Raw genomic sequence first — 57,671 nt, 5'->3', positions numbered from 1 at the left:
CCAGTGCAGTGCTCTCTTATCCGATTCCCCTTTCCTTCATCAAAGCTCCAGTGCGCGATTAGATTTTGTTTCATATCAAACCCTCCTATTCAGTGTTTATCATCTCAAGGTCGGACAACCGTTCGACCAAACCACTTTTGCCTTGATCATTTATAGAATAATCCTTATAGTAACTATAAGGTCAATAGACCTTTAACCATCTTTCGATATAATTTGGATCTTCCAGAATAGGGGGCGTAATACTTGAAGAAAATGTTCAAGATAGGAGAACTTGCAAAAATTAAGAGAATTGATGCACAAACCTTAAGGTATTATGACCATATCGGCATATTGTCTCCTGATCTCATCAATGAACAGAATGGCTATCGTTATTATTCTGAAGAGCAATTTCTTGAAGTTGACCATATTAAGTTTCTCAAATTGATTGGATTATCGCTGGATGAAGCAAAGCAATTCAGGGAAATAACAAGACTGAATGAGGCCATGCGCGAACTTAGAATTCAGCAAAATCATTTCGAGGAAAGAATCGCCAAGATGCAAACCGTGTCCAAGCGGTTTGCAAACATTTTAGATACGATTGAGGAAAAAAGTTGCTATTTCGAAAAGCATAAGAATGAAATTGAGATTAAAGAATGCGGTTCTATTCGAGGGGTTATCGGAGACTGCCAAACCGTCAGTGACTGGTTTGACTTCGAGGCCAAATTACAAGAAGTAATAGCCAGTTTCCCCAATTACTCGGAGATCGGTCATAACCACGGACTAACCTTTATTTATAATGAAAAATACTTGCAAACAGCTAATGATCAGTACATTGATAAGGTTATCTTGCCTCTTGAAAAGGATTTTCGAGGTGATGCTAATGTTGAAGAATATCCCCTCGGCAACTGCATTGTCACCTACCACAAAGGTGAAAACGACAAACTCATTCATGTCTTCACAAATATCAGAGAGTATATTGCTGTTCATAAGCTGACTATAAGAGGGGATATTGTCATGACTGCAATCATTAGTAGCTTTATTGTGAATAATGAAAGTGAACACTTGGTCGAAATACGAATTCCATTAAGCTGAGGATAAAGAGGGAAACTGTGCATTAGCGAAAAAACAGTAGGCTGCCCGTTATCAGATGCGGGCAGCCTATGGCTTGTTTATGAAAACTCTTAAAGAGTTTCTATCTTGGCCCTTTTAAACTCCGCTGCACCCTGACTGACGAATACGGCAAGCTTTCCTTGCTGAATGTCGTACATTCTGGCACTCATCGCCACTTCCCCGCCAACATAAATTTCGCAAATCGTGCCGTCCACGAATACCTTCAGCTCATATTCCTGTTCCGGCAGCAGCTTGAGCGGACGCTCCAGCTCCACATCATAAGGGAAGGTTTTGCCCCCCTCTTCAGATTGCATAATTGGCCCACGGAAGGTAATCCGGCTGCGCTGGGGCTCCAGCGTGATATAGTAGGCAAAATCAAGACTTTCTCCGGCCCGAAGCATGAACCCCAGACCCTGGGTCGCCCCCGAGAAACGAACGGCTGTTGAAATCTTGCACTGATCGGGAAGCTCCTCCTGTGTGATACAACCTGCAAAAGCATAAGGAGATTCACAGAGCAGCACATCGTCCGTGATCGACCAGTCTCCGGCGACTCCATGGAAGTCCACAGGCACCTGCTTGGCAAAAGCAGAATCAACGCTTTCGGGGACGTTCACGCCTAGCGTTCCGTCTTGGCGTTGTATAATTTCATGAACAATCATATTGCCGCCCCAATCCCAGGTGTCATAGTCTTTGCCTGTAGCTTTGGGCGGGTTCCAGCCGAACAGATCGTCATCCTTCGTCGGATTCCAGCCGAACAGATAACGTTTCTGCCCATCCGATACTGACTTGGCCGCATAATAAGCCCGTCCATCAAAGGCTTCTTCCTGCGGTGTAATCCACGGTCCGTTCAAGGAATGGCTCATCCGGTAAAAGGTGCCGAAACGCCCTGTATATGAAGAGTAGATCAGGTACCACCAGTCTCCCATCCGGAACAAGTCCGGGCACTCATGCGCGCCTACATGCAGGTTCGGTGCATACAGCGGCTCCCGGTACTCCCAATGCTTGAGATCCTTGGACGACAGCAGACCGGTGCAGCCTTTCCGGCTCGTGGGTCCTTTCGCCAGGGCAGCGATCAGCATCCAGTATTGGCCTTCTTCTTCATTCCAGAATACAAAGGGATCACGCCAGTCCGCCAGCTCATAAATTTCGCCATCCGGACCAAAAGTGTCTTCTGGAATCGGCTCCCATGTTTGCAGATCCTTACTGACGGCATGACAGGCAAACTGTTTTCCATCAGGAAAAATACAATAGAACATATGATAGACATCATCCACCTTGAGGATGTGGCCAGTCCCGCCTTCAATTTTACAAGCTCCATCTTCCCTGTAGTTCACAAAATCTTTCGTGCCAAGCAAATGCCAGCCATGATCGAGACCTTCCCGGTAGTTGTCTCTCCACCCGTGCAGATAAAACAGTTTAAACTCTCCGTCTTCATAATAAGGGATGACATCCCCTACCCAAGCGTTGTCCGGACGATAAAAAAATTCTTTCATTAATAATTCCTCCCGTTGTTCTTAGTGGCTAAGCGTTCATTTAATGAAACCGGCATATAAGCATCGCTTGTGCCCCGTTCCTGATACCAGTACACGGTGGCGGCATACAAACACTGGTTATTAAGGCCCCACTGATTCCCTTTATATTTTTCTATATAGCCTTCAAAGGAAGTCATGAAAGGAATATTGTCGCATATTTGAAAACGATTCACTGAGGTGTGTCCATTCGCATCCAGTTCAACAAAGGGCTGACTGGCAAAGGCGCTATCGAACATGGGAAAGGGTGGCTCTGCCGCCCAGGCATAACCAATATAGTCCTCGCTACCCGTTCCAAAAGTGGAAGGAAAGGTTTCACCATCCACAAAAAACTTCTCGTCTCCTTCGCCCCACCACCAGTCAATGGTTTTCTGATCTCCTATCCCATACCACCATGTCTCGGCTTCCTCTTCCGGTTGCTCCCAGGTGTTGTATACGTGAAGATGAACACCGCAGAATCTCCCCCGGCTTTGGGTAAGCAATAGTGGCCAATCCGGCCAACGATCGCCTCCTTCTGCAAAGCGTTCAGTATCAAGATTCAGAAACTCATCCCGGTGCCATTTGGCATGAAACCGCAAGAGATTATCCGTAGTGGATTTCATTAAAGATGTATATTGGAATTCAGCCGTTATCTCGTATGGTTCCGTTCCGTCATTTTCAATTTCAATACTTGCGGATTCTGAGAACGGCATGTACCAATAACTGTACATTTCATGTTCATTCATTCCAAGAGGCAAAGAACGGTATGGCTTAATCCCCGGCGCACTGCCGAAAAAATCACCTAAAGGCGCCCATACAGAAGGATGTTCTTCATTATCCCATTTCATTGAAATAGCTAATTGTCTGGCCAAGCTCTGCTGCTGTTCCTCGCTCTTCCTTCCAATATCTGTTCTAATACGGATCATAGAAAGAGCTCCGGCTCCTTGTTTGTCAAACAGTACGGCTTTGCCGCCTGCCGGAACATTTACGGTTACTGTAACACTCTCGTCAGAGGCTCCTTCTGCTTTTTTAAAATATTGGGTTCCTCTTTGCTGTAAAATCCGGTCTGCTTCAGCAAGTGCAATTGCCGACTCCTTGTCGATCCTACCTTCAAAAGAAGGCACTTGGACATTGGAAGGGAATGTGGTATAGGTGATGTGATAATAAGCACCCCAGCCTTTGTCCAGAAGCACCTTGCAGTGCTCTTGAAAGGGGATGGGGATAAAACAGTTTCTTCCGCGTGATAGTGTAGGCGCCAGATTAGGAAAGTTGGATGGGGCATCCTCCTGATTAAATCTGTCAAAATAATCCTGGAAGGGCTGATCAATCACAGGGGTATCCGAATGATCGATGTAGATCCGTATATGCCCCTCCTTGGGAAGGGCTGACCAGAATCTCCAGATCACACCAGGACCATCCAATTCCATGGCGACAATGCTCTCATCTTCCTTACGGATGAAACCTCCTCCGTCATCGTTAGCTCCCCAATCCTCGTATAGACCCGTCTCGGCATTATAAACAGATCTGCGGTCAAAGCTGGAGAAACAGCCGGACTTCTCGCCTGCCTGCGGCGGAATCGCTAGTGCTTCAAGATCATATAGTCTTCTCACAAGATCTCTATACGTATAACGCTTCTGTTCTCGTTCCATTTCAGCCATGCTGTGTGAACTCCTTCTTGAGTATGATGATACTTGGTATAAATTAGAGAAAGCCGGAGTCATGGCGAAGGCGGACATCACCTTGCTTCCCCGGCTTTCCCTTAGCCATTATTTATTGACTTTATCCAGCAACAGCGAGATGATTTGCGCACTTTCCGCACGATTTACCGTTTCATGTGGCATGAATAACTGGTTGCCGCGCCCGGTAACTAATCCGAGTTCCTGTAAGGCAGCCACTGCATCTACAGCCCATGCACTAATCGTACCGGCATCATTGAAACTACTCCTTTGACCGAAGACAGGATTCTGTCCTGTATGGAACAGATACGCCTTGTAGATCATGGATGCCATTTCTTCACGGCTTATCGTTTCCTCAGGTGCAAAGGTATCTGTGCTTCTTCCCGTTACAATCCCCGCTCCGTATGCTGCGGTAATAGAAGAAGCATACCAATGCTCAGGTTCTACATCCTTGAATGCGGTTAAGTTCGTCCCTGTTATTCCAAGTGCCCGGGTGATCAGGGAAGCGAACTCCGCTCTGCTGACCTTTTGCTTCGGTGCGAATTCAGTCTCACTCACACCCAGGACAATTTGCTTTGCTGCCATCCTTTTGATAACATCATGGGCCCAATAGGAGGCAGTCACATCTTCAAAAGATTTATCATAAGTAAGGACGGCATACTTGCTGAAATGACTCACCTTTGCCGTCCATTTACCGTCCGCATAGGTTCCACCCATATATTCCAGACTGCCGTCATCTGAGATGTAATAAATGCCCGTTAAATCTTGGCGGGAATTCTCCTGTGCGCCCAATCTGATTGTGATGGGTTTGGAGAACTTCTCAAGCGTCAGCTTCGTTCCGTCGGGCTTTACAATAGACAATTTGAATTCGTAGATCTCTCCAGCCACTGAAATGGCTGCCTGATTTCTTTGTCCAACTTGCCCAACCCGCTCTTTGCTCTGCTCTGAAGTTAAAGTTTCTATTTCAAAAGAGATCTTCGACTGCCCAAGCTCACTGCCCGTAACCATTGCCTGTAAATCCTTCAATACTTCTGCGGGAACTTCAAGCTCCACATCTGCATGCTTGATCTTCAGCGCATTCTTACCGTCATTTGCTGCCAGAGTCGCAGGGAATAGTACCTGTCGCTCGCCTTTTCCCAACTCGAATAACAGGCTGTTCTGACTCTCCGGCTTACTTGCCGGAACCACCGGTTTACCCGGAGGACTGCTTGGAACGGCTGTGTCAGTCGGGTTGGCTGGTTCACTTGGTTCACTTGGACCGGTTGGGTCAGTCGGGTTAGTCGGATTCACCCCATTCTGCACCTTAACCGGTACATTGAAATCATCGACATTAATATGTCCGAAACCGCCTGTAGATTGGTCAACTACCTTAATGTAGAGCTCCTCGCCGATATACTGCGAAGCATCCCATATCTTACGCTGATACTCCTCATAATTCGTGGCAGTCTCTTTAAACAGCTCTTTGCCGTCAGATGCCCGGACTAGCGCAACATACAGCTTATCGATATCACGCCCGCCGCTAACCAGGAAATTGAGCTTGCCGTTCCCGCCAAGGACGAAATTCTGTGATTTCAGCGTTCCCGTTAAGCTGTCACCTCCGGCTTCTTCGTTAAAGCCCCACAAATGATAGCCGCCCGGAATTTTATGCGATGGATTGAAGTAGATCGTGTCCCAGAAGAACTTGGCATCGGTCACATGGACATCCTGGAAGGCGTCTCCTTCAGTAATCCAGCCTGTTAGGTCTCCTGTAGCAAAATCATGGTTAGGCAGCTCCGTAATATCGGTATACACCGAATTGTCCCAGTTGTCAGGCACATCGACCGGAGCCGCCGGTTCACCCGTCAAAGCATTCATATTCCATACTTCCATGGACTTGACTGTAATATCGTTGTCAGCCCAAACCTGCAAGCCCAAGGAATCGTATCGGCCTACATAGACTCTGGTTGTCAGCTTTTTCTTATCATTGGCAAAGGCTTCAACAACCGAACGGTCAAGGAAAATATGCAGCTTCAGATTCTCTCCGTCCAGATCCACGGCCCCGCCTTGAATCCCGTCTACGCGCACATCCGGGTCAATGCTGCTCTTGGTCCGGTCCACATTGAAGGTCCCGTTCGTCTTGTCATAGTAAATCAGTGTTTCCTCCTGGCCGTTATCGGAGCGCCGCACTTTGAGACCGAATTTCTGGGCTTCACCCGGATCAATTTCCATCACAATCTCCAGCATGTCGCCTTTGACATTGTGGATCAATTGATTGGCCGCAGCCAAATTTTCATCCGTGAAATCAACCACCTTATCTCCCCGGAGACTCTGCAATTCTTCAATGGGCTCAATGCGAAGTTCATCGTGTTCATCCAGGCTCAGGGAAACTGGCAGTGCCAGATTATGAGCCCATCCAGCCTGATACTCAGCCTGCGGCGTTCTTACATTTTGCACCATGGAGTATACGACCGTTCTTCCGTCAGGTGTAACCATCCCGCTCTCGGCGGTTAAATATCCATCTCCCACATCCATTTTGGTGGGTGCGTCCTGATCAGGTATAAACTTGAAGTTATCTCTATCCCAGGTTCCAATCCAGTAAAAGACTTCAACATCTCTTAGCACATCATCAGCTGGAGGAACCTGCTCCGGCTTCTCATGGGGATTAACCATGAAAATGTATTTTTGTTGTCCTGTACTATCCTCACCCAGCGGCAATAATACCGGCAGTTCCCATACCGTACCGAGCTCCGGATAAAGATTTCTGTCACTAACGTATAGAGGCCCCTTATACTCCCAGTTGTACATATCGTCAGACACATACACCAAAGCTGTACCGCTGCTGAAATCTTGAAGGCCGGATGTCACCAGCTGATACCACTTATCTGTCTCTTGGTCATACCATACAAAAGGGTCGCGGAACTCATTATGAATGCCATTCCCGTTCTGCTCCGTCACCGGCTCAGGATATTTCACCCATTGCTCCAAATTAGGGTCCGACAGATCTGCCGGAGTCGCCAGGCCTGTTCTTTGATTGGGTGACAATGAGTCATTGCCGGCAGTATAGAAGAGCACTGGATTGCCGTCACGGTCATAAGCTGCGCTGCCAGACCATGCACCATCCGGGTCAAGAGTACCCGCTTCCGGCGCAAGTGCAGGCCTCACATTCTCCCAATGCACCATATCGTCACTCACCCAATGTCCCCAGTGGATTTGATGCCAGAATGGACCTTGCGGGTTATGCTGATAAAATAAATGATACTGGCCGTTATAATAAATCGGTGCATGCGCTTCATTCATCCAGTTTTGCGGAGGCATCGCATGGTACTGCGGACGGTGCTGATCACCGTCAAACACACTTGGGTCCTCATCAATATCGCCATTTGGAATCTCAGGAACCGAGCCGCCGTGAAGCGACTTTACAGTCTCGTATTCAGCAAGGATCTCCTGACCCGTGAGCGCTTTGTTCTGCAGTTTCACTTCATCGATAAGTCCGCTGAACATATTGTAGGAGAACAATCCTGCAAACTCTGCAGATCTATTGTTTTTTCCGATAATCAGCTTTTCCGTAGAAGGTGTAACCGGAACGTTGACAGGAGTTGCCTGAGAAGCTACTTCCTGACCATTTAGATATAATTTAATGATTCCGTCCTTTTTGTCGAACGTAGCTGCAACGTAATTCCATTTGTATTTTTCGAGAGGATGGTCCTTGACCCATACCTGAATCCACTGTCCGCCGATCCCGACCTGCATTGACCATGTACCGTGGCGGTACATCCCCAAAGCGAATCCTTCCGTCTTATCCTGATCGGACTGATTCACGATAGCAGACAGCTTGTTTCCGTCTCCCCACTCGTAGCTGCGCGGGGCAACCCAGGCTTCAAGCGTTAACGCATCACTTACAGGAACGGTATCCTTTGCGTCGATCTCAATATCATTTGAGTATCCATCGAATAGCAAGGCCCCGCCTTTTACTCCGCGCGGAGTCCATCTTGGATCTTTGGAGTCCATATATCTGGCGTCATTAAATACATAGTTTACATCATGCTCAAGGTTGCTTACTTCCTCGAGCGCCTTTTTTCCTGCGCCTTCATCAAGGCTCATGTAGAAAATGGTTCCCGTATTATTCGCTTGAAAAGCGTCAACGGAAATACGGGCTTGATTGGATTGATCGATAACCTTGATATACAGCCTCTTATTGTAGTGTTTCTGCATTTTCCAGGATATCTGCTCATTCGCACTGACGTTCCCGGTCTTCTCAAGCAGCGTGTTCGTACTAGCATCAAATAATGCCACGTAGGCGTCCTGCGGATTAACGATGTCTAAAACAGTGAAGTTAATTGTCCCGGTCCCGCGAAGCGTAAAGATATTGGAGGTAATCGAGCCCTGTCCTTCCAAGGAGGATTTGGCATAATAGTTACCTTCTTTACCAGCTTGGGCATCATTGTTCACTTGAAAAGCGTTGCCCTGGGCGGTCCAGCTCTCTAAATTTCCGGTTTCAAAGCCGGGATTCTGGATTTCAGTCGGCATAATGTTATCTGCCATGACTCCTTCTTCCGGTACGAGTTCATTGAAGGTGTGTAAGGCGTCTGCAAAGATCACGCCCCAATCCGCGTACCCATTATCGACGATCTCCACATATAGCTTCTTGCCGATATACTTGGAGAGATCAGCCTTATAATGCTCCATATTTGCGAGCCGCAGGCCCTGTGCCGGGTCCGGGAACCCGGACTCGTTAAATTCGGTGTTGCCGTACCTGGCGATCATGTCCCCTGTATCGGCATTGACGATGTTCACGTACACTTGATCCGTATGCTTGCCTCCGCCAAGTCTGAAGGTAATCCAGCCTGTTCCGCCCAGCTCGAAGGTGCTGGAACGAAGCTTACCTGTCGAAGTCTCGTTATACTTCAATCCGTTTAAATGATAAGTGCCTTCCTGGTTATACGGGATTTGTTCAACCCAAAAGGTGGTTTCGTCCGACACGCTGTTCGGACCAAACGCTTCTCCTTCTTCAACCGTCCAGCCTGTTAAGTTCCCGGTTTCAAAGCTGGGATTCTCAATTTGATAACGTTTGAAATCCGGCTTGATATCCGTGGCGGCAATTCCTTCAGCCGGCTCGGCTTCATGGTACATGAAGAAAGCGTCCGCAAAGATCACGCCCCAATCCGTGGTTGCGTTGTCGACGATCTCCACATACAGCTTTTTGCCCAAATATTCGGAAAGATCCGCCTTATATTGCTCCATATTGGCAAGCCGTAAGCCCTGTGCGGGATTTGGGAAACCCACGTCAGCGAAGGCGCTATTGCCATACCGGGCAATGACTTGTCCCGATTCAGCCTCCACGACATTTATATAGGCCTTGTTTGGATTTTTGGCACCGCCAAGCTTGAAGCTGATCCAGCCGCTTCCGCTTAGCTCGAAGGTACTGGAACGAAGCACACCAGTCGCAGCCTCGTCATGCTTCCAGCCGTTTAAATGAAAGGCCCCTTCCTGGTTGTACGGAATTTGTTCCGCCCACCAGGTGGCTTCGTCCGATACACTGTCCTGACCGAACGCTTGTCCTCTGACAACCGTCCAGCCTGACATATCCCCGGTTTCAAAGCCTGGATTTTCGACTTCATAGGGACTGGTTAATTCAATATCCGGCTTAATATCCGTGGCAACAATGCCTTCCACAGGCTCGGATTCATGGTACATGAAGAACGCATCCGCAAATACCACTCCCCAGTCCGCCGTTGCATTATCGACGATCTCCACGTACAGCTTCTTGCCTAGATATTCGGAAAGATCTGCCTTATATTGCTCCATATTGGCAAGCCGCAGGCCCTGTGCGGGATTCGGGAAACCAACGTCCGCGAACGCGCTATTGCCATACCGGGCAATCACTTGACCTGTCTGGGCTTCCACGATATTTACATATGCTGTGTTTGGATTTTTCGCGCCACCTAGCTTGAAGCTGACCCAGCCGCTGCCGCCCAGCTCGAAAGTGCTGGAACGAAGCACGCCGGTCGCAGCCTCGTCATGCTTCCAGCCGTTTAGATGATAAGCACCTTCCTGATTGTACGGGATTTGTTCCGCCCACCAAGTGGTTTCGTCCGATACACTGTCCGGACCGAACGCTTCACCATTGACAACAGTCCAGCCCATCATATCCCCGGTTTCAAATCCCGGATTCTGGATTTGATAGACTGTATCCGTAACTGACAACCCCTCGTCAGCCTTAGGAATAGGATAGACCGCATCCGTAACTGACAATCCTGCGTCAGCCTTAGGGGTGAACGCCTCCCTAGTACCCACTCCAGCTTCGGCTGCAGCCGAGATTCCGGGAGCTACAAGCTGAAGAACCATCACCCCTGCAACCATTCTGGAGATCCATGCTTTGTTTCTTTTGGCTTCTCTCATCAACGAGCCTCCTTCATCATTTCTTATTCATGAAATCATTCATACGTAATTTTGAAATGACTCTCCGTATACAAGGATGCATAGTCATGAAGTAAGAGAGGCGTGAATGAAGCGTTTCCATCCCGAGGAATGCTAAGTGGCTAAAGTGTTAGTTACATTACCCATAGGGTATAGTAAGGAGCGCCTAGGCGCTCACGTTACCATATGGATTGCATATCCCATATTTCCATGGACTTAACCAGCGGTTCCCCATCGCCCCAGATCTCAAGTCCCAGAGCATCCTTGCGGCTCGGATACACCCGGGTCGTCAGACTTTTCAATCCGTTGGCATACGCTTCGACCATGGAGCGGTCCAAATAGATATGCAGCTTCAGATTCTCTCCTAACAATTCCAGCTTGCCTCCTTGAACACCAATGCACTTTTCACCCGGATGCAGTGTTGTTTTCGTGCGGTCGACCAGGAGCTTAGCTTCATTGAAATCGTAATACAGCAGTGTTTCTTCTTCTCCATCCGGTGTACACCGGACCTTGATTCCGAGTTGTCCGGTATTGCCCGGCTCCAGCTCTATTTGAATTTCAAGCATGTCGCCTTGTACATCCCCCAGCAGGACATTAGCTTCAGCCAATGACTTGTCCCAGATCGATAACCGTTTCTCGCCCCGCAGCGATTGCAGCTCCTGAATCGGCTCGATGCCCAATCGCCCGTCATCTCTTAAATACACACTTAACGGCAAACCTCCGTTATGCGCCCAACCCGATTTGTATTCCAGCTCGGACGTACGGTCCCCTTGGGCAATTGTGAAAACAATATTTCTACCCGTTTTCGGATCAACCATACCGCTTGGTCCGGTAAAATGAAAATCACCGACATCTATCAATTGCGGTTCTTCCTGATCCGGGATAAATGAAAGATTGTCCTGATCAAGCTGCCCGATCCAATAGAAGACCTCAACATCGGCACCCTTTCCCACAGGACTAACCAGCAATAGATGCTTGTTGTCCCCCTGCTTGTCACTGCCTAAGGGAAGAAATACAGGGAGCTCCCAGATAGGCCCAAGATAAGGAAACTTCTGAATATCCGCTTCAAAGAATGGGCCCTTGTATGTCCAATTCAGCATATCCTCTGAGGCAAATGCCAGCGCTGCCCCGCCTTCGCCTTCAATTCCCGACCCGACCAGGGCATACCAGCCCTTTTCATCCTTCCATACGAACGGATCACGGAAATCTCCGAATGCGCCCATTCCCTGCTTCTGAACGATAAGCGGCTCCGGATGTTTAATCCACGTTATCAGCTCCGGGTCTCCATCCTGCGGGTAAGTGCTACGGGCAAGCGCCACACTCTGATTCGGCGAAGCACTGTCATTACCTGCTGTAAAGAACAAGGCAGGAAGTCCGTCCGCATCATAGGCCGCGCTTCCCGACCAGATTCCGTCGGGTGCAAGCTGATCCTTCTCTGGTGCCAGGGCCACAGGAAGATCACGCCAATGTACCAGATCTTCACTCACCCAATGTCCCCAATGGATATGGTGAAAGTACGGTCCTTGCGGATTGTGCTGATAGAACAAATGATACAGCCCTTCAAAATATATTGGTGCATGAGGCTCGTTCATCCAATGTGCCGGCGGGCTGACATGATACTGCGGTCTGTGCCGGTCCGTAAGCAGAGGTGTACGATCCAGCTTGATGTCGTCATATTTCAACTGCGGCCGGACGCCTCCATGTGCGGAATCCAACACTTCCTGATAAGAAGCGGCAACCTCCTCATTGCTCAAGGCCCGGTTATAAATCTTCAACTCATCCATGATCCCGCCGAACATATGAAGGTTGAACACTTCGATAAGCCTGCTGCTGTGATTATTCTTGCCAATAAGCAGCTCCGTGTCCGCAGCGGCTATACGGGAACCGCGGGGCACAGCAGACGAAGCGATTTCTCTACCGTTGAGAAACAGCTTAATTTCCCCATCGTCGCCATTGAATACAGCATTTAGATAAGACCACTCATTCTTCGGCAATTCACAGCCGTCCGGCGACCAGATCTCTGCCCATTCTCCTCCCTCAAGTCCAATTTGGAAGGACCAGGAGCCGTGACGGAACATGCCGAGCAGGAATCCCTGTTTATTATCCATATTGTGTTGGTTCACGATGGCGGCGAGCTTGCTTTCATATCCCCATTCATACGTGCGCGGGGCAACCCAAACCCCAATGCTGAGAGCCGATAGAAATTCCGGCTCTTCGTTACTCTCTTCCACGTGGACAGGATGGGCAATATATGTTGAGTAACCATCGAAGAGGAGACCGCTTCCCGTCACACCCTGTCTCCATGGCGGAGTACAAGGGTTGGTAAACTCCGCATTGTTAAATACATAATGTATCTCATCTACCGTCTTAGTAACGCTCTCCAGAGCACTTGCTCCGGTTCCTTCATCAAAGGCCCAATACATCATCAACCCTTGATTATTGATTATTTCGCTCATACATTAACCCTCCGTGATATCTGCTCTGTACTGTCTTCGCGCTTATGAATGGAACTAAGAGTATGGATATGAAGCGAATTTAGCTTGGCACTCCCTGTATCTGTGCTTATACATACATTTTCAATCGGGTTATCAGGGAAAATTTGATCAGTCAGCGCCACTATTCCATCATTTGCAAACACTTCAATCACACTGCGATCCACCCAGATATGCAATTTGATGTTTCCGCTTTCCGGAATCACTCTAGCGCCGTGCTTGCATGCAAATGAAGGGTTGAAGTCAGTGAGACCTGATTTAGAACGGTCGATAAACAACCACTCTCGCTCAGGATCATAACCAATAATCGTTTCACACTGTCCGGAAGATTTCAATTTGATATGAACTTCGTTTCCGGAGTGGATATCAAGGTCCACCTCAATCTCCAATAGATCTCCGTTAGTCTCGTGAATTAATGGATTCTCATTTGTTACCGCTACATCACTCCATGAGTACGTCTCTTTCCGCAGCTTTTCTATCTCCTGAACAGGCATTTGTGATAGAATTACATTCCCGTTCCGGTTGGTCAGAGATAGTAAACGAGGAAGAGTCATGGCACCTCTCCAGGAAGCGGTTGGTATCTGATTAGCATATTTCCAGTTGTTCATCCATCCGATAATTACGCGCTGTCCGTCTTCCTCCGGAATATCTGACCAAGATACTGCAGCGTAATTATCTCTTCCCTCATCCAACCACAGTACGGTATCAGGAGTATTGTCATTTATAAATTTCATGCCATCAAAGCTTCCAACGAAGTATTGGGTTTTTGAGCCTTCAGGATAGTCAGGATTGTCTCCGATACTCACTAACAGCACCCATTTTTTTGATGACGTTCCATCGATGGATAGCTCAAATAAATCCGGACATTCCCAGACACCGTAGTGTGCACCGTCTGTCTTTCCAAATTCACTGGCATAATTCCAATCCTTCAAGTTAACGGAACGATAAAAGCGGATATGGTCTCCACACGCAAGGACCATAATCCAGAGGCCGGCATCCTCCATCCAAAAGACCTTAGGATCACGAAAATCGGTGATTTCGGTATCGCACAGAACCGGATTTCCGGAATAGAACGTCCAGCTTCTGCCCTTGTCCTTACTGTATGCCAAGCTTTGGCGCTGCCGCGGCCTTTCTGAATCTGGATATATATCTGCATGAGTGAATACAGCCACCAAACCCGATCCCCCGTCAAAGAATCCGCTGGTATCCTTCCAATCGACAACTGCGCTTCCAGAGAAAATGGCACCGTTATGATCTGGCGACATAGCAACAGGGAGTGTTTCCCACTTCACTAAATCTTTACTAACCGCATGCCCCCAATGCATAGGGCCCCATACTGTGCTTCCGGGATGATGCTGATACATCAAATGGTACTCTCCTTCAAAATAGACCATACCATTTGGATCATTTAGCCACATAGCAGGCGAAGAGTAGTGGAATTGAGGCCTGTATGATTCTTGGGACAAATCGGTGCCGACAGACTGAACTAATTCCGCGGCCTGCTGATAGGTTGGAATTGCCGGAATGGCTCCTTTTTGTGTTGTAACCAAAGCCCCCACTGCATTAGCGAAGCTTATAATCGGGATCCAGTCCTGATCCCTGATCTGCTCAATACTGCAACCTCTCTCGAGCAGTTGATAGAGGAAGCCTCCAAGAAAAGCATCTCCTGCTCCGGTCGTGTCAACCGTATGAACTTTGAACCCTGGAACATCTGCCCATTTGGAGCCTGAGCCGAACCGAATGAAGCATCCTTTTTCAGCCTTGGTCACCAGGATTACTCTCACGTTGAATTCTGTCTGAATTTGACGGGTACCCTCTTTTAAATCAGTGAGACCCGTAATAAATTGAAGTTCCTCTTCGGAAATTTTAACTATATCGGCAAGAGTAAGCCCTTCTTTTATCCTGGACTTCGCTTCCTCCAAATTCCGCCAAAGTGCAGGTCTTAAATTGGGGTCAAATGATATCAGAGCCCCATTCTCTTTTGCATATTTGCAAGCAGTTAAAGTTGCACTTGCAGAAGGTTCATGGGTCATCGATACAGATCCGAAATGAAAGATTCTCGAACCTTTGATACGTTCCAGATCAATATCATCAATTGCTAGAAGCATATCAGCACCTGGGTTACGGACAAAGCTGAAGGTACGGTCGCCATCTTCTTTCAGATGAACAAAAGCTAGTGTTGTACTCGCATTCTTCTCCTTGACTAAACCCTTTGTATCTACACCATTCCCTTGCAAAACCTGAGTAAGATATGCTCCAAACTGGTCTTCACCCACTTTACCAATAAACGCCGTGGATTTTCCAAGCTTTGATAGAACAACAACCACATTGGCAGGAGCTCCGCCGGGATTGCATTCAAATAGCTGCTCCCCCTTCTCGGACAAGCCTGCCGGAGTAAAATCAATCAGTACTTCACCTATTGCTGTAATATCAACCATATGGTTCTCCACCTCTAGTCCATCATTATATATATCACTCTAATTCGAAAACATATGTAGCAAGCCTGAGTGAGACATCTCATTCAGGCTTGCTACCTGCATTACTTTTCTATTTTATTTATTTTTGGGCTGCGAGATAACGGTCATACCCATCTTGGTATACCTTCATCAAATCATCCAACCCCATATCTTTAAGCGAGGCCAGATATTCGCTCCACTCGGAGTCTGAAACCCCTTTTAACATGAATTTGGCGCGCATGGAGTTAGTATAGGTTTGTATCTCCGGTTTCAGCTTCTCGATAGTTTTTAACTCTTCTTCTGTGAAGAAGATATTCGGGTATTTCTCCTTCTGCATTTGCGGTACAAAGATATTTTTGATATCATCCAGTCTTTGCTGTGCACGTGCTTCAGGAGGGGCAATGTTTTGGAAGTCTTCACCAGTGAATACACCACCACCGCCTAGCGATACGGTTTGACGGAACTCTCCTGGATTGCTGATATCCGACTTCTGTATTAATTTTCCATCCGCTGTTTTCTCAAACCATTCGCCGATCGGGCCCCAACGGACTTCCGCAGTGGTTTCCGGTTTGTAAATCAAATCCAACCATGCAGCAATTAATGCAGGATTCTTTGCTTCTTTTGTAATTACCGAACCACCTCTAGAAATTGCGGAACCACTGTTCCACTTGACGACCATATCCTTAAAAGGAGGGACAATCGGATAATGCTTGTCGCGTTCAGGACCCACTACATCCGTACGATCCCACCAGAGAAAAGAGCCAAGGGTTTCCTGCTCCGTCTTTCCTTTCGCATAATATTGCGTATATTCTTGAGTGAAGGATTCCTGATCAACAAGCCCCTCCTCCACCCATTTCGAGATTTCGTTTACAGCATCTTTAAATCCGTCTTGAATAGCTGCGTATGAAACCTTGCCATTGTCTACATTTAAATGTTCAGCATAAGCGTTATTACCAGGTTGATAGGTTTTGTCCGGTACACCGAAGGCTCCGAACAAATACCCAATATCACCCGTCCAGAATGCATTGACGAAGGATAGTGGAATTTCATCCGCTTTTCCGTTGCCATTGGGGTCTTTGGTCTTAAAGGCAACCAATACATCATGATATTCTTGAAGAGTGGTTGGCATGGATAACCCTAGCTTTTTCAGCCAATCTTCATTTATATAGAGAAAATCCGGGTTAGCGCCAATCTCTTCTTGACCAGTTCCTAGTTCCTCACCGGCTGGAAGTGCATAAATATTGCCATCCGGGGCAGTAACTTCGGCTTTGATATCCGGTCTCTTGTCAAATAATGCTTTTAAGTTTGGCATGTGTTTGTCAATCAGATCATTTAGAGGTATAATAGTGCCGTCCTTACCATATTTCATAAGCTCTGTGTCTGTGAAACTAGCTCCGAAGAACATTTCAGGCAAGTCGCCACTTGCTATGAGCAGATTCTTCTTCTCGTTGTAATCTGTCTCGACAATGGTATTCCAATCGATATGAACATTTGACACTTCCTCAAGCTTTTTAGCCATGGTCATTTCGTTATAATCGCTTGGCGCCAGCGGAGCTCTCCGGGCAACCACCTTTAAGGTGGTTTTTTCTTTTAGTGGAAACTGGATGGATGCATTGTCGTCCGTTTTATTCCCGCTATTCTCTGTATTCGTACCCGTCGCCTTACCATTGTTGCTATTACCGTTGTTGTTGCTGTTACAGGCCGTAGCAAACACGGAAACGGCCATCACTACTGCCAATAGACTCGCAGCTTTTTTGTTCATTCTTCTTAACCTCCCTTTTAAATCTGCTCATTTTGTACTTTCTTGATCTGGGATTAACCAGTCCCATTCTGATTCAGTTTCGCAACACCTCCTTAACGGCTATTTGACTGGCAAGCCCTCACCCCTTAACTGAACCCACCATTACTCCTTTGACAAAATATCTTTGCAAGAACGGGTACAAGGCTAATAGCGGAACAGCGGATACGATAATAACTCCGAACTTAATTAATTCTGTCACACGCTGTTTGGCCAGCATGTTATCAATATCCATAAGCATATTACCTGATGGTTGGCTTTGGATCAGGATGTTGCGAAGGACCAGCTGCAGCGGAAACTTATCACCGTCACTCAAATAAATAAGAGCATCGAAGAATCCGTTCCATTGGCGCACAACTGCGAAGAGAACAAGAACTGCAATAATTGGTTTAGACAAAGGAAGAACAATACTCCATAAATATCTGAGATTCTTCGCCCCATCAATGGCCGCTGCCTCTCTCAGCTCTTCAGGCAATTCCTCGAAAAAGGTTTTTGCAATGATAATCAGGAAAGCATCCATTGCACCCGGAAGAATGACCGCCCACATCGAGTTCATCAAATGCAGATCTTTTACAACCAGATAAGTAGGGATAATGCCGCCATTAAAGAACATTGTGATGATAAAAAAGGTCATGACTGCATTTCTTCCATAAAAATCCTTCCTAGAAAGCGGATAAGCCGCCATAATGACGAGCACTGTACTGACAAATCCATTCAGTACCGCGTAGAGAATAGAGTTTTTGTAACCGTTCCATATTGAACTGTCGCTGAAAATTCTTTTATATCCGTCGAAGGTTATATTTTGGGGGAATAGCCATACCTCACCGGAATAAATCTTGTTTGGGTCACTGATAGAAGCAATCACTATAAAATATAAGGGATATAAAATCATTAAGGTGAAGCAGCCTAGAAACAAATAATTGATTATATCAAATACCAGATCCGATTTCGTTTTTCTTTTTAACATGGTTTCTTTCCTCCTCTAACAGGCATTCTTCACCCTTAAAATAAACCCTTGCCGCTTATTTTCTTGGTTGTTTTATTCACAATGACCAGTAGTATCAGGTTTATCACTGAGTTGAACAGTCCGATTGCTGCCGAAAAGCTGTATTCCGCTCGCTGAATCCCAACTTTGTATACGTAAGTCGGAATAATCTCGGATGTAGCGACATTCAGATCAGTCTGCATAAGAAACGCCTTTTCAAACCCTACGTTCATCAAATTTCCAACTGCCATTATGAACAAAACAATAATGGTAGGGGCAATTCCCGGTAAATCAATATGGCGGATTCGATGCCACTTGGATGCACCATCCATAACCGCCGCTTCATGCAAATGGGGGTCGATCCCTGCTAGGGCAGCCAGATATATAACTGAAGCAAATCCGGTTTCCTGCCATACGGATGTGAATATGTACAGAGGCCTGAACCATTTTTCCTCTCCCATGAACATAATCGGATCGCCGCCGAAGGCGGTTACAATATGATTAACCAAGCCGCTGGTGGGAGACAGAAAGATGAACAGCATTCCGACCAACACGACAGTTGAAATGAAATACGGCGCATAGATCGTAGTTTGGATGAATTTTTTCATCTTCTGCTGTCTCAATTGATTCAGCATAATCGCTACAATAATGGGAAAGGGAAAAGCTATAGCCAAATTGAGCACGCTCAGTAAAAGCGTATTTCCTACAATTTGTTTAAAATTGTACGATTCAAAAAAGCGTTGAAAATGCTCTAACCCCACCCATTCACTGCCCCAAACCCCTCTGGAAGCTACAAAGTCTTTAAAAGCGATTTGAACCCCATACATAGGCCAATACTTAAAAATTGTAAAGTAGGCTATTGGGATTAAAATCAGTAAATACAATTCATAATTCTTTTTCATTTTCCCAAGCATGTATTTTCCTCCATCCCCAATGTAAACGATTACGTAATAGAGAGCTTTCTGTCTAATTTGGTAAGCTCCCCTGCTCCTAAATTAAAGTTGCCAAAACCTTGATTTAACAGCTAGGTAATCGTTTGCGTAATCGTTTTTATATATTGATTTTATTTGTTTTTGAGAGCGTTGTCAATAAATTTTCTTCCCTTTAAAGTTCTTCTTCCGATTGCTTAGCAATCAGCTTATGAGATAAAAAACGGACAGGGAACACCTCCCTGTCCACTAAACAATTAGTAGCTTATCGTTGCATAGAAATTAACCCATGTGCTGCTTGTCGTTGTTATTTTAAGGCGGTGAAGTATCCCATTATGTGTGGAGTAGAAAGTGTAACTCCCATTAGAAGAGATATAAACAGGACCCAGGTCATCGAATAGGTTGGTAGATGAATTATACCTTTGAAGTGTTGCCGTTAGATTACTGCCACTTGAAAGTCCAGACAATGAATTCACATTGAGTATGGCTTTAAAATCTGGCCGGTTAGGTGTGAAGGTCTGACTATACCGTGTTTCCATTGGAAAAACATTGCTGACAGAAAGATTTTCAGTTGCAGCACTGACCATATTAGGAATCAGGAACAGACAAAACACCAAACAAAACATCGTGATTTTTCTCGTTTTATTTATTATCCGCATCATTATATCCTCCTGTTAACCTTTTTTGAATTCTAATTCACAAGTACCGGCACGTTCACATCATCCACATTAATATGGCCGAAACCTCCAGTAGCATTGTCGACAATCTTAATATAGCAATCAGTCCCTACAAAAGAAGCAGCCTCCCAAGTAATGCGGCTATAGGCCTCATCGCTATTGCCTGTCGCTTTTAGCAGCTCAGTGCCATCCGATGCCCGGACCAAAGCAATGTATAAATTATTGATATCGTTCCCTCCGCCGATCAGAAAATCAATCGTTCCATTACCGCCAAGGGTAAATGACGCAGATTTCAGCACTCCTACCTGAGAATCACCGCCATCCTTAAACCCCCAGAGATGATACGCACCGCTTTGATTAAAGGGCCCTCCCCATCCCCAGTTCGTATCCGCTGCAACATCCGCATCACTGAACGCATTACCACTTACAATAATCCATCCGCTCAGATTTCCGCCCTCAAAGTCGTGGTTAGTCAAACTGCCAGTCGCCTGTGCGGCTTGGGTGGTTGCTGTGACACTGTTGCTTGCTGCCGAGATATTTCCCGCAGCATCCTTTGCTTTGACAGTATAGACATAGGGTGTATTGGTTGTCAGTCCGCTATCTGTATAGGTTGCCGTTGTACTAGTAGCTACCTGTACGCCATTCCGGTAAACCAAGTATCCAGTTACTCCTATATTATCTGTTGAAATCGTCCAACCCAGGGATACAGAATCCTTAGTTGTGCCGGTTGCTGCCAGATTCTTCGGAGCTGCCGGAGCTTCGGTGTCAGCCGCGCCACTGTTGACCGGAACGTTTACATCGTCCACATTGATATGGCCGAAACCTCCAGTAGCACTGTCGACAATCTTGATATAGCATTCCTTTCCAATATAAGCAGCGGCATTCCAAGTAATACGACTGTAAGCCTCATTGCTGTTGCCTGTCGCTTTTATCAGTTCAGTGCCGTCCGATGCCTGAACCAAAGCGACATATAAATTATTGATATCATTCCCTCCGCCGATCAGAAAATCGATAGAACCGCTGCCACCGAGGGTAAATGTAGCAGACTTCAGTACTCCTACCTGAGAATCTCCCCCATCCTTGAACCCCCAAAGATGGTACTTGCCACTTTGATTAAAAGGTCCTCCCCATCCCCAGCTCGTATCCTCCGCAACATCCGCATCACTGAACGCATTACCACTTACAATTGTCCAGCCGTTAAGGTTACCGCTCTCAAAATCATGGTTTGTCAAACTGCCAGTTACCCCCGCAGCCTGGGTGGTTGCTGTCACGCTGTTGCTTGCTGCGGAGAGATTTCCCGCCTCATCCTTTGCTTTGACCGTATAGAGATAGGCCGTAGCTGCTACCAGCCCGCTATCTGTAAAAGCGGCTGTCGTACTCGTCCCTGCCTGAACTCCATTCCGATAAATTACGTAGCCGGTTACTCCTACGTTATCTGTTGATGCCGTCCAGCTAAGGGATATGGAATTCGATGTGGTCCCGCTCGCTGCAAGGTTCTTAGGTGCCGTCGGTGCTTCTGCATCAATAGCTCCACCTTGAACCGGGACATTAAAATCATCAATATTAATATGGCCCCACTCATCCGTTCGTTCATCGACTATTTTGATATACATAGATGTACCTATATATTGAGTAGCATCCCAGTATCTCTTGGTGTACCCTTCCGTAACTCCCTTGGTGCTCGGCCAGTTCCAATAGCTTCCCGGTCCGCTTGACCTGAAGAGCTCTTTCCCGTCCGAAGCACGTACAAAGGACACATATAATTTATCAATATCAGACCCTCCGCCGATCAGGAAGCTAACCTGGCCGTTGCCTCCGAGTGTAAACTCCTTAGACTTTAATACTCCTGTGGCAGCATTCCCACCGCTTAATTGTCCGGATAGGTGGTAATTACCCTCATGATTATACGGTTGGTTGTTTCCGAATGCCGCTGCATTTGTAACTCCCGCATTAGTAAAGGCTGTACCGCTTTCTATGATCCAACTCTCTAAGTTACCGTTTTCAAAGCCGCTGTTTGAAATTTTCCCAGCTGGCGCCGCAATAACAGTAACTAAGCGTGAAGCTGTTTTTGCGCCGTCTCTTGTTTGGGCCATAATTGTTGCAGTCCCGACGGATTTACCAGTAACCACTCCGTTAACTACCGACGCGACTGAGGTGTTGCTGGAAGTCCATATTACATCTTTGTTCGTAGCGTTTGCCGGTGCAACTGTAGCATTAAGCGTTTTTTTGCCGCCTACGGCCACCTCCAGATTTGCAGGACTCAAGCTCACACCACTGACTGCCACTGGGTTATATGCAGAATTCATTGCCCAAACCTTAAGTGACTTAACAACGATTGAGCTGGTGTTTGCATCTCCCCACAATTGAAGACCTTTTGCATCCGCTCTGGTAGAATAAGTGCGCGTAGTAATAGATTTAAGTCCATTCAAGTAAGATTCAACCATGGATTTATCCAAATATACGTGTAGTTTGACATTCTCACTGCCGATATCTATAGTGCCTTTTTGGATACCCTTATTTTGACCGGCAATGGTCTTTGTTCGGTCAACACCATATTCCTTAGTACTGTTTTTGTAATAAATTAATGTCTCTTCTTCGTTGTTAGGAGATTTTCGAACTTTGATTCCTACACTGTCAGCAGAACCGCGGCTCAATTCCATTTCAATCTCCACCGTATCGCTTTGAATGGAAGAAAGGGCAGCATTGGCTGAAGCAAAACTCGTATCTGTTGTAATATTTACAAGTTGCTGGCCCCTTAAGGACTGCAGCTCGGAAATGGGGTTGATCCCCAGCTTACCGTCCGGGCGCAGCGAAAGTTCTACAGGAAGCCCTGCGTTATGCGCCCATCCTGCGTCGGACTCCTCTTGGGAATTTCTTTCCCCTTGAGCAATGGTGAACATAATATTACGCCCTGTTTGCGGATCGTTAAACCCGCTTGGACCTGTAAAATGAAAATCTCCAAAATCCATTAATTGAGGCTTGGGATCATCAGGTGTGAACTTCGCAGTAGAAGCATTCCAAGTACCAATCCAATAGTACACCTCCACATTCGCTCCGCTTCCGACCGGACTGATTGCCAACAAATGCTTGCCGCTTCCCAGCGACATCATAACCGGCAATTCCCATACACCGCCTAATTCCGGATAAGTTGACGGATTGGTTTGATAGATTGGGCCGCGATAGGTCCAATTCATCAGATTAGGATCTGTTGTGGAGTAGACAGCTGCAGATCCACCCTGGCCCTCATAACCCGTTCCTACCAGCATATACCAGGTTGAACCCTCTTTGAACACATACGGGTCTCTGAATTCACCCAATTTCCCGTGTTGCTGGGCAACTGCCAGTTTGGGCTCTTTTACCCATTTCTTCAAATCGTTATCCCCATCCGTCTGAACCGTACTGCGGGCAACCCCTACGTTTTGATTACTGTTAAGGTAGGCTCTTGAATCGTTGCCGGCAGTGAAGAAAAGGGTAGGATTCCCTGAATCGTCAATGACTGCGCTTCCAGTCCAATCGCCATCGGGATCTACCTGGAACAATTCCGGCGACAGGGCAGGCTGCAAGTCTCTCCAATGCACCATGTCATCGCTGACCCAGTGGCCCCACTGCATATTGTGCCAATAAGGTCCATGCTGATTATTCTGATAGAACAAATGGTATTGCCCATTATAATACAACGGTGCATGGGGTTCATTCATCCAGTGCCCCGGAGCAATAGCATGATACGTGGGGCGATAGCGGTCACCGTTATAGACGCCCCGGTCAAAACTGAGGTTTGGTGTCGGCAGGTTTCCTCCAAGCTGTGACATGTAGCTCTGATAGGAGTTATCTGCTTCAGCATTGGTATATGCTCCGTTGTATATTTTCACATCATCAATGAGTCCATTAAACATGTTCAACGGAAATACTCCAAGTTGGGTGCTCTGATTGTTTTTTCCGATTAATAGCTGATTCCCTGACGATGTGATTGTGGAATTTGCAGGAATACTGCTCTTTCCCACTTGACGACCGTTGAGGAAAAGCTTCATTGTGCCGGATGCTCCGTCTACAGTGGCAATCAGATGAGACCATTCATTTCTCGGTATCGGCTCATAGGACCAAACCTCATACCATTGCCCACCCGAGCCGATTTGAAACGACCAGGTTCCATGCCGGAACATTCCAAGGACAAAACCTTGTTTACCAGGTTTATCGTGCTGATTGACGATTGCTGAGAGAGTGCCATTGTCACCCCATTCATAGGCTCTGGGAGCAACCCAGGCTTCAATCGTCATACTCTGAGAAGGAGTGGTGATCGGTGAGTGTGTCACCCAATTCGAGTACCCGTCAAATAGCAAGGACTTGCCTGAAATCCCGTCACTACGCCATATTGGATCACTCGAGGGCTTGTAAATTGCATTATTGAAAACATAATTAATTGAATCACTCGAATTGCTAATATTATCTTTTGTCGTCTTTCCGCTTCCCTCATTAAAGTTCCATTCTGCAATTTTAGTAGTTGCGGCTTCAACTCTAGGCGTATAGATTCCATAAGGTATCATTAACAAAACAATGAGCATGCTTGTCAATACTCGAACCAATTTTACTTTTCTTTTCACAAAACACCCTCCCACTTTTCACATAATTCTCCTTCATCCTTGGCAAATAATCTTTTAGTATCTCCCTTTAGCAATGAAACCTATTTCAAATAATTATCAATAAGTAATTATCAATAAGCCTCACCGCCTCTCAGATTGATCTGCAGCCTTTATAAAAACGCTTACAAGAAGGTTAAAAGCTATTTCAATGATTTGCAGCGTTTGTACTGCTAAAATCATTGAAACGTTTGCGCAATCGTTTACTTAATAAAGAAAAAAAAGTCAGAGCGATTGTCTGACTATCAAATTGGCATCTAAGCGATATTCTGCTTTTCCTAAAGTTCCATCCTCAATTCGCTGCAAAATTACTTCAGCAGTTTTTACGCCAAGTTGAAATGACGGCTGTTGGATAACGGTCAACGGCGGATGAGTGACCAGCGTCCACTGAAAATCATCAAAGCCTACAACAGCTAACTGGTCCGGTATTCGAATCGAATGTTCTTGAAGATATGTCATCGCGCCCATTGCCATGACATTATCCGTCACAAAAATAGCTGTTGGATTCAATTTCAGCAAATCCTCTATACTCTTATACCCGTTCTCAAAGCTGACATCTTCAAAACGAATTAACGAATCATCCATTTCAAGACCTGCGCTCATCAAAGTTTCAGTAAACCCTTCATATCGTTCAATCGTTGTTGTAACCGATAAAGGGCCGGATAAAAAAGCAATTCTTCGATGGCCTTTGTCTATAATTTTTTGTATTGCTTCCTTAGTCGCTGTTTTGTTGTCAATGAGTACAGAATCTCGTTCACAATGTTTAGGTACTCTATCAATATATACCACCGGATAATCTCCGAACAAGCGCTCGTAATCACAATCCATGCTAGCCGGGGCCACGATCAGTCCATCAATCATTTGTGAATCAAACATCCCAATTTCTTTACTTTCCATTTCAAAATTATCACTGGAGTCACTCAAAATCAGATGATAGCCTCTTTGTTTCAATACACTTTGAACCCCGGCTGCTACCGACATAAAGTAAAAGTTAGATGTTTCTGAAGCAAGGATCGGTGCAAGAAACGCAATAATATACGACTTGCGGCTGCGCAGTGAGCGGGCAACAGAGTTAATTCGAAAGTTTAGTTCATTCATTGCAAGATCAACCTTCTGTTTCGTCTCATTGGATACAAACCGCGTTCCGTTAATAACATGGGAAACAGTCGCTGTAGATACATTCGCCCTTAAAGCCACGTCTTTAATACTAACATTCTTTTTTTCAGCCATCTAAGTTACACCTGTTTCATTTCGCATTAAGCATCATTCACTTCATTGGTATTCCCATTGTGATTAGTAAAGTAAACGATTACTTACTATATAATATATTTTCACTAGAAGCTTTTGTCAAATATTAAATGTCAATGGGATTCAGCCATCCCGACATACTCATCGTGATGAGCATTGAGCCCATAAAGAGGGGGGACAGGAGGCCGTTCACCCGGCCGACATAAGCCTGGTCCGTATTCTTCAGAATCAATGTCTGAACCGCTACCTGAAAGCCGGGTGTAACCATGCCGATGAAAAATTGGGCCAAGAACGGCAGTTTTTATCGCTTCAGGCTTTTCTTGAACGTTTTATCTATCTACAGGGATTTAAAGATGCGCTTTAGAGGTACAAAGCATATTTATTATCTTAATTTCATGGTATGAGCTTGGATCTTGTTTACTGTCTCCAGAACAAAATCATCTACTTCGGCTTCCTTAATATATGTAGGTTCATAATCAATGGGGACTTCAGTATTGCAGTAGAACTGAATGATATTCTGGATTTGCTTAAAGGTTTGGCCTTCCGGGAAAAACGGCAAGTACTCCGGATAATGCTGGATATATTGAAAATCAGTCCAAAAAACATGCCCGCTGTTTAGCTTCAAATATTTAAAATCCAGCCAGTACCAGTCTCGCTTAACAAGGTGATTGTACTCGGGAGTGCCTATGACCGCTTGATGCACTTGCTCCTCCTGCTTTGTCCTGGTTAGTTTGACCCATTCCACATCGGTAATAAGGTGACAATAATACCCCAGAGAATAAGAACCTTTATTCGAAGCAATATCGAGATTTTTCAATTCATATTGCTCAAAGAAATGCTCAGGCTGAATTCCCTGGCCGTCCTTAAAGTGCGTAATACTTTTGGGTATACGTTTGAATGGAGTAAGCTGTCCTTCTTCATCAACGATCCCGCAATCAGGGCCAATATTACCAACCACAAAGTCAGACTTGGATACCGGTAGCCCTCTCTTTATTAATTCTTCAGCAATTCTAAAATGAGTAACCCACGTGGCCATTATTTACTCCTCCTGAAGTAGATTTGCATTCGCAAAATACTAACTTATATCTTTTTTAATTTCCATAATTTTCATTGTAACACAGCTTTTAAAGTTACCAAAAATGAATAATGACGCAAGAAAAAACCTTGATTTCTCAAGGTTTCCATTGTACTGCCGAGGACGGGGGTCAAACCCGTACGGTACTCACGTACCGCAGGATTTTAAGTCTTGAAGTAGTCCTTTTAGCCCCTTTTCTAGCACACGGAAAGCTCGAGCATATTGAAGACTATATCAAACCTCCCTGTTATGAATGTTCTAGCGGCGAACGAAAAGCACTGGTGTTCCTTTGTCAATATGGCCCTCTTCCTTTAAGACTTTTATTTCGCTAAAGTCACCAGAATTCGTAACTACAATCGGGGTGATAACCGAATACCCAGCCTCTTCAATGGCGTTAATATCAAATTCTAACAATAAGTCACCTGAAGCCACTTTCGCCTGTTCTTGCACAGCGGCTTTAAAATGCAGCCCCTTCAACTTGACCGTATTCAAACCTACATGAATTAGCAACTCGGCTCCGGACTCTGTTGTAATCAAAACGGCGTGCAGTGTAGGAAACAATCGGCTGACAACTCCTGTTACCGGTGAGTACAGTTTCCCCTCAGTTGGTTGAATAGCAATTCCCTTACCCATTGCTTCCGATGCAAAAGCCTCATCAGGTACTTTAGATAAAGATAAGATGTTCCCATTGAGTGGGCTAAGCATCGGTTCTTCTGTTTTCACTTCAGAAAGGACTTCTTGGTTATCCTGAAGCTTTTCGCTTTTCTCATATCCGAAAACCAATACTAGCGCTGCTGCCAATATAATTGTAATAAGAAACGAGATGACGATTGGAATGATTGGAGAAAATGCAGATAAAGCGAAAATGTTGGTCAGCACGAAACCATGCATACGAGCGCCAAAGAATCCATTGATGGCACCCCCTACAGCGCCAGCGATAATGATATATGGTACGGTTCGCTTGTACCGGAGCATTATCCCGTACACAATTGGTTCCGTTACACCAGCTAAAATGCCCGAAAGTGCAGCGGGTCCTGCAGTTTGTTTCAGATCGCGGTTTTTCGTTTTCAAATACACTCCAATGGCAAGACCGATTTGTGCCATATTCGCTGCAGCTGACATCGCCAACATGTTATCGTAACCGTTTGCAGCAATGTTTGCAATAACAATTGGGAATAGCCCCCAATGTAAACCCAAGACAACCATAAATGTAAAGCCTGCACCAATGACTGCACCACTTAGCAGTCCACTTGTATTCATCAAGAAGGTGATAACAGAAGCAATACCATCACCTACGTATACACCAAACGGCCCAAAAACAAGTGCAGTGACTGGTACTAAGATACCAATAGACAACATTGGGACTAAAAACAAACTGAGATTTTTGTGAATAACCTTCTTCAGCCAACGTTCAAGATAAGCGAAAACAAAAATCGAGATAAAGACCGGAAAAACCTGTGAAGAATATGTCACTAGAATGATAGGAATTCCGAAGAAGTCGCTCCGGTCACCAGCTTGGCTTAGTGCCGTAAAATTCGGTTCCATTAAAGCTGCACCGATGGCCGCAGCCACATAAGGATTGGCTTTCAGTTTAATTGCAAGGGTTACAGCTACAAGTATAGGCAAGAAGTAAAAGACAGCGTTTCCTGCAGCGCTTAAAATTGCATAAGCGCCATCTTGTTCCGTTAACCATCCTAGCGTGGTCAAAATGATAATAAGCGCTTTTAGCATACCGGATCCAACGATCACCGGCAGCAGCGGAGTAAAGGTTCCTGAAATCAAATTAAATAAACCATCCAAGGATCTCGTTTTCGTTATCGTTTTCTCAGTAGATTCTTGACCGCTCCGTCCGATTGACGTATTTTCCATAATCTCCTTATAGACCTCTTCGACATGGCTGCCAACCACGACCTGGAACTCACCTCCGCTTTCGACAACGCTCATAATTCCTTGCAACTTTTTAATTTCTTCTTTATTCGTGTTTTTTTCATCTTTCAAGCGAAAACGAAGACGAGTTGCACAGTGGGTAAGGTCAATTACATTATTTTCGCCACCAACTTTTTCAACAATGTTACTGGCTAACGCTTTTTTGTCCATTTTAACCTCTCCTTAAACGATCTTATAAAACGCGCCCGGGAGGGCGCGGCGTAAATTTCTCAATGAGAATACAAAGATACTTTTAACACTTGTGGCTCGCTGCCTAAAGATACGCGATATTCATCACCATTAAGTCTTCTTCCAGGTACCCAGTTTCCGTCTTCATACCAGCCCTCATCGATAGAGATAAATTCTGCACTCTTTCCCGGCTCCATGGATGTAAATTCCACGGAAAATCCATGCCCCGCAATGATGTAATCATGATCAGAAACCGCGATAATTAAACCGCCAGCAGGTGCAGATTCACTGTTCAAACGGTTCTTAAACCGCAGTTGAAAACGGTATCCACCAAGGCGAATCGCTGACGGATAGGCTTTATCCTGCAGGATACCCCGCATTTGCCGGGTTCCGTAATACTGTGTAATCACCGGCGTCATATGATGCAGTAATTCATAACTCTTAGACAATAACGGCCCCACTCCAGTGCTCTCCATGACCATAAAATGATTCGGGGGTAAAAATCCCGCGCTCCATGGATCAACTCCGTTATCCATCGTTTCAATACCAAAAGGTGTATATCCCAACGCCTGATGCTCCCCAATAGCATAAAAAACGTTCGCTGCTGTTACACTATCCCGGCGTGTCTCAGGTATAAATAATGGATTGTCAGGGCGGTCATAGATTTCACAGACTTGTGCAAACTCGTTAAGATAAATGTCCGGAGCGATGATATCGATATGCGGGCCACCGGCTTTCCAAATATCGATTACATTCTGGTTTGGCCCCCCAGAAGGATATTGCCCCGGGTCCTGCTCTTCGTATTGCTTCAGCCATACATTGACGAACATTGGAAGATGATATTCTGCCTTTCCTGCCGCAGCAACCTGATCAATAAAACGGGACATATGCCAAGCTGTGAAGATTTCCTCAGCAGCAGATCCAAAAAGCTGTGTCCACCCAAGCAGATCAGTTCCCTCGCTGTCCCAATGCTTTTTAAGGAAAGCATTTAAATGCTCGGCGTGATCCTTAAGATACTGAATCAGCTCAGCAGGCACGTTTTCTTCAAACAATTTGTCTGCCTGAGGCGAACAATCACGTGCTGTACCGAGAAATCCAACTTCATTTTCTACTTGGATCATGATTACCGTTTGTTCCGTACTGTCAATTTGACGAATGAACCGCATTAATTCGGCAAAAGCTTTACTATCGGCTTGGAGTGCCTCTTCAGAATGACAAGATACAATCGGCAATTTTTTCCCATTCGCCGACTGAACCCTTGGAAAGCGGAGTGTGTCGCGCTTGACCCAAGCTGGCACATACGTCGAATGAGAGTTCTTCCACATTCCGAACCAAATGAAAACAAGCTTCAGATTATGTTTCCTGGCGCCTTCAATTAAACCTTGAACCAGTGTGAAATCAAATGTTCCTTCTACCGGCTCGATGAGCTCCCAACTAACCGGTATCACAGCAGTGTTACAATTAAAATAAACTAGGCGCTCCCAGACATTTTTGTTCATATATTCGAGACTGGACGAGCTTGAATTGTGAACTTCTCCAGCCAGGGATATAAAGGGTCTTTCGTTAACGATCAGTCTGTAAGCGTTGCCAAACTTATCCAGACGAGGCATTCCATTGTTGTTTATATGCGTCATACAATCCTCCTGTTTTTATTAAATAAAAATTATTTGCTAAATACACTTCATACACTCATTCTATTCACTCTTTAAATAATTGTAAATAATACATCTTTGCTTTATAATATATAAAAAAATTGCGAAAGAGGCCGCTTATGAAAAGAAATGTTTTTATTCCCCCACCTACGTTCAAACATCATTTGATGTATCCGGTAGTCATTGGGCATTATTACGAATTCCCCACCCATCGCGAGAACCGGGAAAGTGGTTTTTTGGCTCAATATAACCTTCATCTCGTGCTTAGGGGGAAGGGATTTGTTATTCATGAAGGAGAGCGACTTGAATTAACTGGAGGATGTGGGTTTTTGTATCCTCCGCGAGCGGAGCAACAATACGGAACGGATGAAGACGATCCTTGGGAAATTTGTTTTGTGCATTTCAATGCTGTGGATCCGCTACTATCCATGTGGAAACTCGATAGCTCAACATTCTTTAGATTCGCAGGCATTCAACAAGTACAACGGATATTCTCATCAATGTTTGAATTAATGGACACGTTTAGAACAGGTAATGAACCACACTTGTCGGCACTGGTCTACGAGCTGTTGTTATTTCTGTTAAAAAATTCGGAGTCGCTAAAACAGAACAATACCCTTGATCAAAAAGAAGTTATTCACGGAATAGCAGATAAAATTCATGACAAACCTGGTTTCCATTGGACTTCGGAACATATGGCGGAACTGTCTGGATACAGTCTGTATTATTTCATACGGCTTTTTCAGAAAATTATGGGGATGAAACCGAACGAGTATATTAAAATGAGCAGGATATCAGCCGCAAAGAACCTTTTGGTTGCCACTGACTTACCTATCTATGAAATAGCGGAGAATGTTGGATTTTCAAGCACCAGTTATTTTATTAAGGTCTTTAGAGAAGCTATCGAAACCTCCCCGCAAGTTTACCGGAATATATACAAGCAATCTTAAATGAGAAATGTCTCTTTAAAAATCGCCTTTTATGATTCTAACACCGAAAAAAGGAAAAAGCGCCGAATAGGCGCTTGAGCATTCTTCATTTGAACACCGTTGTATAAGGTGTCTACAACCATCCCATGGGGTCGGCATCGTTGGTGCTTCGCTGCCGTCACTTACAAAAACCAGATAGAATATAATTAATAATGAAGCAGAAAACGGTCTTTCTCCATATATCATTTTCTGATTTTGCTGATGAAAAACGGATATTCAGGAAAGGCTTCGTATAAATCGTTTTGCATAATTTGATATTTAGTATGACTTATATATTCTTCCAACATTTCAGAGGGCGTATATTTTAAACCTGCCATAAACATCAAATGTCCTCCAGGCTTAATTAAATGAAAGCATGAATCTAAGCATTTCTTGAAGTCCCCGGTTTCATTAATTGCGGACCCAATTAGGGTTACAATATCAAAGGCCTCTTGAGGCAAATCGGAATCGAAAATGCTTTTGCATAAAACCTTCGATGGATTCGGATGCTGTTCCCTCTGCTGTCTATACTCGAATATCCCACAAATACTTTCGTCAATATCAATGCTGGTTAAACTGCCTCTTCCCTTAAGCCAATATCCAAGGTAGTCGTCCCAATCTCCAGTCCCAATCCCAATATTACATACCTGGATTTCATCAAAAACATCAAATTTCTTCTTTACATAATCCCTTGTCGCCAATAGGGTGTGAATGCATGTTGGAGAGGAGTTCCATTCTCCGGCATCCGGACCATTGAGTTCCAAATAATACTGAAGTAATTTATCATCATCCATTTTCATTGATAAATGCTCCCATCATTTAATTATATTTGGTTTCTTCATTTCCGTCCGCATCCAGAGCAGCCGTTCATTGACCTCATCGATCTTCTTTTCATTGTATTTTTTTATAGTAAGGGCAACCTTGTCAAACCTTGCAGGCCTGGAGATATTATATAAGAGACCAGTAGCTTTGAATTCTATATCGTTTATTGGATATTCTGTCGTATAGCCCTTCATGTATTCTTTGAAACGCATATCCATTACCTGTACATGCTCTTCATCGAACCATTCCGTGTCATAACATTCATAGGCGAGGAATATTCCTTCTTGAATACAGTCCGAGATAAAGGCGTCACTTCCTGAGAGGTTATAATCATAGATTCCTACAATGCTGTCCTGCGCATTAACAATAAAATTTGCCGGCGAAAAGTCTCCCTGGACTTGCCCCGTAGGTAAATAATTATAAATATCCCTTAATTCCGTCCTTTTATCGTTGTAAATGCTCCATATTTCTTCTATTGCCTGACCCGATTCTTTCGTATCCTTGAATGAATGATATAGCCACGATGCATTAGAGTAATTCTCGTCATACTCATCCTCTGCTGTGAACGGCTCGTAAAGCCGCCAGGGACTTACCCAATCACATTGGATTTGGTTTTCTAAAGCTACACGATGCATTTTGCCTTTCATTTGTCCGATTCGATAAAATGCAGACAAAGGCTGCTCTTCCAGCTTTATCTCCTTTCCAAATTGATATTTGCTGGCAATGTATTCTTCAACCCATATATAGAAGATACAGCCTTCAAGCATAAGCCCTTCTGCTAATTCTCCCCTCAAGCTTGGCAAGAATTTGGGGGTGACAATTCCTTCTTCCCGAAAGCAGTCCGCCAACCGTTTCCAGGAATTTATCCTCAAAGAATCGACGTAGGATGAGGAATACATTTTAATAACAATGCTGAGCTGATCATCAACCTTAGCTAAACTTATATATCTTTTTTCATTCGCTCTGGAGTTGTTAATAATGCGAACTATTTCATGATTTTTAACAAAAAACAACTTTAATCCGCTTTCAATAAGCTCTAGGTCTGTCATGTTATAAATGCTTCCTTTCATAAAAAAGATGCATTGCCATTGACCGAAGTTATGTATTGTTCATACCAAAGAATTTTTAATCGAAACAAACGTGCGCACTACTATCTGTGCACACGTTGTGGTTTGATCGAATGTACTGACTTTGGGATTGAGCCTTTAAATACTCTAAACTCCCGCTTATTTTTGTACCGTTGTGTGTGATCCTAACGCTCTTATCCCAAGTGCTAATGCCCCACACAAGCCGGCATTATCGCCGAGCATAGGTGCAACAATATAATGTTCGATATCCGATACAATAGGCTTGGCACTCACGTATCCATTGAGAATGCTGCCTACTTGCTCCCGGATCATCGGGAATAACTGGACTTGCTTCATCACGCCCCCGCCGAGAATGACTTTCTTAGGGGATAATGTCAGGATGACATTCGATATGGCCTGCGCGATGTAGAACGCCTCCATCTCCCATGCCGGGTGGTCTTCCGGCAGTGTATCGCCCTTAGCCTTCCACCTTGCTTCCAGCGCCGGGCCTGCGGCCATTCCTTCCAGACAATCGCCATGATAGGGACAATTACCACCAAAATCATCGTTCGGATGCCGCCTTGTGAGGATATGTCCACCCTCTGGATGAACAAGTCCATGTGCCAGGTTACCTTCGGTATAAACGCCAACTCCTACGCCAGTCCCGATCGTATAGTAGACACAACTATTCAATCCTTGTGCTGCACCCCATGTGGCTTCGCCCAACGCGGCAGCATTGACGTCCGTATCCCAACCGACCGGAACATCGAAGACAGATTTTAGCGTTCCCACGAAATTATATCCGGACCAGCCAGGTTTTGGCGTTGTCGTCACATAACCGTAAGTCGGACTGGAGTGTTCGAGGTCGATCGGACCAAACGATCCGATCCCTATGGTATCGACTCTCTTATCCCGGAAGTAGGCGATGACATTCTCCATCGTCTCTTCGGGTTTACGGGTCGGAAAATGAACCCTATCCTCAATCTCCCCTAATTCATTCCCGACACCACATACAAACTTTGTTCCACCTGCTTCAATTGCCCCGATACGCATGAGCTACCTCCTTGACCTCATCTCTCCATATGCTTCCCAGCTCATTGATTTGGAGCGACACCAGCTTTACGTTTCCGCCAACCGCGTAGAGCTCAAGTCCGTTGCTTTCGGAAGCGGGGAAAATCATGTCCGAGATGACCGCTGTACCATCACCACCGAACACTTCAATCGATGACCAATCCATGAAGATCGACATGCGTACACGGTTGTCAACAGGCAGCAGCGGTGCCTGGTGCTTAGCTGCGAAGTCCGGATGGAAATTCGTAGTGCCTGAATTCGTGCGATCGACAAACAACTCCATGTTTAGGGTATCGTACCCGACCACCGTTTCTTCATCTGCAGACTTTCTAACCTTCATTCCGAACTCCGTTGCGGTTCCAATTTCGAATTCCGCGATCAATTCCGCTTTATCAATAGTGATGTCAGCCAGCGGATTCGTATCCGGAACCAAGGTCACATCCTCCAGAGCCATAAGCGGTGAACCTATCCTTCTCAATTCTTCTACCGGTTCTTGCACCAGACGAAGGCCTTCCCGATATGTTCTCAACTTCAACTCTCGTGTAATGGATGCATTTCCCCGCCACTTGTCAGTCGGAAGCGTCCCGGCATACCGCCAGTTGTTCATCCAACCGATCCAGAGTTTACGTCCGTCTCCTTCCGGTATATCGCTCCAGGTGACGGCTGCATAGAAATCAGACCCGAAATCAATCCATTTCACATCATGAATCGAAAGAATAGGCTCGTCCGGTGTAAATGTCTTACCATCGAAGCTACCGACGAAGTACATCATACCGGAGCCCCCTGCCGGTGGTTCAGGCTCATTCGGGTTCACTCCATTACAATCGCCCACACTTAGAATGAGCACCCACTTCTTCTGATTGGGATCACCATCGACATGAATCGAGAATAGATCCGGACATTCATAAACGCCACGATGTGTTCCGATGACGTCAGCGCCAAATGCACTAGCAAATGTCCATTCCTTCAAATTTGGAGAGGTGTAGAATTCCACACGGTCTTGAACAGCCAGAGTCATAATCCAATTGGATGTATCCTCATGCCAGAATACCTTCGGATCGCGGAAATCAAGCGTCGTCTCAGGAAACAAGACCGGGTTCCCTTCATATTTCGTCCAAGTCCGTCCCTTGTCTCTGCTGTAGGCGATGCTTTGAACCTGCGGCTTACCTGGCTGCACCTTGTTGTCGTTATTCGTATAGATCGCCACAAGCCCTGACCCGTCCTCATCAAAAAAACCACTTGTGTTCTGTGTATCGACTACCGCGCTTCCAGAGAAAATTGCACCGTCCTCACCTGGCGGCAAGGATGGTTCAAGCTCCTCCCAATGGACCAGATCAGAGCTTACCGCGTGCCCCCAATGCATTCTCCCGAAATCGGGTTGACTTGCGAACGGAGTGTGCTGATAAAAGAGGTGGTACTCATTCTCGAAATAAACCATTCCGTTCGGATCGTTCATCCAGTTTTTTTGTGGCGAATAGTGATACTGCGGACGAAACTTCTCGGTATAATTCATGTTTCTCCCACTCCTCCAGAGTAATAATAATAATGATAATAATAATAATAGTCGGAGCATGGCCTACTACAGCATGAACTCACGCTCCGACGGTATGCATTATAATGTAACTGGCTATTTCCCCGCTCTGTCGTAACCTGTTTGTTTGATTTTCAGCCAATCCTGCATGCCAAGACGATCAAGCTCTTTGATGAATGCGTCCCACTCTTTGTCCACGTTTGCGCCTTGCATCCATTCCGTACGCTTCTTCAGAATATATGGCCACAGGTCGGCTTCGGTTTGGGTCAGGCGCTCTGATTCCTCTTTGGAGAAAAATACTCTCGGATACATATGCTGAGCTTTCATATCCGGCACATAGATCTTCTTCAAAATATCAATGCGATAGGCCGCATCGTCCGGCATCGTCGTAACCTTACCGTAATAGGAATCGAGAATAGCTAACGGTCCTCCAGCGCTCGTTTTGACGCGCAGCTCGTTCGGTGAAGCACCGTTCAGCGGCAAGTGCTTCAGCATTTTAGTAGCTTCGTCCATTTCAAAAATATTCTGCTGCGTTTCGTCGCCATAAGTTCCCCAATTGTTCTGTACAGACTGGGACGGATCATACATTGCGTCTATCCATTTAATCGTCGCTTCGATGTTCTTGTTATCGGCTGTGATCACCATTCTGCCGCGGTCAAATCCCATACCGTTCGCACGGGCTACATTCTTCCAGCCGTTCGGCCCTTCCAGTGCCGGCATCGGTTCAAACGGACTGTCCATGCCGCTCACATTCGCCTTGTCCCAAGTGAAGTACAAACCGTAGCGATCATCTTTTGCTTTGGCTATAAATTTGTTCCAGTCTTGGGTAATGAACTCCGGATCGATCAGACCCGCTGCGTACAGTTCCTGCAGGTACTTCATGCCTTCCTTATAGCCCGGCGCCAATACAGCATTGTTCACTTTGCCGTCATTGTCGACCAGCGTTAGATCCCCGTTAAAGCCAGATCCAAAGGAACCGAGAAGGAAGCTTAAATCCTCGTTGCCCCCGTCATCATTAATAAAAGAAATCGGAATCTCGTCGGCTTTGCCATTTCCATTCGGATCCTTCGTTTTGAACGCGATCAACACTTGTTTCAGTTCTTCCGTCGTCTTTGGCATTTGCAGGCCAAGCTTATCCAGCCATGCCTTGTTAATCCACGGAATATTGTTGACAGAGTGAATGCTCTCCTTGCCTTCACCAAGCTCCTCAATCCAAGGGAAGGCGAGGATGTGCCCGTCCGGTGAAGTCATCATACCTTTGTATTGGGGTGCCTGCTCCAGCACCTTACTGAGGTTCGGCATTTTCTCAGGCGTAATGTATTCCTCGACAGGAATGATTGTGCCATCATCGGCCAATTTCAACAAATCGAAATCACTCAGGCCGGCGTTGAAAAGTGCATCCGGAAGCTCACCTGTGGCCAAAGCAAGATTCCGCTTCTCGACGTAAACATCTTCCGAATAGACTTTCCAGTCGATATGAATACCGGTCTTTTCTTCCAGGCGTTTGAAGATCAGCTTATCATTCGGGTCTTGAGGAGCAAGCGGTGAGTTCGGCGTCATGAAGGTTAGGGATTGATCACCGGAATTTCCCTTTTCTTTTTCGCTTCCTTTATCGCTGCTGCATCCCGTAATTGCCATAACAGCCGTCAGGGAAATGATGGATAATGTTTTCTTAATATGTTTCATAGTAATTCTCCCCTTTTTGTTGTCTTCATTTAAATAACTGTAGGCTCTCTACTTGAGGGAACCGACCATGACACCTTTTTCGAAGTATTTCTGGAAGAAAGGATACATTACAAGAAGCGGAAGACTTGAGACTACGATGGCTGCATACTTCATCAATTCAGACAATCGCGCTAACTCAGCCTGTTCCTTAATAGAAGAGACAATATTCGGATCAACCTTGTTCAGAATCAGAATACGCCGAAGTACGAGCTGCAGCGGATATTTATCTTGATTCTCCAAGTAGATCAGGGATTGAAAGAAATCGTTCCAGTGACCAACGAAGGCATATAACGCAAGGACAAACACGATAGGCTTGGAAAGCGGTATGATAATGCTAAAGAAGATTGTGAAATCCGAGGCACCGTCAATCTTAGCCGCTTCGTTCATTTCCTTTGGCAAGCCCCGAAAGAACGTCCTGGCCAGAATAATGTTCCAAACGCTCACTGCACCCGGAATAACAAGCGCCCAGATGGTATCAAGCATGCCTAGACTCTTCACCACGAGATAAGTCGGGATCAGACCACCGCCAAAGAACATGGTGATAATGAAAAGCGTCATTATTATTTTTCTTCCTACGAAGTCGTCGAGCGACAATGGATATCCTGCAAAGACGCAGACAGAAACCGTTATCACTGTGAAAACGGAGGAATATAGCAACGCGTTCAGAAATCCACCAATGATTTTGTCATCCGATAAAATCATTCTATATCCCTCAAGGCTATAATCTGAGAAGTCGAAGGATAACCCCTTATTCAGGAGTGCCGTCGGTTCCATGAACGAAGCCACGACCATATAAATCAGCGGACCAATAATCGCTACAACGAGGAGAACTAGCAGGGTGAAGATAACACCGAGCACGATCCGGTCCATCTTGGTTGGTTTAATACTGTCCATGATGATCTCCTTTCCTATACAATTCCATCACCATCGTTAACCCGTTTCACGATAAAATTCACCGTAAACAGCATAATGAGGTTAATGACGGTATTAAACAATTCCACAGCAGCGGAGAACGAATAGTTCGCCTGCTGGAAGCCGATCCGATAGACATAAGTACTGATCACATCCGATTTCTCCATGTTCATCTCGTTCCACATCAGAATGGCTTTGTCACCGCCGCCGGCCATAATGCCGCCTGCCGCGAGAATGATCATGATCGCAATAACCGGCCTGATGGTGGGTAAATCGATATGCCGTATACGCTGAAGCAGGCTTGCACCGTCAAGTGTCGCCGCATTGTGCAACTCCGGATCCACATTGGCCAATGCAGCCACATATATAATGGACGACCATCCAGCCCCCTGCCAGATTCCGGAGAGGATATACATCGGACGGAAATATTCCGGTTCTGACATAAACGAGAGCGGCATCCCGCCAAAGGCCACAACTAATTTATTTACCGGGCCTGTTGGAGAGAATAAGACAAAGAGCATACCCACGACAACAACAACAGAAATGAAATTCGGCGCATATAGGAACAATTGAATGTTCTTTTTCATCGCGGCCTTGCGCACCTGATTCAACATTAATGCCAGAATAATCGGCACCGGGAATCCCAGCAAAAGACCGTAAATGTTCAACTGAAGGGTATTGAATAACAATTGCTCAAAATTGGGTGCATTAAAGAATCGTTCGAAGTGATGAAACCCAACCCAGTCACTCCCCAAAATACCTTTGCGAAAGCTGTAGTCTTTAAAAGCGATCAGAACACCATACATAGGGAGATATTTAAAAATAATAGTCAATACGACTGCCGGAAGGACAAAAAGGTAAAGCCAATAGTTGTTCTTGATATACCTGAGTTTCTCCATAAGTCCTGTGCGATTCCGGGCTTCCGGTCTTTTATTTTGTGTAATTCCAGAAGTTTGTTGCAAGGTCTCCTCCCCCTCAATACTCATTTGCAAAACATAATTGTGATTTTGGATACTTCTCGCGCGAAAGTAAGTGCTTCCATAAGTCACTGTCAACGGCTTAGCAAATTTAATTTACAACATCACGATTACTTCGTCAAGAGTTTTTATGACTATAAAAGTAAACATATGCACACAATAAAAACACCATTTCATTTTAATAACGTAAAATTCATTGGTTTTTCTGCTTTAAACAACGAAATATTAGTTTTTTATTATGAAAAATCCATAACTAAGTGAATGCACACCGTACATTTTACTTGTGCATTTGTTTACTATTGCACTAAATGTAAACCTTATTAATCTTTCTTTTTACTTTTTATCCAATTGTTCATTTGTAACAATTAAGTTGACAATTACATTAATTTATACTAAGATTATTTTGGTCGAGAACGCATTACTTCTGCTAAAGGAGCCATTATCTTTGGACAAAGAAAAAGTAACCATTCAAGATATAGCCGATTCGCTTGGACTTTCTAGGAATACCGTATCCAAAGCATTAAATAATAATCCCTCTATACCGGATGAGACACGCAACAAAGTGGTTAGGAAAGCTATTGATATGAATTACAAGCAGTTCGCCTTGTTCGAACAAGAAGGCACACCTGCCAAAAAAACCGGTAATATCGCCCTGCTTACGGCAAATATGCCGAACAATTCACATTTTGGCACGTCACTGCTAAGCGGCCTCGAACAAAAAATCAGCTCCGAAGGCTTCAATTTGTCGATACATATCGTTCGAGAGAATGAACTCGATTCGTCGGCTCTTCCTGTGAATTTCGACAAAAGTAAAGTAGATGGCATTGTCTGTATCGAATTGTTCGACAAGAGCTACTCGGAGTTTATTACGTCATTCGGGATCCCGACATTATTCATTGACGCTTCAGCAGAACTGACGTTTTCTGAGATGAAGGCAGATATACTGCTGATGGAGAACATTCACAGTACTTTCAGTCTAACGAAGAAGCTCATTGATGAAGGAATTACGGAGATCGGGTTTATCGGCGATTCCCGCCATTGCATGAGCTTCAACGAGCGCTGGGACGGGTTCACCAAAGCCATGTATACCGCTCGGATTGATCTTGATGATTCCTTCTGCATTCTCGAAGACGACCGGCATATCGCTGACTATAAGTGGCTTAAGCAGCGACTAGCAAGCATGACTAATCTTCCACCCGCGTTCGTATGTGCCAATGACTACATCGCTATTAATGCCATTCGTATCTTAAAGGACCTAAATATTCAAATTCCTGGTGAGGTTAGGGTCTGCGGATTCGATAATTCCCCAGAGTCGCGAATCGTGGAACCCCACTTGACCACCGTTCATATCCACCGATCCGAAATGGGCTTTCTTGCTGCCGAGATGCTTCTTTCCAAAATCGAAAATCCCGGTAGACCTCCACTGGTTACGCATGTTAAGACTATGCCGGTTTTCCGTCAATCGACGGGTCATGAGGAGTAGAAAGTATGGTGAAGTGAGACAACTCAGCTGATGCTGACATCGGAACCCCTGCGCTGATGGCTGATCATCCACTGAAAAACCAGCTTTTCGTGGTAAAAACAAGTACATGTATCAAAAAGAGGACGGCTTATTCTGAATTCACAGAATAAGCCGTCCTCTTTATCTTGGGATTTATAGATATCACAGTGCATACTGATTTATCAGTAGAGTGTCGAGAAATTACGGCTTATTCTGAATTCACAGAATAAGCCGTCCTCTTTATCTTGGGATTTATAGATATCACAGTGCATACTGATTTATCAGTAGAGTGTCGAGAAATTGCCTATGAAGATCTTGATGATTCGGATGGTGACAAAGGTGAGCATGGACTAATGGCTGTACTTGTATTATCCCATGAGCCTTTTGAATATACAGGAATAAAGATTTCGCCATGCGCAAGCATCCTAGCTACAAGAGTGGCTTGGCCCCTCTCTTGGTTGGACTTGCACTAACTAGATAATGCGTGCCTCTGGGCACGCCTCCAAAATAAAGAGCTGTCCCAAGCAGCCATTTAGATTTCGCCATGCGCAAGCATCCTAGCTACAAGAGTGGCTTGGCCCCTCTCTTGGTTGGACTTGCACTAACTAGATAATGCGTGCCTCTGGGCACGCCTCCAAAATAAAGAGCTGTCCCAAGCAGCCATTTCATGGCTTTTGGGACAGCCCCTTTTTTTTAGGAACTAAGCATTGAAGCTCGTATCTACTCCAGCTGAATTTCATTGTTATTTTCCAAGATGCTTTTTTTTGCCGATGCGCATCGGCGAGCCGCTAATTCAGGCGGTTCACCGCATGATTCGGCACGGCAAAGGCGACTATCGTCCCTTGACCCGGATCACTCTGAATGTGTAACCCCTTCCCATATAATTGTTTCAACCGTTGATTAATATTGAATAAACCAACTCCCTGCCTTTGGTTCGAACGTTTGTCGAATAGTTGTTGCAGCGTTTTTGTATCCATTCCCACGCCGTTATCGGCAACGGTTACTTCTGTACGATCTTCATATTGGGCGATGTGAATATGAATCATTCCGCCCGACGAACGACTCATGATGCCGTGCCGCACTGCGTTTTCAACAAGCGGTTGAATGGAAAGTGGGGGAAGCCTTAGCTCCATGTTCGCTTCGACTTCCCAAACCGTATTCAGCCTGCCTTCGAAACGTTCATTCTCGATATATAAGTAAGAACGTACGAGTGCAAGCTCCTGTCCAAGCGGAACAAGCAGCTCGGAATTTTGAAAGTTGAAACTGGCCCGTAGATAATTGCCGAACTCGTCGAGCAGCAGGCGCATCCTGTTCAGATTGACGTCGCTAAGCGCAGCTATTGCATTGAGGGCGTTGAATAAAAAGTGCGGTTGTATTTGCGCCTGCAGCCATGCCGCTTCCATACGCAGGCGTTCGCGCACGGAACGGTTCAAATCCGTTAATGCCCGTACCCGAACCTTTAACTCCATTGCATCCGCAGGCTTCACAATGTAATCGTTAGCCCCTGCCAAAAAACCGGCGGCGATATCCTCAGGCTTGTTGCGAGCGGTCAGAAGCAGAATGGGCAGTTCCGAGCTCGAATAGCGCTCTCGAATCGCTCTCGTTAACTCGTACCCTGACATGTGAGGCATCATGACGTCAGTAATAACAAGATCCCATACTCTCGTGCTCAGATGAGACAAGGCATCATTTCCGCTCGTAACCGAAATGATGTCGAAAGATTCCCCAGCCAGAATGTTCTCCAGTATTTTCAAGTTGAGCGGATCATCGTCCACAGCCAATACCGAAGGACGCACCGATCTCCCCACAACGGCAGAATCGTCATCCATACCGTAACGGATGTTCATGTCGGCAGCGGCGGCGGTTTCCGCATAGACAGGCGGCAGGACGGCTGCAAAATCCGCTTCCCGTTGAACGGGCGAATCGGACAGCGCCAAAGCAAAGGTGAATACCGAACCTTGGGCAGAGGCAGATGTCACTTCCAACGTTTCGCCGTGCAGCTCTACTAACTGCTTGCAAATGCCGAGGCCCAGTCCGATGCCGCCCCCGGGCGACGCCGTAATGCCAGAGTCACCTTGCTCGTAAGGGTTGAAGATTCTTTGCAGCATTTCCTCGTCCATGCCGACACCCGTATCCGCAACGCTAATGTACGCCTTCCCGTCTTGTGCGACCACCCGGATGGCGACAGTTCCCTCGTTGGTAAATTTGATTGCATTGTGAACGAGATTAAACAAAATTTGAATGAGCCGGTTTTCGTCTGCCATCACAGGAGGAAACTCGTTCGGAATCTCATTAACCAGCCGAATCGGTTTACTAACAGTCATGAAGCGAAGCATGTCGAATACGCCGGAAGCGACCGCCTGCACCTGGACGGTCTGCACATGCAGGCGGATGTTCCCCTCCTTGAGACGAGTCAAATCAAGCAGGTCATTTAACATAAACGACATGCGCCGGCCGACTGTTATCACCAGCTCCAAATTTTGGACACTCTCACCGCTCAACGAATGTTTTTCGCTGTCAAGGACGGTTTGCGCCATATTCAGCATTCCGTGCAGGGGATTTCGCAATTCATGGGATGTGTTCGCCAGAAAATCGTCCTTCTGCTTGTCTGCCACTCTTAACTGCTCATTTAGTTTGGCGTTTTCTTGGGAATTGCGGAAGTACTGCTTAAACCAGTAAGCGGAAAAACTGATGATAGCCACCAGCACGTCAAACGGGAAATAAATGTTTATTACTTCCAAGTGAGCATTAATTAGTCCCCATGCGGAGCTGGATAATATACTCATGGTGGCAAGCAGCAGGAAGGGGGCACCTGGCTGATTTCTGGCTATAAGTTTGCCAATCAGATAGATAACCCAGGCCATTGGAAACCAATAAAGCAGCCTGAATAATTTTAATTCGATTAAATAGTAAATGAGCGGAGGCGGCATGACCAACATAAATCCTGAATACAAAGCCAGAACAATGGCGTACGTACGGAATAAAACCGTGTTTGTACGGAGCTTGACAAATATTCTGGTAACCAGCAGGAAAAAAAAGGGGACCAACGTGTACGAGAGCATCTTAATTTTCAGTGCCCATGCATAGTTGATGAAAGGCATACCTACCAGCAGCAGGCTGTCGTTATCAGACACAATTGTAAGCCCGGCGGTCAAAAGCAGCATGAAAAAGGCAAGCAACCCTTTTTGCCAACTGAACAGGTATAGCATCACGGCGTACAAGCCAAGAAACATCAGTAACACGAAGGTCACAATCTGAAAGCCAATGGAGATCCATCGTTCAGTATTGATGGCCGCATCCGACCCGAAGCGGATGGCTTTGACAATGCCGCCATTATGCGGATTATCAAAATTGGCCACGCGTACAAGCAGCTCGATCTCATTCACCCCGTTTGCCTTATAAAGCGGGGTATAAGAAATCCGGCGGGGCTTATATGTATTCGCTTGCTCAGCCGGTTGGCCGACTCCTGCTATCTGACCATTGAATTCAACAACGGAAGAGGCTTGAATTTCCTGAATCCAGAATTTGAAGGACTGTTGCGGCAAAGGGTCAATCAGAATGCGCAGCCGGTACGTACCGTAACCGAACGACGACTTTGAGCCTGCCGGTAAAGCACTTCGCCAATCTCCCGGAACCATGATATTGCGCTTGTCCAGGGATTTCCAATCCTTGTTTTCATGAGTGACGAATGCTTCCGGATAAAAATCCCACTCGCCATTCAGTGTAATGGAACGGGAGCTCGCGAAGTCCCAGCCGCGCAGATCGAGCACGCCTTGAACCGCACGAGGATGTTCAGGCGTAAGAAAAAACCCGGACCAAATCCACCGGACACCGAGAAGTATCGAGAGAAACAGGATGAACGTCACAGCATACTTCAGGGCGTTTTTGTTTTTTATCCAAATCATACAGGGCTCACTCCCAACGTTTCGCCGTTCAGTTCTGCCAAATGCTTGAACATGCTAAGCACACATCCGGCAGCTTTCATAATTCGACAAGAACAGCGGGAATCCCTTGTTTCATAAATCGGGGGATTGGCACATTAGCCAGTGTTGTGAGGCGCAAAAAAAAGAGGAGGTGTTAGCCCCCTCTTAATCATTAATACTAGTCGATCAACTTTGTAGCTTTCAGCAATCTTTCCACCATGGCCGCTGTTTCCGCGCGCGTCATCGCCGCTTTCGGGTTCAAGCGCTGTCCGCCGGTCCCTTGCAGGATACCAGCCTTAATCAGTTGGGCTGCGGACTCCCGGGCATACCCGGAGATTTGGTCCATATCGCTGTAAGGAGCCAGAATCTGATTGATTTGTAGTGCGCTCAGCGCCTCTTGCGGCTGAACGATATGCAGGGAGCGGGCGATCATAGCGATGCCTTGCTCTCTTGTAATCTGTTCGCTGCCGTGGAACCCACCGTCTGCAAAGCCTTTGATAATGCCGAACTGGCTGGCAATTGTTACGGCATCGTGGTACCAAATCAACGGTGTTATGTCATTATACGGCGTACCCACTACACCTTGGCGCATTAAGCCCAGTCCACTTGCCACAATCGTGGCAAATTCCGAACGGTCAATACTGCGATTCGGGGAGAAGGTATTGTTGCCTGTACCTTCAAGCTGCAGTCTGGCTGCAATATTGTTGATGCTCGCTTGTGCCCAGTGGCTCTTCACGTCATCGAAATTTTGCGGATTCCAGATGACCGAGTAGCTGCCCTGGCTGCGCAGGTCGTTGATCATTGCAAAATAACGGTTGTTGATTTTCGTTACGACTGTCGGCACATGGAACACGGTACCGTCCGGATTAACAATGACGCCAGTCGTAATTTTGTTCGGATCAATGCCTTCAGGCAATGCGATATAGCGGGGCGCGTAGCCCGTCAGTTGATCTGGCTTAACGGTTTGACCTTGGTAAGTGAAATTAAGCGACAGATCGACCGGATCAACGAGCAGATCGTAGCCGCCTTTGGTTGCCTGAGCTTTCGCTGCGGCTTTCAATGCGTCAGACGATTTCTTGATATCAATATCGACAGCAATTTCGCCAAGCGGCGCACCGTTCCATTGTTTGATGATTGAACCCAGATCCATTTGTTTACTTGGAATCGGATAAATAGCAAGCTGGTTCTCGATATTCAGCGTGGAGCCGGTATCGGACAACTGCTTCAGGGTTGCTGCGGTCAAACCTGCAACCTTGACCTCACCGTCGCCAGGCACAAGCACATTCAATTGCTGTCCGTTGCCTGTAGAGAGAATAGCTGATAGTTTATCTTGATCAATCACAACGGTCGTTACGTTGTTTGCCGTTGTGCCAGTTGCGAAGCCACTGTCCTCATTGTTTACGGTTGTTTTCACGCCCGATGCCGGAGCAGGAGTAGCTGAAGGTGCAGGCGTAGCTGAAGGTGCAGGACCTCCGTTCGTGCCGGAGCCACCACTAGGGGCGCGAGTCACCGTTACGATGTACGTCTGCGTGGTGCCGTCCTGCGCCGCTACGACCACCTTGATCGTGTTGATGCCAACGCTGAGCGGCAATGAATCGGAAGCGACGCCACTTGTCAAGTTAATCGGACCTTGTACCAATATGCCTTCGCTATTGTACACGCTCGCTGTCACCGTAGAATAAACAGCATCATATACCGTTGCCGTCACTGTCGTGTCGCTCACGCTGTTCGGCACACTTGTCGTATAGTTTGTGGTGTCTGCCGCAAATGCCGGGCTCAACGTGCTGCTAGACAGCTTCAAATCCTCCAAGCCCGCGTTGTTAGCTACTGTACGAATCACTGTTCCTGTGCTGATAGCAGACGCCAACTGCGTCGCTGTCGCTTTCACACGGGTTACAATTGTATAGTCCGTTCCTGGCATGAGCCCGGTGAACGTCGAACTATCTTGCCACGTCACTCCGCCGTCGATGCTGTATTCCTGACCAGTGACGGCTTGCATTGTAATGCTTGTTACTGTTTTGCTAACTTCTGCCGGTGCTGCCGGTGCCTCGTCGCCGCCTGCTGCCGCTACCGCCCCCGTTGCCGCGCTCGTCACGCTTCCTGTAGCATGTGTATCGTCAGCGGTTACCATCACGGTGATCCCTGCGCCGAAGTCTTCAGCGGTTAACGTGTAGCTTGAACCCGTCGCATTCGTGATAGCGACTCCGTTCCGGTACCATTGGTAAGTCGGCACATTGGCTGACGTGTCAGGCGAATAAGTGATTCCCGATAAGTCCGCAGTCAACGTTTCACCAACTTTGGCGACACCGCTGATTCCCACGCTGCCTCCCAGCTCCGAAATCCCAATATTTTTTGTGGCAGTGATATTGTTGCTAATGACACCGGAATTATATTCGACAATAACTCCCGGATCAAAATATCCGCTGCTGCTGCCGTGTGTATTATTTACAGCTAAGTAACCTATTTTATTACTGGTCGTGTCTAGCAGAAGTGTAAGATGGTCATACGCTCCATTAGCAACAAACTCTTTCGATGTATCAAGACCTGTTGACTGGCTGTTAGATACATATCTTGTAGCGCTATAACTAGAAGTGTTCCAATTAGGTGCTGTAGTTTTAGTAGCGCCTATAAAGGTTAGAAAGTTCCAATTCCCTCCAAAGAGAGTTTTAAATTCTTTAAACATACTAGCAATCGCAAAAACATCTTGAGGATTATTTGCGTTTGGTTCTACAAGATGTCCGTTATTATTTGTTGCAATCGTCACAGCATCTTTAAAAGTCAGGGTAGCAGCCTGTCTCTGCACATATACAAAATGGCGGCCATTATAGGTACGCACAGATGTCTTCCCATCGGTCAATGGTGCCCCTGGCGCTACATTTACTGTTACGCTCTGGGTTTGCCACACAGCTTTTGTAAATGTCAAGTTTTGAATAACAGTCCGAATATCTTCATACGTATTCCCATTTGAAAAATTGAACACTCTATTTACAGATGTAGATTTGTCAGTCACAATGCCGCTAATTTTTATGCCATTAATCAACTCGGTGATACCACTTGGAATAGCTCCGACAGTAATAGATCCATTATTTACTGCCACAGTAAAGTATCCCCCTGCTCCATTCAGGGCACCTGTGCTTCCAAATGTAGCATTGGACAGCTGATAGGTGGTTTCGGTTACACTAACAGGAGTACCAAGATCAATTGTAGATGTTGCAGCGGCTTTTACTTCTAATGGATGAAAAGGCATCATTGTGAATACCATAACAATTGCTATTAGAACCGATAACATTCTTCGATTTTTTAATTTCATATTTTGTGTATACCTGCTAACGAAAGCCTATAGAAAATCTATAATTGCAGATTTCTTTCAGTTATGCAGGGTTCTCCTTTCTTCTTGACAAAGTTTGTATATCCCTTCTAACTCGGGCGCTTCTGCACACGCTGGAGTACAACAACCGTTCTTTTTCTATTCCGCTTATACTCCCCCCTGCCCAAAGAGACTTCAAGCCCCTTGATCCTATATCTTGATATAATCTACTTTCTTTCGACAGGTGTGATCATAACAAAAGGATCTTTACAGAATCTCTACAACTGCTTTGCATGCTGTTTTCGCTCAACGGCTGCTCGGACAGTTCTAATCATCCATTGTCAAAATTCCGATAATATTGGTGTAACAAGTCGAATCTTGCCAAAAAAACAATGCATACATGTTATGGAGTGTGAAATACATGAAGATCATGCTGGTGGATGACGAAGCGCTGGTGTTAAACCAGATTCGGCGGATGCTATCGGGATATCCCGGTATTTCGGTAGTCGGCTCGTTCGGGAATGCGCGCGAGGCTATTATGCGAATGCCGGAACTTCAACCGGACGTCGTATTTTTCGATATTCACTTACCGGAAATATCAGGGATCAAAGCGGTAGAGCTGACACAAGAGGCTTGTCCGGAAGCTGATATTGTATTTGTAACGGCATATAGCGAGTATGCTGTCCAAGCTTTTGCGCTGAATGCGGTCGATTATTTGCTTAAACCGTTGCATCAAGCACGTTTGGATCAAACGATACAGCGGCTGATGCAAAAAAGAATGCATAAGGAAGATGTGCGCTCAACAGCGCCTTCCCGCATTCTGTGTTTTCGGTCTCTCCGTTTTCAGAGCAGCGGCGGGTCTCCGGAAATACCGAAATGGCGCACGGCAAAAACGCAGGCTCTGTTTGCTTACCTGCTGCACCAACGCGGCAATATCGTCCTCAAGGAGACCCTTTTGGAACTGCTGTGGCCGGAGCTTGATGTGAAGCAGGCGGCGAATCAATTGTACACATCGATTTATCACATTAGAAAGTGCTTGAAGCAAATGGGCATCGATGCTCCCATTCACAATATTACGATTCAAGAAGGCTACATACTCGACACAAGCCGCATTCGGATTGACGTGGATGAATGGGAAAACGGTCTGCGGCACTTAAGCGGCATAAATTTGACCGATAGTCATTCCGAGCTGCGGCGGTTGATTTCGCTTTATGAAGGGGACTATTTACCGGAAATTGGTTATGGGTGGGTGGAGGACGAACGTGAAAGACTACGGAAGCTATGGTATCAGAATGCCCGTTCATTAGCCCGATTCTATGAGAAAGCCATGATGCAGGAGGAAGCGCTGGCGATGTATGAACGGATTCAGGAGGTGGAACCGTACAACGAAGAAGATGGACTTGCGCTGATAAAGCTGTATACGGCAAGCGGAAGGCACCAAGAAGCGGAGAGGCACTACCATAAGCTGGATCATCTGTTTTCAAACGAACTGCGGATCGGCTTGACCGATAAGCTGGTAGACTGGTTCGGACAAGCGAGAAAGAAATTACCCACCGCATACAGGAACTGAGGCAACCATTAAACCGCCCATCAATTGCGGGCTTCATCCAATCCGTTAAAGACTGCGGCTGCAACAAAATCCCCTCCTAAGGTAAATTGTTGTTAATGTCACCTTGGGAGGGGGATGCGGATTGACAATGACCAATGGAATGCCGTGCTGGAATTGTTCTTTGGCGGAACCTTACCCAGTATATAGAAGGTGCTTTTTTCATTTAAACCTCAAATTAATTCATTACAGGACAATTTACATTGAAAAGTATCACAAAGCTTAAATAACGTCTCCAGCTTAATAGTCTCTAATTGGGTTCCTCTGTACAGCTTATTGATGGAATTTCGGCTTAGTCCTGATTTCTCCATTAATTCGCCCTCCAGCTATTATGAACAAATTTCATCACATGGTTAATTCGATCTTTTATTTACAATATCCTTTTTCTAACCGGGGTACAAAAAAAGGGCTCATTCAACTGAATGTGCCCTTTCATTGTTAATTGAAAAGTATCACAAAGCTTAAATAACGTCTCCAGCTTAATAGTCTCTAATTGGGTTCCTCTGTACAGCTTATTGATGGAATTTCGGCTTAGTCCTGATTTCTCCATTAATTCGCCCTCCAGCTATTATGAACAAATTTCATCACATGGTTAATTCGATCTTTTATTTACAATATCCTTTTTCTAACCGGGGTACAAAAAAAGGGCTCATTCAACTGAATGTGCCCTTTCATTGTTACTATGGAAACCGAGGATGGGGTCGAACATTTGGATATGCAGCTATGTTAGCAAAGATGTTAGCAAAATTATTGAGCATGGTTTGCGGTTTTAGACATATGCAGTCCTACCCCCTATTACAAGACTCATTATGCGAATAACAGACAGAGAACTTAGCAGACTGGATTGCCGGCCTGCCCAAGTAAACCAGTCTTGAGATGTTAGTAAAGCAGCTTAGTTCGCATCACTCATCCACTTATAGGTTACTGCCGACTTGGGGGGCAACGTGTAATCGAACGTTTCCGATTTCCAGCGGACCGTAAAAGCCTGCTCTTCATTACTGGTGTTGGCGGCAATCAGCACCAGAGAGGCGTCCGGATTCTCGTAGGCCACGGTCTCAATCCGGCCGCTGTATTGCGTGGATTCAATCCGGACTGCTCCCGGGCGAACGAACTTGCTGGCGTGTCCCAGTGCATAGTATTCAACGTTTTTGCCTACTTCTCCCGTCGAAGGATCAATCGTCACAACACCGCGGCAATTCGGGCAGCCGCCATTCTCGGGACCGCCCTCGTGATCAAGCGCCAGATTCCAGAGAAGCACGGTTTTCGCCCAGTTACGCGGGGAGCCGATGATCAGATTGGACATATCCCAGCTGAGGTTATCTCCGAAGTCACTGTTCCACTCGCCGCCGCTGCATTCCGTGAAATAAATATTTTTATTTGGAAAATCTTCATGTACCTGGCTCATCGCATCCGGCGTTCCCGCATAACAATGAAAGGCTGTCCCATCCGTATATTCGGCGGCTCCGCTGTCTCCCAGTAAAGTGCCGGCATATTCGGCGGCCTCGTCCCAGTTATGATCGTAGCCTATCAGCTTCGTACTAATCCCTTCAGCTGCCAAGGCCGGGCCCAGATAATCCCGGATAAAACGCACCTGCTCCTCGGCCCCCATACTCATGCTGGGATAATCTGCTGTCGTGAAGCCAGGCTCATTCTGAATGGTCATCGCGTAGATGGGCAGACCTTCTGCTTCATAAGCCTGAATGTATTTTACAAAATACCGGGCATACGCTCCATACACCGCCGGATCCGTGTAGTCGAGATACCATCCGTTCAATGTCTGTTCCCCAGCAAACTTCATCCAGGCCGGGGCTGACCAGGGCGTTCCCATCAGCTTCATTTGGCTGTTCTTGCGTTTAATCTCATGGAGCAGCCAGATGACATCCGTATCCTTTTCCACCGAAAAGTGCTCCAACTCGTAGTCCTTCCCTTCCTCCACATCATCATATGTATAGCTGGCGGACTGACCGTCTGACGTCACGGAATAATCCGATGCGCCGATGGTATGCCTCATAAAACTTAATGATATACCAGTATCAGTAAATAACTCCTCCATCAGCTGCTCCCGCTGCGCTGCGGACAATTGCTGCTTGATCAGGTAAGCGGATGAACCGGTTGCCGCCGCACCAAAACCATCCATCGTCTGGTATCGCTGTTCAGAATTGACGTCTATAGTCAGCTTCTGCGTATCTTCTGAGGTTGCGAAGGCAAGCGGCTCTTTGGGCGTCAACAGATTGGACTGATCCGCAGTAGTCAGCCACAGCTGCACCTTGCGGGCAGGCTCTATCTGACCAGAGAACCGGAGCACCAGCACAAGAATAACCACTGCCGTGATACTGCCTGCTGCGATTAGGAGCTTTATAGGTTTACTCATTGTTTTCAACATAGCGTACCGCCCCCTTTTAGCAATGCAAGCCGTAATAACTTAAAACGGGAGAACAGCGCTGCTCCGGATAACGGGAGAAGCGCTGCTCTGCTGTCTTTTACGGTTTTATTAAATAAATAAGGCTGTCTTTTTCGTAAAATAGTTCATTTTTGGAACAGCCTGTATGAATCAGTTTCCTTTAATTTGGATGTTTCCTTTGAGGCGGATATCCTCCGATGAGCTGCCTACATAGATCGGCACGCTGCCGCTCGGCATTACCCATTCCTGCTTACTCTCATCCCAATACGAGAATGCTTTGGCATCCAGCTCAACGGTTACCCGTTGCTGCTTGCCTGCTTTTAAGTCCACTTTGGCAAATCCGGCCAGTTGTTTCTCTGGTGTCTCCACTGCTGTTGGCAGCTTTCCTGCGTACACCTGAACAACTTCCGAACCTTCCACCTTGCCGGTGTTACGCAGATTGAGTGATACTTCCAGCGTTTGAACATTGGTTCTGCCAGTGGTTTTAGATATCGTTTTGAGATTGCTGTATCCAAAAGTAGTATAAGATAGGCCATGTCCGAATGGATAAGCTACATCCAGGTTTTCTTTATCGTAGCCACGGTAACCAACGAAGATGCCGTCAGAGTAATCTCCCACCCCATTTACGCCCGGGAACTGGGCTGCGGTGGAAATTGGGGTAGTCTGTTCATTCACCGGGAACGTTACCGGCAGCTTACCTGACGGATTCACATCGCCGAACAGGATACTGGCTACCGCATTCCCTTGCTCTTGACCGGCATACCATGCCTGCACAACGGCCGGCACCTGATCCTGCCAGTTATCCATTTCGACAGCACGGCCGCTCATTTGTACAACAATGGTGTTTGGGTTGGCAGCCGACACTTCACGGATTAGCTGCTCCTGATTGTTCGGAAGCTCAAGGTCGGAGCGGTCAAAATAGCCTTCACTGTCATACGTACGGGTTACGATAATTGCCGTGTCAGCTTCCTTCGCCGTCTCTACCGCCTTCTGAATCAGCGGGTCCACCACACCGGCTGGCGGGGTCCATCCGAAACGTACGAAGCCGCCATTATCGTTGCCACTCATGTTCTCCCAATCTGTACGGTACTCAATCTTCAGTTTATGCGCCTCGCCGGCAGTGAGCGAAAGTGTGAACGACGTTGTATCCATCGTCTTTCCTTCATTCTCAAACAGAAGTTTGTCATCCAAGTATAGCTGGCTGGAGCCGCGGCTGGTCAGGGAGAACTCATATTCACCTGTCTTGGGTACAACAATGTTTCCTGTCCAGCGTGCTGACATCATTGCATTCAGGCTGGTAGGCAATCGGTCAAGCTTGGGAGATTGGGAATTAAAACCTTCATAGTTATAGAAGCCAAGATTCATATTGACTTGTTTGTCTGTACGAACCACGGTCGGCTCGCCTTCCAGCTTAGTATTGGTAAAGTATTCACCGGTCAAACCATCTCCGATGTTACTGGAATCTCCGGAAGGTGCAAGCAATGATGAAGGTACGGCATCGGGTCCGGATACGATATCCCCAGCAGAAATCGGATCGCTGCCCGGTGCGTAGTTGACGGTTACTCCGTCACCCACGCGAGATTTAATACCTTCAAGCGGACTGACCGTGTAAGTCGGATTTACAAGCGAGCTTCCGCCACCTGCAGCGGAGGCATTATCCGCATCAGGACCGATGACAGCCACCGATTTCAGAGACGCGGAGTCCAGCGGAAGAGTCGAATTGTCATTTTTCAGCAACACCATAGACTGCTCGGCAATCTCGCGGGCAATTTCGCCATGCGCCTGTGCGGAAATCAGATTATTCTCAACAGGCTTATCGAACAGCTGTTTTCTGAACATCTGCACCAGAATCCGTGTAGCCATTTCGTCAATCTTTGTTTCAGTAATTTCACCGTTATTCACAGCTGTTAAAAGTTCTGCTCCCCATTTGCCAAAAGGCTCTCCAGGCGTTTCCAGATCAAGTCCGGCCAAAGCTGACTTGGTTGTTGACTTATTGGCGCCGTAATCGGACATGACGAACCCGTTGAAATTCAGTTTATTCCGCAGGACATCTGTCAGCAGCTCCGAATTGTCACAGGCTTGCACACTGTTGACGTAGTTAAACGAACACATTACAGAACCAAGGTCCGATTGTTCAATGGCTGCGGCGAACGGCCGGGTATAGATTTCCTGTATGGCCCGTTCACTGACTTTCACATCCGTAGTGAAACGCTCCGTCTCCTGATTGTTCATCAGATAGTGTTTGGCAGTAGCGATCACCGGAAAGCTCTGAATTCCTTTGACGTAAGCCGCCCCCATTTCGGATTGCAGCAGCGGATCTTCTCCCAGGGATTCAAAGTTTCTGGAGCCCCAGGGAACACGTGCAATATCGAGGCCGGGCCCTAAAAGTACGTTATGCGTAGAGTTGAACGCTTCATCTCCCAGCAGCTCTCCATATTTTTTGGCTGCTTGCGCATCCCATGAAGCTGCCAGCGCAATCGGAGCCGGCATTGCGGTTGATTGTTTGTTCTGTATATCGGGATTGGCGATCCGCACCCCAGCCGGACCATCCGCCATTGTAAGTGCCGGTATGCCGAACTCTTCGTTGCCCGCATTATAGAAACCATAATAATTGTTTACATTCCCCGTAATAAAATCAACGGTGTCCTGCAAATCCATGGCCTCCAGCAGCAGTTTGGTGCGGTCTTCCGCAGATAATGCGGTGTTCATCCATGGCTTATTCCCGTTACTCCCGGCCTCAGCTGCGCTTGCAGTCTGAAACGGGGACAGCAAGACTGCTGCCGCAAGGGTAGATTGCATGACTCGAAATGCCCATTTCCTCTTCTTCATCTTCACTAAAACATTCTCCTCTTCATTCGCAGTTCACAGCCTGCGGTTTTTGTCTGTATGAAGCTGTACTCCAGTTGCGGTGGCAATGCAAGGTTTGGAGTGTGCATGGCTTCAGCGGGCCACTCCTTGTGCCCTTTCCAAGGTTAACGTGCCATAGGGCAGAAAACACCCTCTAAAACAAGGTAAATATATCTTTATTTTGTCTCAATTAACTATAATTACAAATTAATCGAAACTTACGAACCTTGAATTCTGGAAATGAAGGACTCCAATACAGAGATTTGAAAGAACTGGGACTTTAGTCATATCAATATACATTAAATATAAGTTTCGGAAATAAGCGCTCATTTTCAGAAAATAAATAAGCAACACACAGCAAGCATAAGCGGATTAGGCGGCCCGTCTTCTGTTCACAGCATTCACTCGGTTTCCTTTAAAACCAAGTCATTGGTCTCTGCTTCAAGGCAGGACGAACGAAGCTTTTTTTGGGAGTAAGTCAGGATGTCATCCGCTTCTTTTAAAATATCACACCGAAATATTGAATTTTTTGTCATAAATTAATCATTAAATATTAAATTTTAGAAACTTTTCATCTGTTATAGTTACAATTTCGTCACTTATAGGCCGTTATACCCCCACTTCTTACTTCATCGTGTATAAAAACACAGAATCCATATTAATCTTGCATGTGACTGATGAGTCATTATCCTGATTAGTGAATTCGAGGTTTTTTTTGACTATGCGCACAAACTGTATCAGTAACATACAAAATACCCCGGAGCTCTCCAAGACAGTGCCAATCAGGAGATTTCCAGGGTAGCTCGAGCATTTGTTAAGGCTATAAATCAGACTGCACCGAATAGGAGGAGTATATTTATCCGGATAAGTTAGGACAGCGAGTTAAACCCGGCTATATTACACAGAACTTTATAAAAAAAGATCGCATCCCCTCAATTCTACATGAGAGTCATGCGATCTTCTCCTCGGCTTTCTCCTCCGGAAAAAGGAAAACAGTGCAGGAGAGAACTTGATTGAAGGTTCTTCCCTGCACTGTTATAAAACCAAGGTTTTTCGGAAAAAACCCTTATAAATCAAGGATGCCGAGGACGGGGGTCGAACCCGTACGGTACTCACGTACCGCAGGATTTTAAGTCTTGAAGTAACCCCTTTAACCCCTGCACTGTTATAAAACCAAGGTTTTTCGGAAAAAACCCTTATAAATCAAGGATGCCGAGGACGGGGGTCGAACCCGTACGGTACTCACGTACCGCAGGATTTTAAGTCTTGAAGTAACCCCTTTAACTCCACATCTACACTATGGAAAGATCGCACATAAATCCTTTACCTATGCGGTTTAAAGGTTTTTTTTCTAAACGCTTCTACGTTCAGAGAATGGGATTTGCATCCATGTTAGCAGAAAAATTTGAGAAGAAGCTTTACGCCATCATATTTTAAAGAATTTGTTTTCTTTGCTCAATTCGAGCACCTTGCATTCTTCTATTAAGGTAGAGTCTATTTTGTCAACTCTCTCCCGTAAAATAGGTACAATATACTGTCCATTTATTTCTTGACAAAGATCAAAAATTGTCTTCAATTGATTAATATGTGTATTTTCAAGCTTATCATGTATTACAAACTTTGGAGAACTTATATTCATTTCTTCTGCAAACTTTATATATGCTAAATCAAAAGCCACTATGATACCTTTTTTCATCCCGGTTCCTACATTGCCTTTAAATAAATCCAACGAGACAGGGAACTTTTTTTGTTCCTTCCATTTATTATTGTAGACAAATAAATATTTTTCTCCATATAACTTCTCACAATAATCTGCAAAATATACATTAAATTTCCTTATTATCTCGTTAATATTATTTGGATCCAATTGTTGATTTATTAATTTGATTTTTTCATGCAAAGTATCTTTTAATGTCTCAGCACCTTCTAATATTTTTATTGACTGATTAATCTCACCCTTTTCTAAAATTAGCTTTTCTATTTTATTATTTATAGAATTCAACTCTTCTAGCATTCCTTCATCAAGTAAATCTATTGTTAAATGTTTATTTTGTTCTAATAACTCATCTCGTTTAGATTCTAATATCTCAAAGCGCTTGCTTTTAGTAGAAAACTGTTCTCTAACAAAATCAATTCTGTTTTGTATCATTTTGTTGTGGAACTTTAATAAATCCTCGAAAGTTTTGTCTACAGTACCTATATAAGCCTCTGCTTCGTTATAGATATAATTAATTTGTTTAGTATTAATATTGCTTTTTTCATTTTCTAATTTTTGAATGTTTG

At 45.7% G+C, this 57,671-nt stretch carries 32 protein-coding genes and 1 tRNA gene (2 of these 33 cut by a window edge); 4 read left to right on the top strand and 29 right to left on the bottom strand.

What is annotated here, in order from left to right; translation table 11 throughout:
• A protein-coding gene (locus QW71_RS03710) for a GH32 C-terminal domain-containing protein (protein ID WP_039293396.1) crosses the window boundary here: on the bottom strand, positions 1–74 show its start. Its footprint begins 2,137 nt before the window's first position; 74 of the gene's 2,211 nt are visible here — the first part of the coding sequence; it begins with the start codon at positions 72–74; its stop codon lies off the left edge, out of view.
• A 178-nt stretch (positions 75–252) separates the two neighbouring features.
• On the opposite strand from QW71_RS03710, the gene QW71_RS03705 reads away from it, so the two are divergent.
• Complete coding sequence (locus tag QW71_RS03705) at positions 253–1,071, top strand: MerR family transcriptional regulator (RefSeq protein ID WP_235441380.1); 819 nt, start codon at positions 253–255, stop codon at positions 1,069–1,071.
• A gap of 89 nt (positions 1,072–1,160) precedes the next feature.
• Here the strand turns inward: QW71_RS03705 and QW71_RS03700 are convergent, their stop codons facing one another.
• From QW71_RS03700 to QW71_RS03635, 13 genes are all read right to left on the bottom strand, one after another.
• A complete protein-coding gene (locus tag QW71_RS03700) occupies positions 1,161–2,582 on the bottom strand; it encodes a glycoside hydrolase family 32 protein (protein ID WP_039293392.1) in 1,422 nt (473 codons plus the stop codon).
• Positions 2,582–4,255, bottom strand: coding sequence for a glycoside hydrolase family 172 protein (locus QW71_RS03695; RefSeq protein ID WP_235441374.1), 1,674 nt, complete (start codon positions 4,253–4,255; stop codon positions 2,582–2,584). Before QW71_RS03695 ends, QW71_RS03700 begins: the two co-directional genes overlap by 1 nt.
• A gap of 108 nt (positions 4,256–4,363) precedes the next feature.
• Complete coding sequence (locus tag QW71_RS38800) at positions 4,364–10,651, bottom strand: S-layer homology domain-containing protein (RefSeq protein ID WP_083442408.1); 6,288 nt, start codon at positions 10,649–10,651, stop codon at positions 4,364–4,366.
• Between the two features lie 197 nt (positions 10,652–10,848).
• Complete coding sequence (locus QW71_RS03685; protein ID WP_039293389.1) at positions 10,849–13,125, bottom strand: GH32 C-terminal domain-containing protein; 2,277 nt, start codon at positions 13,123–13,125, stop codon at positions 10,849–10,851.
• On the bottom strand, positions 13,122–15,599 hold the full coding sequence (locus QW71_RS03680) for a PfkB family carbohydrate kinase (protein ID WP_039293379.1): 2,478 nt from the start codon (positions 15,597–15,599) through the stop codon (positions 13,122–13,124). Before QW71_RS03680 ends, QW71_RS03685 begins: the two co-directional genes overlap by 4 nt.
• Positions 15,600–15,717: 118 nt before the next feature.
• Positions 15,718–17,379 carry an extracellular solute-binding protein gene (locus QW71_RS03675; protein WP_039293377.1) on the bottom strand — a complete coding sequence of 554 codons (1,662 nt, stop codon included), beginning with the start codon at positions 17,377–17,379 and terminating at the stop codon, positions 15,718–15,720.
• A 118-nt stretch (positions 17,380–17,497) separates the two neighbouring features.
• Complete coding sequence (locus QW71_RS03670; RefSeq protein WP_039293375.1) at positions 17,498–18,382, bottom strand: carbohydrate ABC transporter permease; 885 nt, start codon at positions 18,380–18,382, stop codon at positions 17,498–17,500.
• Positions 18,383–18,417: 35 nt separating this feature from the next.
• A complete protein-coding gene (locus tag QW71_RS03665) occupies positions 18,418–19,314 on the bottom strand; it encodes a sugar ABC transporter permease (RefSeq protein ID WP_039293373.1) in 897 nt (298 codons plus the stop codon).
• A gap of 706 nt (positions 19,315–20,020) precedes the next feature.
• A complete protein-coding gene (locus tag QW71_RS41950; protein ID WP_306766025.1) occupies positions 20,021–24,547 on the bottom strand; it encodes a GH32 C-terminal domain-containing protein in 4,527 nt (1,508 codons plus the stop codon).
• Between the two features lie 318 nt (positions 24,548–24,865).
• Positions 24,866–25,870, bottom strand: a complete 1,005-nt coding sequence (locus QW71_RS03655; protein ID WP_052769873.1) for a LacI family DNA-binding transcriptional regulator — start codon at positions 25,868–25,870, stop codon at positions 24,866–24,868.
• A 400-nt stretch (positions 25,871–26,270) separates the two neighbouring features.
• Positions 26,271–26,924, bottom strand: coding sequence for a hypothetical protein (locus tag QW71_RS03645; RefSeq protein ID WP_039293369.1), 654 nt, complete (start codon positions 26,922–26,924; stop codon positions 26,271–26,273).
• Between the two features lie 297 nt (positions 26,925–27,221).
• Positions 27,222–29,060, bottom strand: coding sequence for a beta-glucoside-specific PTS transporter subunit IIABC (locus tag QW71_RS03640; RefSeq protein ID WP_039293366.1), 1,839 nt, complete (start codon positions 29,058–29,060; stop codon positions 27,222–27,224).
• 59 nt (positions 29,061–29,119) lie between these two features.
• The gene (locus tag QW71_RS03635; protein WP_047013601.1) at positions 29,120–30,712 is read right to left on the bottom strand and encodes a DUF5597 domain-containing protein; all 1,593 of its coding nucleotides are present in this window, start codon (positions 30,710–30,712) and stop codon (positions 29,120–29,122) included.
• A 137-nt stretch (positions 30,713–30,849) separates the two neighbouring features.
• On the opposite strand from QW71_RS03635, the gene QW71_RS03630 reads away from it, so the two are divergent.
• Positions 30,850–31,680: an AraC family transcriptional regulator gene (locus tag QW71_RS03630; protein WP_039293364.1), complete on the top strand. Its 831-nt coding sequence runs from the start codon at positions 30,850–30,852 to the stop codon at positions 31,678–31,680.
• A 221-nt stretch (positions 31,681–31,901) separates the two neighbouring features.
• Here the strand turns inward: QW71_RS03630 and QW71_RS03625 are convergent, their stop codons facing one another.
• The 7 genes from QW71_RS03625 to QW71_RS03595 all read right to left on the bottom strand — a co-directional run bounded on the left by QW71_RS03625 (position 31,902) and on the right by QW71_RS03595 (position 39,725).
• On the bottom strand, positions 31,902–32,498 hold the full coding sequence (locus tag QW71_RS03625) for a bifunctional 2-polyprenyl-6-hydroxyphenol methylase/3-demethylubiquinol 3-O-methyltransferase UbiG (RefSeq protein ID WP_052769872.1): 597 nt from the start codon (positions 32,496–32,498) through the stop codon (positions 31,902–31,904).
• A 15-nt stretch (positions 32,499–32,513) separates the two neighbouring features.
• Complete coding sequence (locus QW71_RS03620) at positions 32,514–33,569, bottom strand: phosphotransferase (protein WP_039293361.1); 1,056 nt, start codon at positions 33,567–33,569, stop codon at positions 32,514–32,516.
• 177 nt (positions 33,570–33,746) lie between these two features.
• Positions 33,747–34,640 carry an ROK family protein gene (locus QW71_RS03615; RefSeq protein WP_039293358.1) on the bottom strand — a complete coding sequence of 298 codons (894 nt, stop codon included), beginning with the start codon at positions 34,638–34,640 and terminating at the stop codon, positions 33,747–33,749.
• Positions 34,621–36,171 carry a glycoside hydrolase family 32 protein gene (locus QW71_RS03610; protein WP_152679686.1) on the bottom strand — a complete coding sequence of 517 codons (1,551 nt, stop codon included), beginning with the start codon at positions 36,169–36,171 and terminating at the stop codon, positions 34,621–34,623. The genes QW71_RS03615 and QW71_RS03610 overlap by 20 nt, the downstream gene beginning before the upstream one ends.
• A 114-nt stretch (positions 36,172–36,285) precedes the next feature.
• Positions 36,286–37,875, bottom strand: coding sequence for an ABC transporter substrate-binding protein (locus QW71_RS03605; protein ID WP_039293354.1), 1,590 nt, complete (start codon positions 37,873–37,875; stop codon positions 36,286–36,288).
• 48 nt (positions 37,876–37,923) lie between these two features.
• Positions 37,924–38,808, bottom strand: coding sequence for a carbohydrate ABC transporter permease (locus QW71_RS03600; protein WP_039293353.1), 885 nt, complete (start codon positions 38,806–38,808; stop codon positions 37,924–37,926).
• Positions 38,809–38,822: 14 nt separating this feature from the next.
• The gene (locus QW71_RS03595) at positions 38,823–39,725 is read right to left on the bottom strand and encodes a sugar ABC transporter permease (RefSeq protein ID WP_235441379.1); all 903 of its coding nucleotides are present in this window, start codon (positions 39,723–39,725) and stop codon (positions 38,823–38,825) included.
• 523 nt (positions 39,726–40,248) lie between these two features.
• Here QW71_RS03595 and QW71_RS03590 point away from each other — a divergent pair.
• Positions 40,249–41,286, top strand: a complete 1,038-nt coding sequence (locus tag QW71_RS03590) for a LacI family DNA-binding transcriptional regulator (protein ID WP_039293348.1) — start codon at positions 40,249–40,251, stop codon at positions 41,284–41,286.
• Between the two features lie 806 nt (positions 41,287–42,092).
• Here the strand turns inward: QW71_RS03590 and QW71_RS03585 are convergent.
• Complete coding sequence (locus tag QW71_RS03585) at positions 42,093–45,209, bottom strand: ATP-binding protein (protein ID WP_039293346.1); 3,117 nt, start codon at positions 45,207–45,209, stop codon at positions 42,093–42,095.
• A gap of 196 nt (positions 45,210–45,405) precedes the next feature.
• Complete coding sequence (locus tag QW71_RS03580) at positions 45,406–47,547, bottom strand: S-layer homology domain-containing protein (protein ID WP_160311769.1); 2,142 nt, start codon at positions 47,545–47,547, stop codon at positions 45,406–45,408.
• A 1,408-nt stretch (positions 47,548–48,955) separates the two neighbouring features.
• Here QW71_RS03580 and QW71_RS03575 point away from each other — a divergent pair.
• Positions 48,956–50,104, top strand: a complete 1,149-nt coding sequence (locus tag QW71_RS03575; RefSeq protein WP_052769871.1) for a response regulator — start codon at positions 48,956–48,958, stop codon at positions 50,102–50,104.
• Between the two features lie 209 nt (positions 50,105–50,313).
• On the opposite strand, the gene QW71_RS38795 is transcribed toward QW71_RS03575, so the two are convergent.
• The 6 genes from QW71_RS38795 to QW71_RS03555 all read right to left on the bottom strand — a co-directional run.
• On the bottom strand, positions 50,314–50,466 hold the full coding sequence (locus QW71_RS38795; RefSeq protein WP_235441378.1) for a helix-turn-helix transcriptional regulator: 153 nt from the start codon (positions 50,464–50,466) through the stop codon (positions 50,314–50,316).
• Positions 50,467–50,510: 44 nt separating this feature from the next.
• Positions 50,511–50,705 (bottom strand): helix-turn-helix transcriptional regulator, encoded by a 195-nt coding sequence (locus QW71_RS36875; protein ID WP_047013599.1) that lies wholly within the window; start codon positions 50,703–50,705, stop codon positions 50,511–50,513.
• A 327-nt stretch (positions 50,706–51,032) separates the two neighbouring features.
• Entirely contained in the window at positions 51,033–52,523 is a 1,491-nt protein-coding gene (locus QW71_RS03565) for a glycoside hydrolase family 30 beta sandwich domain-containing protein (protein ID WP_039293344.1), read from the bottom strand.
• A gap of 168 nt (positions 52,524–52,691) precedes the next feature.
• A complete protein-coding gene (locus tag QW71_RS03560) occupies positions 52,692–55,370 on the bottom strand; it encodes a beta-glucosidase (protein ID WP_039293573.1) in 2,679 nt (892 codons plus the stop codon).
• 1,098 nt (positions 55,371–56,468) lie between these two features.
• Positions 56,469–56,549, bottom strand: a tRNA-OTHER gene (locus QW71_RS39685).
• A gap of 265 nt (positions 56,550–56,814) precedes the next feature.
• On the bottom strand, positions 56,815–57,671 hold the final stretch of the coding sequence (locus tag QW71_RS03555; RefSeq protein WP_039293342.1) for a DUF2326 domain-containing protein. Its footprint extends 862 nt past the window's final position; the window shows 857 of its 1,719 coding nt (coding positions 863–1,719); its start codon lies off the right edge, out of view; the stop codon is at positions 56,815–56,817.

The organism is Paenibacillus sp. IHB B 3415, from assembly GCF_000802655.2.
Taxonomy (GTDB): Bacteria; Bacillota; Bacilli; order Paenibacillales; family Paenibacillaceae; genus Paenibacillus_AQ; species Paenibacillus_AQ phytohabitans.
Note: the sequence above shows the minus strand (reverse complement) of the source record. Positions and strands in the feature narration are given on the sequence as shown.

Excerpts from the sequence above, each read along its gene's own strand:
- QW71_RS03705 (WP_235441380.1), top strand. The coding sequence starts at position 253 with ATGTTCAAGATAGGAGAACTTGCAAAAATTAAGAGAATTGATGCACAA.
- QW71_RS03700 (WP_039293392.1), bottom strand. The coding sequence starts at position 2,582 with ATGAAAGAATTTTTTTATCGTCCGGACAACGCTTGGGTAGGGGATGTC.
- QW71_RS03695 (WP_235441374.1), bottom strand. The coding sequence starts at position 4,255 with ATGGCTGAAATGGAACGAGAACAGAAGCGTTATACGTATAGAGATCTT.
- QW71_RS38800 (WP_083442408.1), bottom strand. The coding sequence starts at position 10,651 with ATGAGAGAAGCCAAAAGAAACAAAGCATGGATCTCCAGAATGGTTGCA.
- QW71_RS03685 (WP_039293389.1), bottom strand. The coding sequence starts at position 13,125 with ATGAGCGAAATAATCAATAATCAAGGGTTGATGATGTATTGGGCCTTT.
- QW71_RS03680 (WP_039293379.1), bottom strand. The coding sequence starts at position 15,599 with ATGGTTGATATTACAGCAATAGGTGAAGTACTGATTGATTTTACTCCG.
- QW71_RS03675 (WP_039293377.1), bottom strand. The coding sequence starts at position 17,379 with ATGAACAAAAAAGCTGCGAGTCTATTGGCAGTAGTGATGGCCGTTTCC.
- QW71_RS03670 (WP_039293375.1), bottom strand. The coding sequence starts at position 18,382 with ATGTTAAAAAGAAAAACGAAATCGGATCTGGTATTTGATATAATCAAT.
- QW71_RS03665 (WP_039293373.1), bottom strand. The coding sequence starts at position 19,314 with ATGCTTGGGAAAATGAAAAAGAATTATGAATTGTATTTACTGATTTTA.
- QW71_RS41950 (WP_306766025.1), bottom strand. The coding sequence starts at position 24,547 with ATGATACCTTATGGAATCTATACGCCTAGAGTTGAAGCCGCAACTACT.
- QW71_RS03655 (WP_052769873.1), bottom strand. The coding sequence starts at position 25,870 with ATGGCTGAAAAAAAGAATGTTAGTATTAAAGACGTGGCTTTAAGGGCG.
- QW71_RS03645 (WP_039293369.1), bottom strand. The coding sequence starts at position 26,924 with ATGGCCACGTGGGTTACTCATTTTAGAATTGCTGAAGAATTAATAAAG.
- QW71_RS03640 (WP_039293366.1), bottom strand. The coding sequence starts at position 29,060 with ATGGACAAAAAAGCGTTAGCCAGTAACATTGTTGAAAAAGTTGGTGGC.
- QW71_RS03635 (WP_047013601.1), bottom strand. The coding sequence starts at position 30,712 with ATGACGCATATAAACAACAATGGAATGCCTCGTCTGGATAAGTTTGGC.
- QW71_RS03630 (WP_039293364.1), top strand. The coding sequence starts at position 30,850 with ATGAAAAGAAATGTTTTTATTCCCCCACCTACGTTCAAACATCATTTG.
- QW71_RS03625 (WP_052769872.1), bottom strand. The coding sequence starts at position 32,498 with ATGAAAATGGATGATGATAAATTACTTCAGTATTATTTGGAACTCAAT.
- QW71_RS03620 (WP_039293361.1), bottom strand. The coding sequence starts at position 33,569 with ATGACAGACCTAGAGCTTATTGAAAGCGGATTAAAGTTGTTTTTTGTT.
- QW71_RS03615 (WP_039293358.1), bottom strand. The coding sequence starts at position 34,640 with ATGCGTATCGGGGCAATTGAAGCAGGTGGAACAAAGTTTGTATGTGGT.
- QW71_RS03610 (WP_152679686.1), bottom strand. The coding sequence starts at position 36,171 with ATGAATTATACCGAGAAGTTTCGTCCGCAGTATCACTATTCGCCACAA.
- QW71_RS03605 (WP_039293354.1), bottom strand. The coding sequence starts at position 37,875 with ATGAAACATATTAAGAAAACATTATCCATCATTTCCCTGACGGCTGTT.
- QW71_RS03600 (WP_039293353.1), bottom strand. The coding sequence starts at position 38,808 with ATGGACAGTATTAAACCAACCAAGATGGACCGGATCGTGCTCGGTGTT.
- QW71_RS03595 (WP_235441379.1), bottom strand. The coding sequence starts at position 39,725 with ATGGAGAAACTCAGGTATATCAAGAACAACTATTGGCTTTACCTTTTT.
- QW71_RS03585 (WP_039293346.1), bottom strand. The coding sequence starts at position 45,209 with ATGATTTGGATAAAAAACAAAAACGCCCTGAAGTATGCTGTGACGTTC.
- QW71_RS03575 (WP_052769871.1), top strand. The coding sequence starts at position 48,956 with ATGAAGATCATGCTGGTGGATGACGAAGCGCTGGTGTTAAACCAGATT.
- QW71_RS03565 (WP_039293344.1), bottom strand. The coding sequence starts at position 52,523 with ATGTTGAAAACAATGAGTAAACCTATAAAGCTCCTAATCGCAGCAGGC.
- QW71_RS03560 (WP_039293573.1), bottom strand. The coding sequence starts at position 55,370 with ATGAAGAAGAGGAAATGGGCATTTCGAGTCATGCAATCTACCCTTGCG.